Annotated in this window: 54 protein-coding genes (1 of these 54 cut by a window edge); 30 read left to right on the forward strand and 24 right to left on the reverse strand. The window is 63.7% G+C overall.

Annotated elements, in window-relative coordinates:
* Positions 1-166 precede the first annotated feature (166 nt).
* The 6 genes from coxB to V6M89_RS00310 are packed head-to-tail and all read left to right on the forward strand — an operon-like array spanning position 167 to position 4,774.
* On the forward strand, positions 167-1,405 hold the full coding sequence (coxB, locus tag V6M89_RS00285) for a cytochrome c oxidase subunit II (RefSeq protein WP_332851278.1): 1,239 nt from the start codon (positions 167-169) through the stop codon (positions 1,403-1,405).
* Between the two features lie 15 nt (positions 1,406-1,420).
* Positions 1,421-3,010 (forward strand): cytochrome c oxidase subunit I, encoded by a 1,590-nt coding sequence (gene ctaD / locus V6M89_RS00290; protein ID WP_152836748.1) that lies wholly within the window; start codon positions 1,421-1,423, stop codon positions 3,008-3,010.
* Positions 3,011-3,012: 2 nt separating this feature from the next.
* Positions 3,013-3,120 carry a cytochrome oxidase small assembly protein gene (locus V6M89_RS00295; RefSeq protein ID WP_332851279.1) on the forward strand — a complete coding sequence of 36 codons (108 nt, stop codon included), beginning with the start codon at positions 3,013-3,015 and terminating at the stop codon, positions 3,118-3,120.
* A gap of 1 nt (position 3,121) precedes the next feature.
* Entirely contained in the window at positions 3,122-3,679 is a 558-nt protein-coding gene (locus tag V6M89_RS00300) for a cytochrome c oxidase assembly protein (protein ID WP_332851280.1), read from the forward strand.
* Between the two features lie 11 nt (positions 3,680-3,690).
* On the forward strand, positions 3,691-3,897 hold the full coding sequence (locus tag V6M89_RS00305) for a DUF2970 domain-containing protein (protein WP_332851281.1): 207 nt from the start codon (positions 3,691-3,693) through the stop codon (positions 3,895-3,897).
* Positions 3,898-3,913: 16 nt separating this feature from the next.
* Complete coding sequence (locus V6M89_RS00310; protein WP_332851282.1) at positions 3,914-4,774, forward strand: cytochrome c oxidase subunit 3; 861 nt, start codon at positions 3,914-3,916, stop codon at positions 4,772-4,774.
* A gap of 162 nt (positions 4,775-4,936) precedes the next feature.
* Here V6M89_RS00310 and V6M89_RS00315 read toward each other — a convergent pair whose 3' ends face one another.
* The gene (locus V6M89_RS00315; RefSeq protein ID WP_116992402.1) at positions 4,937-5,140 is read right to left on the reverse strand and encodes a twin transmembrane helix small protein; all 204 of its coding nucleotides are present in this window, start codon (positions 5,138-5,140) and stop codon (positions 4,937-4,939) included.
* A 39-nt stretch (positions 5,141-5,179) separates the two neighbouring features.
* Here V6M89_RS00315 and V6M89_RS00320 point away from each other — a divergent pair, with 39 nt between their 5' ends.
* Genes V6M89_RS00320 through V6M89_RS00345 form a run of 6 tightly spaced genes read left to right on the forward strand, consistent with a single transcriptional unit; the run spans position 5,180 to position 10,231 of the window.
* The gene (locus V6M89_RS00320) at positions 5,180-5,911 is read left to right on the forward strand and encodes an SURF1 family protein (protein WP_332851283.1); all 732 of its coding nucleotides are present in this window, start codon (positions 5,180-5,182) and stop codon (positions 5,909-5,911) included.
* Positions 5,895-6,512 (forward strand): SCO family protein, encoded by a 618-nt coding sequence (locus tag V6M89_RS00325; protein WP_332851284.1) that lies wholly within the window; start codon positions 5,895-5,897, stop codon positions 6,510-6,512. The genes V6M89_RS00320 and V6M89_RS00325 overlap by 17 nt, the downstream gene beginning before the upstream one ends.
* Positions 6,513-6,514: 2 nt before the next feature.
* Complete coding sequence (locus tag V6M89_RS00330; protein ID WP_332851285.1) at positions 6,515-7,681, forward strand: COX15/CtaA family protein; 1,167 nt, start codon at positions 6,515-6,517, stop codon at positions 7,679-7,681.
* Positions 7,682-7,698: 17 nt separating this feature from the next.
* Positions 7,699-8,592, forward strand: a complete 894-nt coding sequence (cyoE, locus tag V6M89_RS00335; protein ID WP_332851286.1) for a heme o synthase — start codon at positions 7,699-7,701, stop codon at positions 8,590-8,592.
* Positions 8,592-9,191: an SCO family protein gene (locus tag V6M89_RS00340; protein WP_332851287.1), complete on the forward strand. Its 600-nt coding sequence runs from the start codon at positions 8,592-8,594 to the stop codon at positions 9,189-9,191. The genes cyoE and V6M89_RS00340 overlap by 1 nt, the downstream gene beginning before the upstream one ends.
* Entirely contained in the window at positions 9,191-10,231 is a 1,041-nt protein-coding gene (locus V6M89_RS00345) for an AI-2E family transporter (RefSeq protein WP_332851288.1), read from the forward strand. Before V6M89_RS00340 ends, V6M89_RS00345 begins: the two co-directional genes overlap by 1 nt.
* Here the strand turns inward: V6M89_RS00345 and V6M89_RS00350 are convergent.
* The 3 genes from V6M89_RS00350 to nhaR form a co-directional block, all read right to left on the reverse strand.
* Positions 10,228-10,974 (reverse strand): substrate-binding periplasmic protein, encoded by a 747-nt coding sequence (locus tag V6M89_RS00350; RefSeq protein ID WP_332851289.1) that lies wholly within the window; start codon positions 10,972-10,974, stop codon positions 10,228-10,230. The two genes, V6M89_RS00345 and V6M89_RS00350, sit on opposite strands and share 4 nt — an antisense overlap.
* Positions 10,975-11,056: 82 nt before the next feature.
* A complete protein-coding gene (locus V6M89_RS00355) occupies positions 11,057-12,394 on the reverse strand; it encodes a hemolysin family protein (protein WP_332851290.1) in 1,338 nt (445 codons plus the stop codon).
* 44 nt (positions 12,395-12,438) lie between these two features.
* A complete protein-coding gene (gene nhaR / locus V6M89_RS00360) occupies positions 12,439-13,350 on the reverse strand; it encodes a transcriptional activator NhaR (RefSeq protein ID WP_332851291.1) in 912 nt (303 codons plus the stop codon).
* A 104-nt stretch (positions 13,351-13,454) separates the two neighbouring features.
* Between nhaR and V6M89_RS00365 the strand changes: the two genes are divergently transcribed.
* The 12 genes from V6M89_RS00365 (at position 13,455) to V6M89_RS00420 (ending at position 24,110) form a co-directional block, all read left to right on the forward strand.
* Positions 13,455-14,504 (forward strand): DUF475 domain-containing protein, encoded by a 1,050-nt coding sequence (locus V6M89_RS00365; RefSeq protein WP_332851292.1) that lies wholly within the window; start codon positions 13,455-13,457, stop codon positions 14,502-14,504.
* 94 nt (positions 14,505-14,598) lie between these two features.
* Positions 14,599-15,174: a TerD family protein gene (locus V6M89_RS00370; protein WP_332851293.1), complete on the forward strand. Its 576-nt coding sequence runs from the start codon at positions 14,599-14,601 to the stop codon at positions 15,172-15,174.
* 30 nt (positions 15,175-15,204) lie between these two features.
* Entirely contained in the window at positions 15,205-15,903 is a 699-nt protein-coding gene (locus tag V6M89_RS00375; protein WP_020705015.1) for a TIGR00266 family protein, read from the forward strand.
* Positions 15,904-15,921: 18 nt separating this feature from the next.
* Positions 15,922-16,503 carry a TerD family protein gene (locus V6M89_RS00380; protein WP_332851294.1) on the forward strand — a complete coding sequence of 194 codons (582 nt, stop codon included), beginning with the start codon at positions 15,922-15,924 and terminating at the stop codon, positions 16,501-16,503.
* 113 nt (positions 16,504-16,616) lie between these two features.
* On the forward strand, positions 16,617-17,435 hold the full coding sequence (locus V6M89_RS00385) for an HDOD domain-containing protein (protein WP_332851295.1): 819 nt from the start codon (positions 16,617-16,619) through the stop codon (positions 17,433-17,435).
* A 167-nt stretch (positions 17,436-17,602) separates the two neighbouring features.
* Positions 17,603-18,370, forward strand: coding sequence for a FadR/GntR family transcriptional regulator (locus V6M89_RS00390; protein WP_332851296.1), 768 nt, complete (start codon positions 17,603-17,605; stop codon positions 18,368-18,370).
* A gap of 144 nt (positions 18,371-18,514) precedes the next feature.
* Positions 18,515-19,426, forward strand: coding sequence for a 5-dehydro-4-deoxyglucarate dehydratase (gene kdgD, locus V6M89_RS00395; RefSeq protein WP_117012989.1), 912 nt, complete (start codon positions 18,515-18,517; stop codon positions 19,424-19,426).
* Positions 19,427-19,495: 69 nt separating this feature from the next.
* A complete protein-coding gene (locus tag V6M89_RS00400) occupies positions 19,496-21,070 on the forward strand; it encodes an aldehyde dehydrogenase (NADP(+)) (protein WP_332851297.1) in 1,575 nt (524 codons plus the stop codon).
* A complete protein-coding gene (locus V6M89_RS00405; RefSeq protein WP_332851298.1) occupies positions 21,058-21,936 on the forward strand; it encodes an SMP-30/gluconolactonase/LRE family protein in 879 nt (292 codons plus the stop codon). The genes V6M89_RS00400 and V6M89_RS00405 overlap by 13 nt, the downstream gene beginning before the upstream one ends.
* Positions 21,937-21,947: 11 nt before the next feature.
* A complete protein-coding gene (locus V6M89_RS00410) occupies positions 21,948-23,534 on the forward strand; it encodes a glycoside hydrolase family 43 protein (RefSeq protein ID WP_332851299.1) in 1,587 nt (528 codons plus the stop codon).
* 85 nt (positions 23,535-23,619) lie between these two features.
* Positions 23,620-23,841, forward strand: coding sequence for a hypothetical protein (locus V6M89_RS00415; RefSeq protein ID WP_332851300.1), 222 nt, complete (start codon positions 23,620-23,622; stop codon positions 23,839-23,841).
* On the forward strand, positions 23,838-24,110 hold the full coding sequence (locus tag V6M89_RS00420; RefSeq protein ID WP_332851301.1) for a hypothetical protein: 273 nt from the start codon (positions 23,838-23,840) through the stop codon (positions 24,108-24,110). Before V6M89_RS00415 ends, V6M89_RS00420 begins: the two co-directional genes overlap by 4 nt.
* A gap of 10 nt (positions 24,111-24,120) precedes the next feature.
* On the opposite strand, the gene V6M89_RS00425 is transcribed toward V6M89_RS00420, so the two are convergent.
* The 8 genes from V6M89_RS00425 to V6M89_RS00460 form a co-directional block, all read right to left on the reverse strand.
* Positions 24,121-24,606 carry a hypothetical protein gene (locus V6M89_RS00425; protein WP_332851302.1) on the reverse strand — a complete coding sequence of 162 codons (486 nt, stop codon included), beginning with the start codon at positions 24,604-24,606 and terminating at the stop codon, positions 24,121-24,123.
* A 65-nt stretch (positions 24,607-24,671) separates the two neighbouring features.
* The gene (locus V6M89_RS00430; protein WP_332851303.1) at positions 24,672-25,145 is read right to left on the reverse strand and encodes a hypothetical protein; all 474 of its coding nucleotides are present in this window, start codon (positions 25,143-25,145) and stop codon (positions 24,672-24,674) included.
* 102 nt (positions 25,146-25,247) lie between these two features.
* A complete protein-coding gene (locus V6M89_RS00435) occupies positions 25,248-27,110 on the reverse strand; it encodes a glycoside hydrolase family 28 protein (protein ID WP_442881939.1) in 1,863 nt (620 codons plus the stop codon).
* Positions 27,103-29,748, reverse strand: a complete 2,646-nt coding sequence (locus tag V6M89_RS00440; RefSeq protein WP_332851305.1) for a pectinesterase family protein — start codon at positions 29,746-29,748, stop codon at positions 27,103-27,105. The genes V6M89_RS00435 and V6M89_RS00440 overlap by 8 nt, the downstream gene beginning before the upstream one ends.
* Complete coding sequence (locus tag V6M89_RS00445) at positions 29,745-30,539, reverse strand: rhamnogalacturonan acetylesterase (RefSeq protein WP_332851306.1); 795 nt, start codon at positions 30,537-30,539, stop codon at positions 29,745-29,747. The genes V6M89_RS00440 and V6M89_RS00445 overlap by 4 nt, the downstream gene beginning before the upstream one ends.
* A 52-nt stretch (positions 30,540-30,591) precedes the next feature.
* Entirely contained in the window at positions 30,592-32,466 is a 1,875-nt protein-coding gene (locus V6M89_RS00450) for a glycoside hydrolase family 28 protein (RefSeq protein WP_332851307.1), read from the reverse strand.
* Positions 32,467-32,477: 11 nt separating this feature from the next.
* Complete coding sequence (locus V6M89_RS00455) at positions 32,478-35,201, reverse strand: TonB-dependent receptor (protein ID WP_332851308.1); 2,724 nt, start codon at positions 35,199-35,201, stop codon at positions 32,478-32,480.
* Between the two features lie 216 nt (positions 35,202-35,417).
* Positions 35,418-36,161, reverse strand: a complete 744-nt coding sequence (locus tag V6M89_RS00460) for a FadR/GntR family transcriptional regulator (protein WP_332851309.1) — start codon at positions 36,159-36,161, stop codon at positions 35,418-35,420.
* Between the two features lie 71 nt (positions 36,162-36,232).
* Here V6M89_RS00460 and V6M89_RS30395 point away from each other — a divergent pair, with 71 nt between their 5' ends.
* The 3 genes from V6M89_RS30395 (at position 36,233) to V6M89_RS00470 (ending at position 38,854) form a co-directional block, all read left to right on the forward strand.
* Complete coding sequence (locus V6M89_RS30395; protein WP_442881942.1) at positions 36,233-36,283, forward strand: hypothetical protein; 51 nt, start codon at positions 36,233-36,235, stop codon at positions 36,281-36,283.
* A gap of 181 nt (positions 36,284-36,464) precedes the next feature.
* A complete protein-coding gene (garD, locus tag V6M89_RS00465) occupies positions 36,465-38,027 on the forward strand; it encodes a galactarate dehydratase (protein ID WP_332851310.1) in 1,563 nt (520 codons plus the stop codon).
* Positions 38,028-38,044: 17 nt separating this feature from the next.
* Positions 38,045-38,854, forward strand: a complete 810-nt coding sequence (locus V6M89_RS00470; protein WP_332851311.1) for an NAD-dependent epimerase/dehydratase family protein — start codon at positions 38,045-38,047, stop codon at positions 38,852-38,854.
* Here V6M89_RS00470 and V6M89_RS00475 read toward each other — a convergent pair.
* The 5 genes from V6M89_RS00475 to lepB all read right to left on the reverse strand — a co-directional run bounded on the left by V6M89_RS00475 (position 38,851) and on the right by lepB (position 44,928).
* Complete coding sequence (locus V6M89_RS00475; RefSeq protein WP_332851312.1) at positions 38,851-39,846, reverse strand: GlxA family transcriptional regulator; 996 nt, start codon at positions 39,844-39,846, stop codon at positions 38,851-38,853. The genes V6M89_RS00470 and V6M89_RS00475 overlap by 4 nt on opposite strands.
* A gap of 22 nt (positions 39,847-39,868) precedes the next feature.
* Positions 39,869-40,939 carry a DJ-1/PfpI family protein gene (locus V6M89_RS00480; RefSeq protein ID WP_332851313.1) on the reverse strand — a complete coding sequence of 357 codons (1,071 nt, stop codon included), beginning with the start codon at positions 40,937-40,939 and terminating at the stop codon, positions 39,869-39,871.
* 99 nt (positions 40,940-41,038) lie between these two features.
* Positions 41,039-43,432 (reverse strand): CPBP family intramembrane glutamic endopeptidase, encoded by a 2,394-nt coding sequence (locus V6M89_RS00485; RefSeq protein ID WP_332851314.1) that lies wholly within the window; start codon positions 43,430-43,432, stop codon positions 41,039-41,041.
* Positions 43,429-44,169, reverse strand: coding sequence for an ABC transporter ATP-binding protein (locus tag V6M89_RS00490; RefSeq protein ID WP_332851315.1), 741 nt, complete (start codon positions 44,167-44,169; stop codon positions 43,429-43,431). Before V6M89_RS00490 ends, V6M89_RS00485 begins: the two co-directional genes overlap by 4 nt.
* A gap of 78 nt (positions 44,170-44,247) precedes the next feature.
* The gene (lepB, locus tag V6M89_RS00495) at positions 44,248-44,928 is read right to left on the reverse strand and encodes a signal peptidase I (protein ID WP_332851316.1); all 681 of its coding nucleotides are present in this window, start codon (positions 44,926-44,928) and stop codon (positions 44,248-44,250) included.
* 122 nt (positions 44,929-45,050) lie between these two features.
* Between lepB and V6M89_RS00500 the strand changes: the two genes are divergently transcribed.
* On the forward strand, positions 45,051-46,181 hold the full coding sequence (locus V6M89_RS00500; RefSeq protein ID WP_332851317.1) for a cytochrome P450: 1,131 nt from the start codon (positions 45,051-45,053) through the stop codon (positions 46,179-46,181).
* Between the two features lie 4 nt (positions 46,182-46,185).
* Here the strand turns inward: V6M89_RS00500 and ggt are convergent, their stop codons facing one another.
* Together ggt and V6M89_RS00510 are read right to left on the reverse strand one after the other, a co-directional pair.
* The gene (gene ggt, locus V6M89_RS00505; protein WP_332851318.1) at positions 46,186-47,946 is read right to left on the reverse strand and encodes a gamma-glutamyltransferase; all 1,761 of its coding nucleotides are present in this window, start codon (positions 47,944-47,946) and stop codon (positions 46,186-46,188) included.
* A gap of 18 nt (positions 47,947-47,964) precedes the next feature.
* Positions 47,965-48,456 carry a hypothetical protein gene (locus tag V6M89_RS00510; RefSeq protein WP_332851319.1) on the reverse strand — a complete coding sequence of 164 codons (492 nt, stop codon included), beginning with the start codon at positions 48,454-48,456 and terminating at the stop codon, positions 47,965-47,967.
* Positions 48,457-48,592: 136 nt separating this feature from the next.
* On the opposite strand from V6M89_RS00510, the gene V6M89_RS00515 reads away from it, so the two are divergent.
* Positions 48,593-48,856 (forward strand): hypothetical protein, encoded by a 264-nt coding sequence (locus tag V6M89_RS00515; protein ID WP_332851320.1) that lies wholly within the window; start codon positions 48,593-48,595, stop codon positions 48,854-48,856.
* A gap of 132 nt (positions 48,857-48,988) precedes the next feature.
* Here the strand turns inward: V6M89_RS00515 and rpoH are convergent, their stop codons facing one another.
* From rpoH to V6M89_RS00540, 5 genes are all read right to left on the reverse strand, one after another.
* Positions 48,989-49,888: an RNA polymerase sigma factor RpoH gene (rpoH, locus tag V6M89_RS00520; protein WP_332851321.1), complete on the reverse strand. Its 900-nt coding sequence runs from the start codon at positions 49,886-49,888 to the stop codon at positions 48,989-48,991.
* A 270-nt stretch (positions 49,889-50,158) separates the two neighbouring features.
* On the reverse strand, positions 50,159-51,079 hold the full coding sequence (gene ftsX, locus V6M89_RS00525; protein WP_332851322.1) for a permease-like cell division protein FtsX: 921 nt from the start codon (positions 51,077-51,079) through the stop codon (positions 50,159-50,161).
* On the reverse strand, positions 51,076-51,732 hold the full coding sequence (locus V6M89_RS00530; RefSeq protein ID WP_332851323.1) for a cell division ATP-binding protein FtsE: 657 nt from the start codon (positions 51,730-51,732) through the stop codon (positions 51,076-51,078). Before V6M89_RS00530 ends, ftsX begins: the two co-directional genes overlap by 4 nt.
* Positions 51,733-51,750: 18 nt before the next feature.
* Positions 51,751-52,803 carry a signal recognition particle-docking protein FtsY gene (ftsY, locus tag V6M89_RS00535; protein ID WP_332851557.1) on the reverse strand — a complete coding sequence of 351 codons (1,053 nt, stop codon included), beginning with the start codon at positions 52,801-52,803 and terminating at the stop codon, positions 51,751-51,753.
* A gap of 119 nt (positions 52,804-52,922) precedes the next feature.
* On the reverse strand, positions 52,923-53,867 hold the full coding sequence (locus tag V6M89_RS00540; protein ID WP_332851324.1) for a MerR family transcriptional regulator: 945 nt from the start codon (positions 53,865-53,867) through the stop codon (positions 52,923-52,925).
* A gap of 1,122 nt (positions 53,868-54,989) precedes the next feature.
* Here V6M89_RS00540 and V6M89_RS00545 point away from each other — a divergent pair.
* A protein-coding gene (locus V6M89_RS00545) for a porin (protein WP_332851325.1) crosses the window boundary here: on the forward strand, positions 54,990-55,672 show its 5' portion. The gene runs 394 nt beyond the window's last position; only the first 683 of its 1,077 coding nucleotides appear in the window; its start codon is at positions 54,990-54,992; its stop codon lies beyond the right edge, outside the window.

A 55,672-nucleotide genomic window follows, 5' to 3' on the forward strand; every position in this document is an offset into this window, starting at 1 on the left:
GATGAAGTGAAAGGCCTCAAGGTCCCGCCGGGGTCGCGTCATGAAGAATTTTTCGGACGAGACTGGCAAGGGGCCTGAAGTTGTTTAAGGAGCGGCGCCGGTTCAGTTCACCGAAATCCGGAGTCGTTAAAAAAATATTTTAATTTCTTGGGTGGTTGGGGAAAACATGAAACATGCGAAGCGACTTCAATCGTTGATGCTCGGGCTGTCGGTAACGGCGGCAAGTATCCCAGCGTGGGCGGCTGACAAGGCGGCAAGCGCGGTAGGCACCTCAGTGGGTACCTATGCTGCAGCGACCGGCGGTACCGGGGGTCCCGTTGCCGGTGAGCTTAATCTGCAACCTCCAGCGACCCAGATCGCGACCGAAATCTACAATCTGCATACCTGGATGATGCTGGTCTGCCTGGTCATCTTCGTCGCCGTGTTCGGCGTGATGTTCTACTCCATCTTCAAGCACCGCAAATCGCTGGGCCACAAGCCGGCCACCTTCCACGAATCGACCGCGGTTGAAATCGCCTGGACCGTGGTGCCGTTCCTGATCGTCATCGGCATGGCCTTGCCTGCGACCCGCACCGTGGTCGGCATGAAAGACACCTCCAACGCCGACATCACCATCAAAGTGACCGGCATGCAGTGGAAATGGGGCTACGACTACCTGAAGGGCGAGGGCGAAGGCATTTCCTTCCTGTCCACCCTGTCGACCCCGCGCTCGCAAGTGGGCGCCCCTGGTTTCGAACCAACCGAGAAGCGCGGCGACAACTACCTGATGGAAGTCGACAACGATGTCGTCGTTCCAGTGAACAAAAAAATCCGCATGGTCACCACCGCCAACGACGTGATCCACTCGTGGTCGATCCCGGCCTTCGGCGTCAAGCAGGATGCGATTCCCGGCTTCGTGCGCGACGCCTGGTTCAAGGCTGAACACACCGGCACCTATCGCGGCTACTGCTCCGAACTGTGCGGCAAAGAACACGCCTTCATGCCTATCGTGGTCAAGGTCGTCACCGACGAAGAGTACAAAGTCTGGGTCGACGGCAAGAAAAAAGAAATGGCCGCACTGGCTGACGATCCAAGCAAGACCTGGACGATCGACGAGCTGAAAACCAAGGGCGAAAAAGTCTACGCCACCAACTGCGTGGTCTGCCACCAGGCCAACGGCAAGGGCGTGCCAGGCACGTTCGCACCGCTGGACGGTTCGGAAACGGTCAACGGTCCTAAGGCGGAACAGATCAACGTTCTGCTGCACGGTAAGAAGAGCGGCAAGTACAGCGCTGAAATGCCAGCCTGGAAGCAACTGTCGGATACGGATATTGCGGCTGTCATCACCTACACCCGTAACAGCTGGTCGAACAAGGCCGCCGAAAACATCGTTCAACCAGCCGAAGTTGTGGCTGCACGTAAGTAATCAGGAGCGTTACAAATGAGCACTAGCACCTTGGATCACGCACACGATCACGATCACGCTCACGACCATCCCCATGGTCTGTCGCGCTGGTTGTTCGCCACCAATCACAAAGACATCGGTACCTTGTACCTGTGGTTCTCGTTCATCATGCTGCTGTCCGGCGGCGTGTTGGCACTGATGATCCGCACCGAGCTGTTCAAGCCGGGCCTGCAGTTCTTCCAGCCGGAGTTCTTCAACCAGCTGACCACCATGCACGGCCTGGTGATGGTGTTCGGCGCCATCATGCCGGCCTTCGTCGGCTTCGCCAACTGGATGATCCCGCTGCAAGTGGGCGCATCGGACATGGCCTTCGCCCGCATGAACAACTTCTCGTTCTGGCTGCTGCCACCTGCGGCCATCCTGCTGGCGACCTCGTTCCTGGTCCCTGGCGGCGCCACCGCGGCCGGCTGGACGCTGTACGCGCCGCTGTCGACCCAGATGGGCCCGGGCATGGACATGGCGATTTTCGCGATGCACCTGATGGGCGCCTCGTCGATCATGGGTTCGATCAACATCATCGTCACCATCCTGAACATGCGCGCTCCTGGCATGACCCTGATGAAAATGCCGATGTTCTGCTGGACCTGGCTGATCACCGCCTACCTGCTGATCGCCGTGATGCCGGTTCTGGCTGGCGCGATCACCATGACCCTGACCGACCGTCACTTCGGCACCTCGTTCTTTAACGCCGCCGGCGGCGGCGACCCGGTGATGTATCAGCACATCTTCTGGTTCTTCGGCCACCCGGAGGTCTACATCATGATTCTGCCGGCCTTCGGCATCGTTTCGCAGATCCTGCCGGCCTTCGCCCGCAAGCAGCTGTTCGGCTACGCATCGATGGTGTACGCCACCGCGTCGATCGCGATCCTGTCGTTCATCGTCTGGGCCCACCACATGTTCACCACCGGCATGCCGGTGACCTCGCAGCTGTTCTTCATGTACGCCACCATGCTGATCGCGGTGCCGACCGGCGTTAAAGTGTTCAACTGGATCGCCACCATGTGGAAGGGTTCGATGACCTTCGAAACCCCGATGCTGTTCGCGGTCGGCTTCATCTTCGTGTTCACCATCGGCGGCTTCACCGGCCTGATCCTGGCTGTGACCCCGATCGACATCCAGCTGCAAGACACCTACTACGTGGTGGCGCACTTCCACTACGTGCTGGTGGCGGGTTCGCTGTTCGCGCTGTTCGCCGGTTTCTACTACTGGTCGCCGAAGTGGACCGGCCACATGTACAACGAAGCCATGGGCAAGACCCACTTCTGGCTGTCGCTGATCACCTTCAACATCACCTTCTTCCCGATGCACTTCCTGGGCCTGGCAGGTATGCCGCGCCGCTACGCCGACTACTCGGCGCAGTTCACGGACTTCAACATGATCGCCACCATCGGTGCTTTCGGTTTCGGTCTGTCGCAGGTGTTCTTCCTGTTCTTCGTGATCCTGCCGACCATCCGTGGTGGCAAGAAAGCCGCAGACAAGCCATGGGATGGCGCTGAAGGCCTGGAGTGGACCGTGCCATCGCCGGCGCCGTTCCACACCTTTGAAACGCCACCGCAGTTCAAATGATCATGAGCGAACAGAAGAAGCCGAATAACGCCAGGACCGCGCTGCTGTTGGCCGGCGTGGCCCTGTTCTTTTTCCTGTCCGTGTTTGTCAAGCGGATGTGGCTGAGCTGACGTGAGCGAAGAAAAGGAAACAGGCGGGCTGAACCGCACGCTGCTGGGCAAGCTGATCGTGGTGGCGGTGTTGATGTTCGGGTTTGCGTACGCGCTCAACCCGTTCTACCGCCAGATCTGCGAAGCGCTGGGCATCAACGTGCTGACGCAGAAGGATGGCACGGTCAGCGCCGACACCAACACGCAAATCGACAAGACGCGCGATGTGGTGATCGAGTTTGACGGCAATGCGCAAGGCCCGTGGCGTTTCCGCCCGGTGATGCGCAGCATGACGGTGCATCCGGGCGAGCTGGCGACGGTGATGTATGAGGTGGTCAACACCCAGAATCGCGAAGTCAGCGCGCAGGCGATACCGAGTTACGCACCGCAAAGCGCGATGCCGCATTTTAAGAAGGTCGAGTGTTTCTGCTTCAAGCAGCAGACCATGAAGCCGAACGAAGCACGGCAGATGCCGGTGGTGTTCTTCATCGATCCGGCGCTGCCGAAGGATGTGAAGACCATCACCTTGTCGTACACCTTCTTCGAGGTGGGCGGTCTGGACAAGACTGCATCCAAGTAAAGGTGGGCGGCATGGAAGAAGAGAAAAAGAAACAAGCGTCGTTCATGTATTCGATGAAAGCGGTGTTCTGGTCGTTCTTCGGCCTGCGCCGCAAAAGCGATTTCGAGACCGATTCGGCCAAGCTGAACCCGGTGCACATCATCATCGCGGCCTTGATCGGCGTGGCGTGTTTTATTGGACTGCTGATCACTATCGTTAAGGTTGTAGTTTCAAAATAAATTTAGGGAGATGAAGATGAGTTCACATAACGCCTCGGCACCGTACTACTTCGTGCCTGGTCCATCCAAATGGCCGCTGTTCGCAGGCATGTCCCTGCTGACCACCATGATCGGCGCTTCGGCCTGGGTCAATGATGTGTCGTGGGGCCCGGCCGTGAACTTCGTGGGTCTGGCTGCCATCATTGCGGTGCTTTACTTCTGGTTCGGCGACGCCATCAAGGAATCCGAAGCCGGCCAGTACGGCCAGCGCGTGGACCATTCCTATCGCTGGTCGATGGCCTGGTTCATCTTCTCGGAGGTGATGTTCTTCGGCGCCTTCTTCGGCGCGCTGTTCTATGCCCGTTCGATCACGATGCCGTGGCTGGGCGACCTGGACCACAAGTTCATCTGGCCTGATTTCGCCGCACATTGGGGCAATATTGGTCCGGCCGGCACGGTGCAGGAATTCAAGACCATGGGTCCGTTCCCGATTCCGACCATCAACACCGCGCTGCTGCTGACCTCGGGCCTGACCTTGACCATCTCGCACCATGCGCTGCGCGCCGGCCATCGCGCGCAGACCGCGTTCTGGCTGTTCGCCACCGTGGCGCTGGGCGCGATCTTCATGGGCTTCCAGGCTTACGAATATCACCACGCGTACACCGAGCTGAACCTGAAACTGACCTCGGGCATCTACGGTTCGACCTTCTTCATGCTGACCGGTTTCCACGGCTTCCACGTGACGATGGGCGCGATCATGCTGTCGGTGGTGTTGTTCCGTGTGCTCAAGGGTCACTTCACGGCCGACAACCACTTCGCCTTCGAAGGCGCGGCCTGGTACTGGCACTTTGTCGACGTGGTCTGGCTGGGTCTGTACGTGGTCGTGTACTGGCTGTAACGAGGCTATAATGCCGCAGCGACACTGCTGCGGCACATAAGAAAAGCCGCATGCGGGAGCGTCCCGGATGCGGCTGTTTTTTTGCCGGCGCTACCCCGCAAGGCGGCCACAGGGGTCTGACCCCGTACGGGGTCAGACCCCGCGTCGGTTCGGGGTTCGCGGCTAGCCGCGGATGCCGGTGGGCTGGATGTAGCCGAGCTTGTGCGCGACCAGCAGGGCGATGAACAGGGCGATCGACAAGCCGACCCGCACCGCCAGCGCGCGCACGGTGTTGTTGCTCTTGCCCTTGTCGCGCATCAGGAAGTAGAACGCGGAAGCCAGGCTGCCGATGATCAGGATGAACGCGATGGCGACAGCAATTTTCATGGCGGGGCAGGAGAGTGAATTGATGAAGGTTCCATTGTAATGGGTATTGCGTTCCGTTTTAAACTGATCCCCTTCGTGGCGACCGTGCTGGTGGTCGCACTGGGCATCCAGCTGGGCAACTGGCAGCAGCGCCGCGCCGCGCAAAAAATCGTCTTGCAGGCCAAGCTGACGCAAGGCAACGCCAGCGCGCCGGTGCAGCTGGACGGCGCGCCGCTGGCGGCCGAGGCGGTGGAGTTCCGCCGCGTGTCGGTGACCGGCGAGTTTGTCGCCAACTGGCCGCTCTACCTGGATAATCGTCCGTCGGCGGGCCGCTCCGGTTTTTACCTGCTGATGCCGTTTAAAATTGCGGGGACGGGCATGCATGTGCTGGTGGCGCGGGGCTGGCTGCCGCGCGATCCGGCCGACCGCGCCAGGCTGCCGGCCTACGCCACGCCTGCCGGCACCGTGACCTTGCAAGGGATGGCGCGGCTGGACGCCGGCCATGTGATGGAGCTGGCCAAGACGCCGACGCTGACGCCCAAGGCCATCGTGCAGAACGCCGATCCGCTGCAAGTGGCCAGGGACAGCGGCCTGACCATGCAACCGTTCGTGATCGAGCAAACCGCCGCGGCGCAGCCGGCCGGCGACGACGCGCGGATGGTGCGCGACTGGCCGGCGCCGGCGCTGGGCGTGGAAAAACATCAGGGCTATGCCTTCCAGTGGTACGCACTGTCGGCGATGGCTGTTATCTTCTTTGTGGTGAACGGATTCAGACGTGGAAAACAAAAGTAATCAAAGTCGTGGTCGCTGGAAGCTGTTGCTGGTGCTGGCCGTGTGCGCGGCGCCGCTGGTGGGTTCTTATCTCACTTACTACGTCATCAAGCCCAAGGGCGGCGTGACCAATTTCGGCGCGCTGATCGATCCGCGCGACCATCCTATCCCGGCCATGGCCAGCACCACGCTGGACGGCAAGCCGGCCACGCTGGAGAACTACAAGGGCAAGTGGATCATGCTCAAGGTCGGTCCGTCCGATTGCAAGCAGGACTGCCAGGACCAGCTGTTCGCCATGCGCCAGCTGCGCACCATGCAGGGCAAGGAAATGGAGCGCATCGAGCGCGTGTGGATGATCACCGACGACCAGCCGCTCGATACGGTGCTGATGCGCGTCAACGACGGCACCCGCATGTTGCGCGCGCCGGCCGCCGTGATCGATAAATGGCTGCCGCTGGAGCAGGGCGCCGGCGACCGCGTGTCCGACCACGTCTACCTGATCGACCCGCTGGGCAACCTGATGATGCGCTTCCCGAAAGGCGCCGTCTCCAGCGACACCGAGAAGGTGAAGAAAGTCCACAAGGACATCTACAAGCTGCTGAAGGCTTCCGCGATAGGCTGATCATGCATTCCACCACTCTCGCTCAAATGGCCGTGACGGCGCTGCTGGTGGCGCTGCTGCCGCTGTCGCTGGTGTGGACCTCGTCCGACGCCAACAAATACCGCAAGCTGGTCTGGGTCTGCGTATTCCTGACCTTCGACCTGATCGTGTTCGGCGCCTTCACGCGCCTGACCGACTCCGGCCTCGGCTGTCCGGACTGGCCGGGATGCTACGGCGCCGCCAATCCCTTCCTCGCGCACGAGCAGATCACGGCGGCAGAAGCGCTGCTGCCGACCGGCCCGGTGACGGTGGTCAAGGCCTGGATCGAGATGATCCACCGCTACCTGGCGATGGCGATCGGTGTGCTGATCGTGGCGATGATGGCGCAGGCCTGGTATCAATGGCGCAAGTCGCAGGGCACGCGCGCGGAATACGCGCCGTGGCTGCCGACCGTGCTGTTCCTGTTCGTCTGCCTGCAGGGCGCGTTCGGCGCCTGGACCGTGACGCTGAAGCTGCAGCCGGTGATCGTCACCACCCACCTGCTGCTGGGCATGGGCCTGCTGGCGATGCTGGCTTGGTACGGCGGCCGCCAGAACCAGTTGATCGCGCCGGTGCGCACGGTGACGGCCTCGCCGCCGGCGATGCGCAACATCCGCCTGCTGGCGGGCGCTTCTGCAATTTTGCTCTTGGTGCAACTGGCACTGGGCGGCTGGACCAGCACCAACTACGCCACCTTGGCCTGCACCGATTTCCCGCTGTGCGGCGGCAAGCTGGTGCCGGAGATGGACTTCGAACACGGCTTCACGCTGTGGCGCGAGTTGGGCAAGACCGCCGCCGGCCACTACCTGCCGTTCGCGGCGCTGACGGCGATCCACTGGGTGCACCGCAACTTCGGCGTGCTGGTGGCGCTGGTGGCCGGCTACACGGCCTGGCGCGCCTGGGAGCACCGGGCGCTGCATAAAACCGCCCGCTACCTCGCGCTGACCTTGGCGGCGCAGATCGCCACCGGCGTCGCCACCATCTACCTCAGCTTCCCGCTGGCGATCGCGGTGTTGCATAACGCCGGGGCGGCGCTGCTGGTCCTGCTACTGACCATGTTAAACTACAAGGCTAAGTACCAGTACGATATTGCAAAAAAGGCAGCCTCGGGCGCAGCATCCTCGCATACTTCCGCTGCCCGGCAAAAGTAAGCACCACTAAGTACCTAATGACCACACACACCGCCACATCCAAACCCGCCAGCCGCGCCTCCCAATACTGGGCGCTGACCAAGCCCCGCGTCACGCAACTGGCCGTCTTCTGCGCCGTGATCGGCATGTTCCTCGCCAGCGACGGCATGCCGGACTGGCACCTGCTGGTGGCCGCCACCGTCGGCATCTGGCTGCTGGCCGGCGCGGCCTTCGCCGTCAACTGCCTGGCCGAGCGCGAGATCGACGCCCGCATGGCGCGCACCGCCCGCCGCCCGATGGCGATGGGCGACATCAGCGTCATGCAAACCGCGATCTTCGCCACCGTCATCGGCGGCGCCGGCATGTGGATCCTGTACGCGCTGGTGAACCCGCTGACGATGTGGCTGACCTTTGTCACCTTCGTCGGCTATGCCATCATCTACACCATGATACTGAAGCCGGCCACGCCGCAGAACATCGTCATCGGCGGCCTGTCCGGCGCGATGCCGCCGGCGCTGGGCTGGGCCGCCGTCGCCAACGACGTGCCGATGCAAGCCTGGCTGCTGGTGCTGATCATCTTCGTCTGGACGCCGCCGCACTTCTGGGCGCTGGCCATGTACCGCCGCGACGACTACGCCAAGTCCGGCCTGCCGATGCTGCCGGTCACGCACGGCATGAAGTTCACGCAGTTCCACGTCTGGCTGTATTCGATCGCGCTGGCCGCCACCACCTTGCTGCCGTACGCGGTGCATATGAGCGGGCTGATCTACCTGGCCAGCGCCGTCGCGCTGAACGCGGTGTTCCTGCATCACGCGTGGAAAATCTACCGCCACTACACCGACCTGATCGCCCGCAAGGCCTTCACCTGGTCGATCATCTACCTGTCGCTGCTGTTCCTGGCGCTGCTGGTGGACCACTACTTTAAATACTGATGAAAAAACTGCTCGTTGTCGGCCTGATGGCCCTGTCCGCATTACTGGCCGCCTGCGAGCGCCGCGCCACCGCACCGCGCCCCGAGTTCACCAACACCGACCTGACCGGGCTGCCGTACGCCAAGGACTTCGCGCTGACCGACCACAACGGCAAGCCGCGCACCCTGGCCGACTTCAAGGGCAAGGTCGTGCTGATGTTCTTCGGCTATACCCAGTGCCCGGACGTATGCCCGACCACGATGGCCGAGATGTCGGCCGCGATGAAGGAACTGGGCCCGCTGGCCGAGCAGGTGCAGGTGCTGTTCGTCACCGTCGATCCCGAGCGCGACACCCAGCAATTGCTGGCCGAGTACGTACCGGCTTTCGACAAGCGCTTCCTCGGCCTGTACGGCACCGCCGAGCAGACCGCCGCCGTCGGCAAGGAATTCAAGGTGTTCTACGCCAAGGTGCCGGGCAAGACGCCGGGCAGCTATACGATGGACCACACCGCCGCCAGCTATGTGTTCGACAAGCAGGGCAAGATCCGCCTGCTGGTGCGCTCCGGCCAGGGGCCTGCGCCGATCGTGCATGACCTGAAGCTGCTGCTGGCCCAGCCTTGATGCAGCAGCGCTTCCAACCCTACACCCGCCTCGCGGCCATTGTCCTGCTGGTGATCGGCTGCTTGACCGTGCTGCGGCCTTTCCTGGCCGCGATCCTGTTCGCCGCCGCCATCACCATCTCCAGCTGGCCGTTGTACCTGCGCTTGCTGGCGCGCTGCAAGCAGCGCCGCTGGTTGGCGGCCGCCATCATGAGCGTCGGCCTGACCGTGCTGATCATCGTGCCGCTGGCGTTGGTGACCTGGAACGTGGCCGACAACGCCAGCGATTTCTACGACCAGCTCAAAACCAGCCTCGAAGGCGGCACGCTGGCGCCGCCGGCCTGGCTGAAGGACCTGCCGCTGGTGGGCGAGGCGGCCGACACCTATCTGCGCAAGCTGCTGGGCAGCCGCGAGGAATTGCTCAACGTCGCCAAGAACCTGCTGGAGCCCGCGCGCCGCTTTGTGCTGGGCGGCGGCATGGTGCTGGGCAGCGGCGTGGCCCAGGTCAGCCTGGCGGTGTTTGTCAGCTTCTTCCTGTACCGCGACGGCCAGACCCTTCTGACGGTGCTGGCCTCCCTGATGAACAAGCTGATCGGCGGACAGAGCGCGGCCGTGACCGACACCGTCAGCCGCACCGTGCGCGGCGTCATGTACGGCCTGCTGGGCACGGCGCTGGCGCAGGCCGGCGTGGCCGCCATCGGCTTCCTGATCGCCGGCGTGCCGGCCGTGGCGCTGCTGTCGGTGGCGACCTTCCTGCTCTCGCTGATCCCGGTCGGCCCACCCCTGATCTGGGGCGGCGCGGCGATCTGGCTGTTCAATCAAGGCAGCACCGGCTGGGGCGTCTTCATGCTGGTGTGGGGCATGTTCGTGATCAGCGGCGTCGACAATGTCGTCAAGCCCATGCTGATCAGCCGCGGCAGCAGCCTGCCATTCATCCTGGTGCTGCTGGGTGTGATGGGCGGCGTGCTGGCGTTCGGCTTTGTCGGCCTGTTCATCGGCCCGACGCTGCTGGCGGTGGCGCTGGGCCTGCTGCGCCACTGGACCGGCGACGAAACCGTCTAGAAATTGATCATCTGCCCGGCGCGCTCGGCGTCGGTGTGGCGCTCGAAGATGCGGCGCAGCGTGCCGTCTTCGCGCATGGCGCGGATCGCCTGGCTGAAGCGGGCCACGGTGGCGGCATCGACGTTTTGGCGCGACAGCACCAATCCCGACACCATATTCTCGCGCGGCGCCCAGTCCATCACGCTGTAGGTGCCGGCCAGCTGTTCCTGTTTGACCAGCGGATACCAGGTGGTCGGCGTGGCCATCACCGCGTCCACCCGGCCCAGCTTGAACAATCGCATCATCGCCAGGTGGTCGGCCGTTTCAAACACGCGGCCCTGCTCGCGCAGCTTGGCCAGCCAGACTTCGTAGGAGTGGCCGTGCTTGTAGCTTTTGACCACGGCAATCTTGTATTGAGGATCGGCCAGGAAGCTGTCCATGCTGTGCAGGCGGCCGCTGAGTTCCTTGTGCAGCAGGACGAAATTGCGACCCGTCATATACGGCACGAAGCGGCCGATTTTTTCGCGCTCGGGCAGGGGAATCGCGGACACCGACATATCGATGCTGCCGCCGCCGAGTCCGGCCCAGATGCGCACGCGGGAATCGACGCTGGGTTCGATGGTGCAGCCGAGCCGGCGCACCAGCTCGTCGACCACATCCTTGTCGATGCCGGTCCAGCCGCCGCCGGCGGCGTGGTAGAACAGCGCGCCGTCCTCGTAGAAGGCGACGCGCAGGTGCTGGCAGCCGCTGCGCGGCTCGGCCACGCCGGCGCCAGCGGCGCAGAGCAGGGTACAGCTTAGGGTACAGCTTAGGACCAGGCGACTGAGCACGTCTCCTCCCATCGGGTTAGTCCAGGTCGGCGTTATCCTCGGTGTCATCCTTGGGAATGACCTTGACCAGCAGGATGCGTGGACCGTTCATTTTCTTGGCGACGATGTCGAAACCGCGGAAACTGATGCGCTGGCCCTGTTTCGGGATATCGCCCAGTTTCAGCATGATCAGGCCGCCTACCGATTCTACCTCTTCCAGGCCCAGCTCTTCGTTTTCAATGTCTATGCCCAGTGTGCGCTCCAGCGAGAAGATAGGCAAGCTGGCCTTGCCCACCAGTGTGCCGTCCGGCTGCTTGAGCCAATCGTTCTCGTTGAGGCGGAATTCGTCGTGGATTTCGCCCACCATCGCGCCCAGCAGGTTGTCGAGCGTGATGAAGCCCAGCGGACGCTTGCCTTTCTCGCCGATCAGCGCGAAGTGGGGCGCGCCGTCGCGGAAGCGGCGGAACTGCTCCAGCGCCGGGGTGCGGGCGGAAATCGTCTCTACCGGACGCAGGAAGGGCACCAGGTCGGTCACCGGCTTGCCGGATTGCTGGGCGAAGAACAGGTCTTTCAGGTGCACCACGCCCAGCACGGTCTCGCCATCCTTGTCGTAGTAGGGGTAGCGGCTGAAGCGGTTGCGCAACATGGTTTGCAGGTTGTCGTTCAGCGGACGGTTGGCGTACAGGCCGATCACCTCGTTGATCGGACGCATCAGGTCGGACACCGCCAGGTCGCTGAAATCGAGCGTATGGGCCAGGATGTTGCGCTCGTCTTCGTTGAATTTCTCGCCCGGCTGGCTGGTGCGCAGGATCAGCTTGAGTTCGTCGATCGAATAGTGGCTGTCGTGGCTGCCTTTGCCCGCCAGGCCCACCAGGCTCAGCACCATGTTGGCGCTGGCGTTGAGCACCCAGATGAAGGGGTACATGGCCCAGTAGAAGCCGTACAGCGGCAGCGCGCTCCACAGGCCGATCACTTCCGGCATGCGGATCGCCAGCGACTTCGGCGCCAGTTCGCCGACCACGATGTGCAGGAAGGAGATCACGCAGAAGGCAAACACGAAGGCGATGCCGTGGACGATTTCCGGCGAGCTGACGCCGACGGCGTGCAGCAGCGGCTCCAGCAGGCTGGCGAAGGCCGGCTCGCCGACCCAGCCCAGGCCCAGCGAGGCCAGCGTGATGCCCAGCTGGCAGGCGGACAGGTAGGCGTCCAGCTCGCCGTGCACCTTGCCGAGGATGCGGCCCCTGAGTCCCTGCGTCTTGGCGATGGCGCGCACGCGCGTCTTGCGCAGTGTGACGATGCCGAATTCGGCCGCCACGAAGAATCCATTGAGCGCGACCAGGAACACGGCGAGCACGACAAGCATAAGGTTTTGCATAGGGTCCGAGCGTTGGCTCAGGTAGTCAAAACCAGCATCTTAGCCTATTCGGCGATGGCGAAGGGCCCGCTATGGACGGCCGACAGGATGGCTTCGATCGCCGGATGGGTGATTTTGCGGACGTTGGAGATGGCGAAGAACTGTTCGCGCAGCTCGGGGGCGTCGCCCACCAGCACGGCGCCGAACTGCTCTTCGATGTCCTGCGCCAGCGCCGACGGCGCGAAGAACAGGCCCAGGCCGTTGCGGCCGAAGGTGTTCAGCATGGCGTTGTCCTCGAACTCGCCGACGATGTCCGGCCGCACCTTGTGTTGCACCAGCCAGGCGTCGATGCGGCCGCGCAGCGCGTTGTTGCGGGTCGGTAGCAGCAGCGGCGCGCCGTGCAGGCTGTCCGGGAAGTTGCGCCGGTACTTGCGCGCCAGCTTGGGCACGCCGTACAGCTTCATGTCGCTTTCGCCCAGCAAGTGACTGAACACCTTCAGGCTGCCGCCGGCGCGCACGGCGCGGTCGGTCAGCACCACGTCCAGCTTGCCCAGCGCCAGGTCGGCCAGCAGCGATTCGAATTCATCCTCCATGCACACCAGCCGCACCTGCTGCTCCAGCTGCTGCGTCGCTTGCAGCAGGCGGTAGGCGATCAGCTTGGGCAGCGAGTCGGAGATGCCGACCGTCAGCCGCATCTTGCTGGCTTCCGTTTCGTCCAGCGCGTCCTGCAACTGGTCGCCCAGCAGGAAGATCTGGTCGCAGTAGGTGAGCGCCAGCTTGCCCGCCTCGGTCGGCACCAGGCGCCGGCCCTGCGGCTCCAGCAGCTGCTTGCCGATCGATTGTTCCAGCGATGCGAGTTGCATGCTGATGGTCTGCACGGCCAGCCCCAGGCGCTCGGCCGCGCGCGTGACGCCGCCTTCCTTGGCCACCATCCAGAAGAAATAAAGATGCCGGAAATTGAGTCCACTGGTTTTCATGATCTTCTATTTTTACGAAGTAATACTTCAATTATCTTCTATTTTTAAAAAGTCGTTTGTTCTCTACACTGCATCCCATCGATTTATAACCATGAGAGAAAAGAATGAAACACTTCAAAGTGTCATTCCTCGTCACGTTCCTCTGCCTTGCTGCAGCGGGCTGGTGGGGCTACGAACTGTCCGGATGGGGCGGCGCCTTGTCCGCCGTGGGTATCGCCGCGATCCTGGCGGCGATGGAAGTATCGCTGTCGTTCGATAACGCGGTGGTCAACGCTTCCGTGCTGAAGACCTGGGACGACTACTGGCAGAAGCTGTTCCTCGGCATCGGCATCATCATCGCGGTGTTCGGCATGCGCTTGCTGTTCCCGCTGGTGATCGTGGCGGTGGCTGCGGACATCGGCATCATGGACGTGTGGCACCTGGCGCTGAACGACCCTAAAACGTATTCGATGCACCTGACGAATCACCACGCGGAAGTGGCGGCATTCGGCGGCATGTTCTTGCTGCTGGTGTTCCTGAACTTCCTGTTCGATGACGAGAAAGAAGTCCACTGGCTGGGCAACGTCGAGAAGAAACTCGGCTCGCTGGGCAAGGTCTCCTCGATCTCGGTAATGATTGCGCTGGGTGTCCTACTGGGCTCTATGGGCCTGGTAGGCGAAGCGCAGAAGCTGGTGGTGCTGGTGTCCGGCCTGTGGGGCATCCTGATCTACGTCGGCGTCGACGCGGTCAGCAACCTGCTGGAGAAGGAAGAAGAAGGCAGCAATGTCGGCGACCTGGTCAAGCGTGGCGGTATCGGCGGTTTCCTGTACCTGGAAGTGCTGGATGCTTCGTTCAGCTTCGACGGCGTGATCGGCGCGTTCGCCATCACCACCGACGTCGTGATCATCATGCTGGGCCTGGCGATTGGCGCGATGTTCGTCCGCTCGCTGACGGTGTACCTGGTGAAGAAGGGCACGCTCGACGAGTTCGTCTTCCTGGAGCACGGCGCGCACTATGCGATCGGTATCCTGGCCGCGATCATGTTGGCGAGTATGAAGTTCCACATCCCGGAACTGTTCACCGGTCTGATTGGCGTGGCCTTCATCGGTGCCTCGCTGTGGTCCTCGGTGCGTCATCGCCGCCATAAGGAAGCCGCTGTCGCCATCGCTGCATAAAGTATTCAAGAATTCGGCGAGCCGTCAATTACGGACACGGCTCGCCGCCTGTAGCACCCAAAGTCCGGTTCTCTTTTTTTAGGAGCATCAAATCATGGCAATTAGTCTGCAAAAAGGCGGTAACGTTAATCTGAGCAAGGAAGCTCCAGGCCTGTCGAAAATCGTGGTTGGCCTGGGCTGGGATGTACGCAGCACCGACGGCAAGGACTTCGACCTGGACGGCTCGGCCTTCCTGTTGAAAGTGGACGGCAAGGTCCGCGCCGACAACGACTTCATCTTCTACAACAACCTGAAATCGTCGGACCAGTCGGTCGCGCACTCCGGCGACAACCGCACCGGCGCCGGCGATGGCGACGACGAAACCGTCACCATCGACCTGACCAAGGTGCCGGCCGATGTCGAGCGCATCGCCATCTGCGCCACCATCCATGAAGGCGAAGAGCGCCGCCAGAACTTCGGCATGGTGCAGAAGGCCTTCATCCGCTGCCTGAACGGCGCCGGCAACGGCGAGATCGCCCGCTATGACCTGTCCGAAGACGGTTCGACCGAATCGGCGATGGTGTTTGGCGAGGTGTATCGCAACGGCGGCGATTGGAAGTTCAAGGCCGTCGGCCAGGGCTTCAAGGGCGGCCTCGGTCCGCTGGCATCGTCGTTCGGCGTGCGCGTTTAATTTTTAACCTGAAGAAGAAAGGACTCCACCATGCCTAAGTTTTCGATCACCGGCGACATCGATCCCTTCCTGCACGTCTCGCTGGCTCACGGTGAAAAAATCTACTGCGAGTCGGATGCGATGGTGATGATGGAAGCGGCGCTCGATTTGAAGGGCAAGGTCACCGGCGGCATCGGCGCGGCCATCATGCGCCGCTTCGCCAACGGCGAGTCCTTCTTCCAGCAGCACATCGAGGCAGTGCGCGGCGAGGGCGATTGTTTGCTGGCGCCGCGCCTGCCCGGAGCGATGCAGGTGCTCGACGTCGGCCAGCAGCAGTACATGCTGAGCGACGGCGCCTTCGTCGCCGCCACCTCCGGCGTCGAGTTGAAGGTGCGTACCCAAAGCCTGGGCAATGCGCTGTTCGCGCAGAGCGGCGGCTTTTTCATCACCGAGACCGCGGGCGTCGGCCAGGTTGCGGTATCGGGCTTCGGTTCGATGTCGCAGCTGGACGTCACGCCGGGCCGCGATGTGATTATCGATAACTCGCATGTGGTGGCATGGGATAGCGCGCTGCGCTACGAAATCTCGGTCACCACCGGCGGCAACAGCGGCTTTCTGAGCAATCTGGTCAACAGCCAGACCAGCGGCGAAGGCATGGTGCTGCGCTTTTCCGGCCACGGAAAAATCCTGATTTGCTCGCGCAACGGCGCGGCATTCCAGGCCTGGGCGCAGCGCGGCGTTGCGCAGTAAATTCAAAGGAGTACCAAGATGACAGTCAGTTTAAGCAAGGGCCAGAAGATCTCTCTGGAAAAGGAAGCCGGCGGCGCATTGGGCCGCGTGACCATGGGCCTGGGTTGGGACGCGATCAAGACCAAGGGCTTCCTGGGCTTCGGCTCGAAGACCGAGGCGGTCGACCTGGACGCCTCGTGCGTGATGTTCAACGAGTCCGGCGCGCCGGTCGACGTGATCTGGTTCCGCCAGTTGAAGAGCAGGGATGGCAGCATCCAGCACACCGGCGACAACCGCACCGGCGCCGGCGATGGCGACGATGAGCAGATCAACGTCGACCTGAACGCCGTGCCGTCCACGGTCAAGAGCCTGGTGTTCACGGTGAACAGCTTCACCGGCCAGACTTTCGAGCAAGTGGAAAACGGCTACTGCCGCCTGCTGGACGCCAGCAGCGGCAAGGAAGTGGCGCGTTTCAACCTGTCCGTGCAGGGGCCGCACTCGGCGCAGATCATGGCCAAGTTGTATCGCCACAACGGTGAATGGAAGATGCACGCCATCGGTGAAAACGGCAAGGGCCGCACCTTCGACGAGCTGCTGCCGCAGATCGCCGCCCACCTGTAACCCCCGGGGTCAAGTCTGACATTCGGACGCAAGCTCTGCCGTAGTGACCACTACGGCAGAGCTTGTGTCCGAATGTCAGACTTGACCCCAATTTTCCACGGTATAATATTGCCATGGAAAAACTAAAAGACTACGCCGAGATTGTTGCCCAAGCTTCAAAGGGGGAGCTGGTTTTTCCTACCAGCGTCAATGCCGCTCTGCGGCTGCAACTGGCCTTGGCCGATCCCGATTGCGATACCGAAGACGTGATCCGCAAGGTGCTGGGTGAGCCGCTGCTGGCCGCGCGCACCGTGGCGCTGGCTAATGCGGTGGTGTTCAACCGTGGCGGCGCGCCGGTCACCAGCGTGCGCGCGGCGGTGCAACGGGTCGGTTTCCGCAACCTGTACACCATGGCCGCCGCGATGGTGGTGCGCCAGTTCGGCAGCCGCATCCGCGACGCCGCCTTGCGCGCCCAGGCAGAACAGCTGTGGCGCCACACGGCCCATGTGGCCGCGCTGTCCCACGTGATCGCCCGCAAGCTGACCCGCACCGACGCCGATACCGCGCTGTTCGCCGGCATCGTGCACGAGGCAGGGGGCTTCTACCTGTTGTCGCGCGCCGACGATATTCCCGGCCTGCTCGACGACCCGGAAGACTGGATGGCCGCGGCGCAGGAAATCATTACCCGCGAAATCATGAAGAAGATGGCTATCCCGGAACCGGTCAGCCAGGCCGTCGTCTCGCTGCGCGGCGCCACGCTGACGCCGCCGCCGCTGGGCCTGCGCGATACCCTGCTGATCGCCAAGCACCTGGCCCCTGTGCGCTCGCCGCTGGCGCCGGAGCGCGAACACGCCAGCCTGGTTGGCTTCTTCGACGACAACGCCGCGCTGGAACAAATCCTGTTCGAATCTGCCGACGAGGCAGCCTCCATGAGCGCCGCGCTGCTGGCCTGAGTGTTCTGAGTGTTGTTTAACGTTGGTTTCGCGCTAGTCCATATACACTAATCGTGCCGAAAATAGTGTCTAAGGCACAATTGTTGCCAAAAGTCTGGCAATATGCGGATCGTGCGACACGCCAGAAGCGTGTATGCTAACAGTCGTCATACAACAGTAAAAAGACCATGAACCAGACCGCCGCCGCTCCCATGTCCGCTCCTACCGTCCTCGTGCCGAAGAAGAAGCATCGCAACCTCGCCCAGGGCGTGGTCGAGGCTTTCACCAACAGCATCCAGGCCGGCACCCTGAAGCCGGGCGAAAAGCTGCCGACCGAGTCGGTCATCATGGAGATGCACGGCGTCAGCCGCACCGTGGTGCGCGAGGCGATCTCGCACCTGCAGGCGGCGGGGCTGGTGCAGACCCGCCACGGCATCGGCACCTTCGTGCTGGAGCCGCAGCCGGCCAACCTGCGCATCTCGGCCGACACCATCCGCACCATCGGCGATGTGCTGGCCATCCTGGAGTTGCGCATCAGCCTGGAGACCGAGGCTGCCTGGCTGGCCGCCACCCGCCGCACCGAAGAACAGGTGCAGGAGATGGGCGCGGTGCTCAAGCGCATCCAGCATTCGCAGGGCCGTCCCGGCTCGGTCGAATCGGACGTGGCCTTCCACCTGCTGATCGCGCAAGCCACCGGCAACCGCTATTTCGTCGACATCCTCAGCGACCTGGGCAACGCAATCATCCCGCGCGCACGCGTCAATTCGGCGCAGCTGGCGCATGACGATCCGGCCGTGTACCTGGAGCGCCTCAACCGCGAGCACGACGACATCTACAACGCCATCCTGCGCAAGGACGCCGAGGCGGCCCGCGCCGCCATGCGCACCCACCTGAGCAACAGCCGCGAGCGCCTGCGCCGCGCGCAAGAAGGCATCGCCGCCGGTCAAACTGCATAAAAAGCAACGATAGCAGGGCGATTTGGCGGATTTTGCTAAATCGCTTGCTCACGAACGAAGATGGTTGTACGATGTCATACAACAGATGGCGCAAAGCTGTCGAGTTCCCCTTCCTGAGATGAGCTGTCGATTATTGGAGACCTTATGCAACCGAATGACCTTAAAAAAATTCTTTCCTCCGGCCTGCTGTCGTTCCCGGTCACCGACTTCGACGCTGAAGGCAACTTCCGCAAGTCGACCTATATCGAGCGCCTGGAATGGCTGGCTCCGTACGGCGCCAGCGCGCTGTTCGCCGCCGGCGGCACGGGCGAGTTCTTCTCGCTGACCGCCAACGAATACACCGACATCATCAAGACCGCCGTCGACACCTGCGCCGGCCAAGTGCCTATCCTGGCCGGCGTCGGCGGCCCGACCCGCGTGGCCGCGGCCTACGCCAAGGAAGCCGAACGCGTTGGCGCGCAAGGCCTGCTGCTGCTGCCGCACTACCTGACCGAAGCGAGCCAGGATGGCCTGATCGAACACGTGGCCGAAGTCTGCAAGGCGACCAACCTGGGCGTGGTGGTCTACAACCGCGCCAACTGCCGCCTGACGCCGGACTCGCTGGCCAAGCTGGCCGACCGTTGCCCTAACCTGATCGGCTTCAAGGACGGCGTCGGCGATATCGAGCTGATGGTCTCGATCTGGCGCAAGATGGGCGACCGCTTCAGCTACCTGGGCGGCCTGCCGACCGCCGAAGTTTACGCTGCCGCGTACAAGGCTTTGGGTACTCCGGTATACTCATCGGCGGTATTCAACTTCATGCCGAAATTGGCGATGGACTTCTACCATGCCGTCGCGTCGGACAATCACGCCGAACAAAACCGCATGCTGGACGAGTTCTTCCTGCCATACCTGGAGATACGTAACCGCAAGGCCGGCTACGCAGTGAGTATCGTTAAGGCGGGTGCACGCCTGGTGGGCCACGATGCAGGCCCGGTGCGCGCGCCACTGACCGATCTGACTGCGGAAGAATGCGACATGCTGGACAAACTGATACGCAAGCAAGGCGCTCAGTAATCCCTGCGGCGGCGACAAATATAAAACAAGCGCGGCTGGTCCGCGCTTTTCATACATTGAGGAGTCATTATGCAAGTTGCTGGTGAAATGGTTATCGGCCGCAGTGCGGTCCTGGGTAAAGAAGGCACGATGAAGGCGATCGATCCGTCGCGCAACGTGGAAATCGAACCGGCCTTCGGCCTGGCCGGCGCCGCCGACCTGCAGCGCGCCTGCGAACTGGCCGACCAGGCTTTTGACATCTACCGCGCCACCGGCCTGGAAGCGCGCGCCAAGTTCCTGGAAACCATCGCCGACCGCATCATGGACATCGGCCCTGCGCTGATCGAACGCGCGATGAAGGAAAGCGGCCTGCCGCAAGCGCGCCTGGAAGGTGAGCGTGGCCGTACCTGCAACCAGCTGCGTTTGTTCGCGAAAGTCGTGCGCGACGGCCGCTTCCAGTCGGCCACGCTGGACAGCGCGCTGCCGGAACGCACGCCGCCGCGCAGCGATCTGCGCCTGCGCAAGATCGGCCTGGGCCCCGTCGCCGTATTCGGCGCATCGAACTTCCCGCTGGCGTTCTCGGTGGCCGGCGGCGATACCGCGTCGGCACTGGCGGCCGGCTGCCCGGTCGTGGTCAAGGCCCACTCGGCCCACCTGGGTACTTCTGAACTGGTCGGCAAGGCTGTCGCCAAGGCCGCTGAAGAATGCGGCATGCCGGAAGGCGTGTTCTCGATGCTGATCGGCTCCGGCCAGACCATCGGCCAGGAACTGGTCAGCCATCCTGCGATCAAGGCCGTGGGCTTCACCGGTTCGCGCTCCGGCGGCCTGGCGCTGATGCGCACCGCCGCCGCGCGTAAAGAGCCGATTCCGGTCTACGCCGAAATGAGCTCGATCAATCCGGTGTTCCTGCTGCCGGGCGCGCTGGATAACGCCAAGCTGCCGCAAGCCTTCGCCGATTCGCTGACGCTGGGTTCGGGCCAGTTCTGCACCAACCCGGGCATGCTGGTCGGCCTGAAGAGCGACAAGCTGCAAGCCTTCGTCGCCGCCGTGTCGGGCACGCTGGGCGCGAAAAACGCGACCACCATGCTGACCCCTGGCATCCACAAGGCCTATGTCACCGGCGTCAGCGGCCTGGCCGCCATCGACGGCGTGCAGCAGGTCGCCGCCGGCCAGGGCACGGATGCACCATGCGCCGCGCAAGCCTTCCTGTACCAGGTGGACGCCAAGTCCTTCCTGACCAACACCGCGCTGGAAGGCGAGATCTTCGGACCGACTTCGCTGCTGGTGGTTTGCGACGATGAAGCGCAGATGCTGGCCGTGGCCGAACACGTGGAAGGCCAGCTGACCGCTGCCGTCCACGCCACCGCCGACGACCGCGAACTGGCCGCGCGCCTGATGCCTACGCTGGAACGCAAAGTGGGCCGCATCCTGTTCAACGGCTTCGGCACCGGCGTGGAAGTGTCGCACGCGATGGTGCACGGCGGCCCGTTCCCGTCGACCTCGGACAGCCGCACGACTTCGGTCGGCGCTTCGGCCATCGACCGCTTCCTGCGTCCGGTGTGCTACCAGGACGTGCCTTCGTATCTGCTGCCTGAGTCGCTGGCTGACGCCAATCCGCAAAACATCCCGCGCGTGGTCAACGGCGACCTGGCATGGAACGCGTAAGCGATATACGCTGCACGGTGGGCGAAAGCCCAACGTGGAGCGCGGCGGAATCGGCCTGGTACTGGGTCGATATTCCCGCCAAGCGTGTCTGGCGCCTGGACGGCGCCAGCGGCGCGGCACGCTTCTGGACCACCACCGAATTGGTCGCCTGTGTGGCGGCCAAGGCGGGCGGTGGGCTGATCGCCGGCATGGAGACGGGCATCTTCAGCCTGGAGCTGGGCGAGGCGGAAGCCGCCGTCCAGGTCAAGCTGGCGGCGCCCGCCGCCGGGCTGGGCGAAGGCATGCGCTTCAACGACGGCCGCTGCGACCGTCAGGGGCGCTTCTGGAGCGGCACCATGTTCATGGACATGTCGGCCGCGCGCGCGGTCGGCGAGCTGTATCGCTATGATGCGGCACGCGGTATTTCGGCGCCGGTGGTGTCGGAGCTGATCACGCAGAACGGCCTGGCGTTTTCGCCGGACGGCCGCACCATGTACCTGTCGGATTCGCATCCGGCGCGGCGCATGGTGTGGGCGTTCGATTACGACATCGACGACGGCGTGCCGTCCGGCCGCCGCGTGTTTGCGGACATGTCGACGTATGTGGGCCGTCCCGACGGCGCCGCCATCGACAGCGACGGTTGCTACTGGATCTGCGGTAACGACGGTGGCTGCGTGCTGCGCTTCACGCCGGACGGCAAGATGGATCGCCGCATCGACGTACCGATGCTCAAGCCGGCCATGTGCGCATTCGGCGGCAAGGATCTGGATACGCTGATGGTGACCTCCATCGTCTCCGGCAAGCCGGAGGACGCGGCGTGGGGCGGTTCGGTGGTGCTGCTGCGGCCTGGCGTGCAAGGCGTGGCGGAAACGCCGTTCGGACTGTAATGACGGGGCAGATGCTGAACAGGCTTCTGCCCTTTTTGTTTGCGGCCTTGCTGGCCGCATGTGGCGTCGCACCCGTGGCGTCGCCGTGGATGCCCGACCTGGGCAACGGCCAGTATCAAAACCCGGTGCTGCACGCCGACTATTCGGATCCCGACGCGATCCGTGTCGGCGACATGTACTACCTGACTTCCTCCAGTTTCAACAACGCGCCCGGCCTGCCGCTGCTGCAATCGCCGGACATGGTGAACTGGACGCTGGTCGGCCACGCCTTGCCGCAGCAGGTGCCGTTGGATGTCTTCGCATCGCCGCGGCATGGCAAGGGCGCGTGGGCGCCGTGCCTGCGCTACCACGACGGCAAGTTCTGGATCTTCTATCCCGATCCTGATTTCGGTGTCTATGTGATGACGGCGACCGCGTTCGCCGGGCCCTGGAGTGCGCCGCGCCTTCTGCTGGCCGGCAAGGGCATCATCGATCCGGCGCCGCTGTGGGATGACGATGGCCAGGCTTATCTGCTGCATGCTTGGGCCAAGAGCCGCGCAGGCATCGCCAACCAGCTGACCTTGCGCCGCATGGCGCCGGATGTCAGCCGCATGCTGGACGACGCGGGCAAGACCGTCATCGACGGCAACCGGCTGCCCAACTACACCACGCTGGAAGGGCCCAAGCTGTACAAGCATGACGGCTATTACTACGTCTTCGCGCCGGCGGGCGGCGTGGAATTCGGTTGGCAGTCGGTGTTCCGTTCGCGCAGCATCGGTGGCCCGTACGAGGACAAGATCGTGATGACGCAGGGACGCACGCCGGTCAATGGTCCGCATCAAGGCGCATGGGTGCGCTCGCAGGCGGGGGCGGATTGGTTCATCCACTTCCAGGACAAGCGCGCGTACGGCCGCGTGGTGCATCTGCAGCCGATGGGGTGGCGCGATGGCTGGCCTGTGATCGGTGAGGATGTGGATGGCAAAGGCACCGGGCAGCCGGTCCTGCAATATCGCAAACCGGTGGCGGGACAGGCCGCCATGGCGCCTGCCACCAGTGACGAATTCGATGGCGCGTCTCTCGGCCTTCAATGGCAGTGGAATGCGAATTGGAAGCCCGAGTGGTATTCGCTGTCTGCGCGCGCGGGTTATCTGCGGCTGTACGGCCAACCGGCAGGACGCAATCTGTGGGACGCGTCGTCGCTGCTGCTGCAAAAGCTGCCGGCCGAATCCTTCACCGTCACGACGCGGATGGATGTGAGTGCGTTGGGCGAGGGCGGCAACGCAGGGTTGATCATGTACGGTTCCGACTACGCCTGGCTGGGCGCGCGCCGAGAAGGCGGCAAGACCAGGCTGGCGCTGGTCAGCTGCTACAAAACCGAGGCCGCGTGCAGCGAGCGGGAGGAGGCCGGAGCCGAGCTGGCGGATCCGCAAGTCTGGCTGCGCATGCAGGTGCGGCCGGGCGGCGTAACGACCTTCTCATACAGCCGCGACGAAAGAAACTACACTATCATCGGCAAGCCCTTCACCGCCCGCATGGGCCGCTGGGTAGGTGCACAAATGGGCCTGTTCGCCACCAACGGCGGCCATGCCGATATCGACTATTTCCACGTCACACCCTAGTCCGCTCGTTTGGTTTTTCTCAAACAAACCAACCGAAAGAGGCGCAGTATAATTTTTATCAAATGTGCTGCGATGGAGGTGCATCATGAGAAGCATGACTGTGGAAATGTCCCCTGAAGTTGACGATGCGCTTAACATGATTGCCTGCGCCAGAGGAATCAGTAAGGGAGAGGCAATGTTGCGTGCTTTTGCTTTGCTGAAGGTCGCTTATGATGAGAAGCAGAAAGGCGATGGCTCATCGCTTGGTCTGGTTCGCCGCTTGCCCGACAATACGCTGCAAGCGGTGGGTATCGTGACGGGGGTATGATGTCCACGCCAGAGCAGCATGATATTGATATTCCCGGAAGTGTATTTCGCGATCATCCCAGCGTCGAAGTCTCTGCCAGCGACCGGCTGACATTCGCCAAGCAAATATTACTGGGATTGGCGATCATCTCATCGGGCATCATTGCCGGGTATGCCTGCTACCCGGCTAACAGTGCCCTGGCTCAGCTCTCGGAGTTGGTGAAGATAGGCGCACTGCCAATCGTCCCGCTGGTCATCTCGTTCTATTTTCCTAACGGCTCCAAGAAGTGACCGCTGCAGTTTACTGCTTCTTCAGCACCAGCTTGAACTGCGTGATCCATTTATCCTTGATGTACATTTCGCTGAAGGCCTCGTAGGCATCGGCGCCGGCGGGTGTCCAGCGGACGCGGTAGGTGAGGGACTGGTTGCCGGCGACGTATTGCGTGGCGGGGAATTCCAGGCCGGTGGCGGTCGGCGTCATCGTGCCGCGGCTGTAGCCGCCGCCGTTTTCCACGTACAGGAACGCCACCTGTTTGGCCGCTGAATCGTAGTAGTAGATCGTCTCGCCGACATAGTCCGGCTTGCCCGGTGTGCGCACCGTGTGCACGTCGCGCAGCACATTGCCGTCGTACTGCCATTGGAAGCAATGCTCGTCGCTCTGCTTGCCTTCCGGGAAATCACCCTTCCAGCAATGCCCGGCCAGGAAGGCCATTGGCTTGAGCGCTTCGACAGGTGCCGCCTGCGCGGCGGCGGAAGACAACAACAGCAGCATGAACAGTGGACGCATGGCGGACTCCGAACGTGTAAGTCACGCCAGTATATGCGAATCCATGCCGCTGTTGATCGGCCTGCTTAGTCCGTCAGGTAAATCTCGTGATAGGCGCCATCGGCAAAATAGATGATCTCGCAGCTGGCTTCGCCGAAGCACAATCCGATCGACTCGTTGGCTATGCTGAGCGGCGCGCAGCTATTTCCGGTGTGGCATGCCGGCTGGTAGCTGCCCGGCTGGACCAGCGACAGGCGCGGCGGATTGGCCTTGATGTCCTTGAAGGTCTTGACGATGCTGGCCGTGCCGTCGGCCACTGCGCCCGGCACCACGGCCAGGCCGTACGCGCCGTCCTGGCCGTTTTGCACTACCAGCGCCGTGTCGACGTTCCCTTGCTGCTGGAATTTTCCCGACAATGAAAGGCCCGCGAGCGGCGTCCAGCCCGGCGGCAGTTGTTTGACGACGGCCTCGCTGCCATAAGCGTAGCCAGTCGATGACAGGGCCAGCAGCAAGCCTGCTGCCAGGCCTGCGCGTTTAAGTTGTTGCGTCAATGTGCACATGGGTTTCCTCGATGCGGTTATCGCGGTGAACCCATTCTATTTTTTGCCCTATACGTGGTCAATAAATTAATAATTACGAATTTGTAATGACACGATTGAATCTCAGGCGGACAGCGTCGTGTTATGGACCTTGCCGCCGATGGTGACGTTCTTCAGCGTCAGGCCCTGCACGTTGTAGAGGTACCAGGGCTGCGCCATGTTGGCGGGCAGGCCGAAGTCGCAGTCGGTGATGGTGACGTCGGTGACGGGAACGACGGCCGGCATCGGCTGCGGGCCGTTATAGTCCGACGCCACCGGGCCGAGGATCACGATGGCCTGGTAGCACGACACCACCTTGCCATCCTTGGTCTTGACGTTGCCGACTTTGACGTTGGAGATGTGGACGTTGCTGACCACCGGCGGCCGCGTGCGGACGTTGTCGCTGAGTGGCGTGTAGTCGCAATCGAAGGTGACAATGGCGCCGGCCGCGGTGGCGACGGTCTTCGATTGAATCGGCGATCCGGGCAGCGATGCGTAGAACGAAGGGCTGGTCTGCACGCCGTTCGGTATCGAGACATCGCGCACATGGAAGTTGCGCAGGTAGCCGCCGCGATTGAGGTTGGTCTTCAGGCGGATCGCCGTGTTCAAAGGATTGGTGGCCCAGTTGATGTTCTGGAAAACCAGCTTCTGCGCGAAGACGTTCTGGATGCCGCCCGCCATCTCGCTACCCAGCGTGACGGCGCCGTGGCCGCTCTGCATGGTGCAGTTCTGAATCACGATATTCTGCGACGGACCATACTGCGTATCGAGATCCTTGCCGGCCTTGATGGCGATGCAGTCGTCGCCGGTGTCGAAGGTGCAGCCGTCGATCAGCACGTGGTCGCACGCTTCCGGATCGAAGCCGTCGCTGTTGGGACCCAGGCTTTCGCAGTGCACCTTGCGGATGACGATGTTGCGGCAGTGGACAGGGTGGTGCTGCCAGAACGGCGTGTGCGTGACGTGGTAACCCTCCAGCAGCACGTTGGTGCAGCCGATCAGCTGTATCATCGGCGGCCGCAGGAAATGGCCCAGGCCGAACACGCGCCGCGACAGCGGCACGCCCGCTTCCGACAGCGCCGGCAGGTATTGCGCATCCGCGCGCCAGCGGGCGCCTTCGCCTTGTATCAGCTGGCGTTCCGCTTCGGTCAGTTGTGGCGCGATGGTGGACAGCGATTCCGCGTTCAAGGGATTCTCGGTATTCTCCGACATCTTCCCCTTGGTGAAATTGGGCGTTGAGCCTTGCGCCACCGCGTTCAGCGTTTTGAGTTTGCCTTTCCAGGTCCACCAGCAGTCGCCCTGTTCGTTGAACGGCACGCCGCCCTGGCCGTTCAGGGTGCTGGTCCAGTCGTCGCCGGTCAGGGCGATGTTGTCCTGGCCGTAGGCGTAGATCATCGACGAGAAGTTCAGGCAGTCGTTGCTCTGCCAGCGCGAGATCGACAGCTTGCCGTGTTTGCCGCAATCGATGTCGCCGTACTTGGCGTAGTCGGCCGGGTTGTTGCTGAAGTAGATCTGCGCGCCGGCGTTCAGGTGCAGGTTCACGTTCGACAGCAACACAATCGGGCCGGCGCAGTACCAGTTCCCTGCCGGGACCAGCACGCGGCCGCCGCCAGCTTCGTGGCAGGCCTTGATCGCGGCCTTGATGGCGGCGTAGCAGTCGCTCGATCCGGCGGCCGGGGTATCGACGGTGTCCTGTTCCTCGAACGAGATCCAGGCTTTGACCTTGACCATCCTGCAGGTCTGCGCGCCGTAGGCGGTGATGACGAAGTCCTGCTTGCGGAAGGTGAGCGGCCGCGAGACGCGGTCGATGATGGCTTGCGCTTGCAGCCACGGATCGGGCGCGGTGGCGGCGCGGGCAGGCATGCCGAGCGACAGGCCGGCGGCGGCCGGCAGGGCTTTCATCAGGCTGCGGCGCTGGGTGTTGATAGTCATGCGGTATTCCTTATTCATCCGAATTGTTGAACTCACCGAGGAAGACTTCCGCCGGCGATGGCTTTGCGGTGTAGCCGAGATCCTTGACGGGATCGATGCCGGCTTTAATCAGGTTGTTCCAATGGTCGTCGGAGTTGTATTGGGCCGGGCGGTAGGCCAGCGTGCCTTTCTTGTTCCAGTCCGACCATGGCGATGCGCGGTTGATGTGCGGGCCGATGCGCGAATTCATGACGACCATTTTTCCGACCGCTTCCAGCGAGTTCCGGGCGATGGTGCCTTTCGGCGCCTGATAGCCGTTGGCGGGGCCGAAGGTGCAGGCATAGCCATCGACGGCGACTTTGTCGTAGGGCGTGCAGCGCGAGTTGTGGAACCATTGGCGCAACAGGTAGAACGCGTTGGCGTTGGACGATGCATCGCGCGTGAAGCGGCAGTTGTCGAAGACGAAGCCGTACCTGGTTCTGACGTGGGTATCCGGCGCGGCTGCGTAGGACAGGCCACGGTCGCCCAGCGATTTGATCTCGGTCTGGTGGAAGTAGGCGGTGCTGTCGCCGAAGATGAAATCGACATCGCCTTCGATGTAGGACTTGTTGAAGAAGCTGCGCGAGGTGTGGGCTACCTGCGGGGCCTTCAGGTACAGCGTGTCCTGGAAACCGATCAGGCGGATGTTTTCGAATTGCGCCTTGTCGGCGCCATCCACTTGTAGCGCCAGCGCTTGATGATGGATGTTGTTGACGTTGGGGAGCGCCTCGGCGCGGGCATTGCCGGTGTCTTTGTTGTAGGCGTTTTCGAACGTCAGGTTGCGAGCCTGGAAGCCATTGTTCTGCACCCAGACGGTGGCGGTGCCGAAGGTGCCGATCTGGGCTCGGTCCTTGATGGTCGCGTACATAGCCTGGACCGCCAGAGCGGCCTTGGCGAATTGCGCATCGTATTGTGTGGCGTAGTCGGCGCCGGTGTTGGATGCGTCCAGCCGGGCCGTGATTTTGGTGGCGCCGGCATCCTTGCCTTCGCCGTACATGGTGATCGGCGCGGCGGACGCGGGGATGTAGACCAGCTCCTGATAGGTGCCCGGTTTGAGCAGCAGGTAAAGGCGTTTGGCAGGATGGGCCTTGCTGTCGGCCACCGCGCGGCTGACGGCTTCCTGCACGGTGTTGAATAACCTGATGCCGTCAGCTTGTGCGGATTTGTCGACGATGTAGTCGGGCGTGAAGGTTGTGCCTTTTGCCAACGGATCGGATAGCGGGTCCCACGGATCGATGGTTTCGCTGCCGGCGGCGCCGACGTATTTCAGTACCTCGCTGTACGCGTATTGCCTGGCTTGCTCGATGCTGAGTTGCGGGCGGGGTACCGCCGCTGTGGCGGCGGGGAAGGCGCCAGAGAAGGCAGCAGGGAAGGCCGCGAAACGGTCGGCGCAGGCGGTTGCTGGCATGGCGGTGAACTCGCCGGTGAGTCTGGCGAATTCGATCTTCCTGTCCTCCTTGCCGGCGATGCCGACGTCGCGGAGCGTCACCTGCAGCGGGTGCTGCGCGTCGTAGCCTTGCATGATGACGCGGCCCGGCGTCACGCTGTGCACGCCGTCGAAGGCGATGTTGGTGTAGACCGGCACCTGCGTGCCTTCCGCGCGCGGGTTGTAGCGGGTGCTGATGTCTATCGGCGCGTTGACGTCCCGCAGGCAGACGTTCCGGTAGCTGATCTGGTCCACCACGCCGCCACGCGAGATGTCGCTTTTGATGCGCAGGCCGGAGGTGGTGCCGTCCATGCTCAGGTCATCGACCAGCACGCGCCGCACGCCGCCATTGGTCTCGCTGCCGATAGACATGCCGTGGCCGCTGTAGAAGTGGTTGTGCAGGATGGAGATGTTCTCCGTCGGTCCGTTGTTGCCGGCCTTGATGGCGACGTTGTCGTCGCCGGTGCGGATATGGCTGTAGGCGATGGTGATGTTGCGCGACGAGATGGGATCGATGCCGTCGGTGTTGCGCGCGGTCGCAGGCGTGTCGATGCGCATGCCCCATGCGGTGAAGCCGTCCACGTTATTCAGCGTGACGTGGAAGTTGGGCGAATTGCGCAGCGTGATCTTGTGCAGCGTGAAGTCCTGCGATCCGGTGATTTCGATCAGGCGTGGCACGTTCTGGCGTGCGTCTTCCTTCTGCGCGCGGCGGGCCATTTGCCACCAGGATTCGCTGGCGCCGTCGACCACGTGGCCGCCCTGGCCGTCGATGGCGCCTTCGCCGAAGATGCCGCTGCCCTTGGTCTTGTCGGCCGTGATGAAGGGTTTGCAGCCTTTACCCAGCTTGTCGACGGTGCCGCAGGTGCCGGCGCCGCGGTCGAACAGTTTTGGATTGGTGCTGGCGTACAGCGTGGTCGCCGCATCGACCAGCAGGCTGACGCCGCTGCGCAGTATGAGCGGGCCGGAGACGAAGCCGCGTTTCTCGTTTTGCGCGGACAGCCGTACCGCCTGGCCGGGAGCGCATTGGTCGATGGCGTGCTGGATGCGGGCGGTATCGTCTTTGCCTAGCGCGTCGCCGGTGGCCGTCAACACCGCGCAGGACGCGGGCGCTACAGGTTCGACGACCTTGCGCATGTCCTGGGCGTGGGCGGCGCCGACGCCGGAAGCAGCCAGCAGAAAGGCGATACCGGCGGGCGACAGCGTTTTCGTCATTGCTCGCTCTCAGGCTTGAACTGGCCGGCCGTCTCCGGCAAGGCGCGCTTCATCTCTTCCATCACCATGCGGGAGAAGTAGGCCGCGCCTTTGGCGCCGACGTGGGTACGGTCGAAGGCGGATTTGGCGGCGCCCGCCACTTCCACCTTGCCGGCCGCCAGTGCGGCCTCGGTGATCTTCTCGGGGCGTGGCGCCACGGCCAGGGTATCGGCTTCGTCTTCGCCCATCGCCTGCACGGCGGCGTAGCTGTCGGCGTTCAGGTCCAGCAGCGCGACGTGCTGCGCGGTGGCGGTGGCGCGGATCACGTCGGCCCACGGCAGCAGGTTGTTTTCCAGGACTTTGTCGGTGAAGCTGCGGCGCGTCAGCGGCGTGACCAGCACCGGGGTGCCGCCCAGCGCCTTCACCTCCTGCACGTAGCGCATCATGTTGACGGGGAATTCGGTTTTCAGGTCGGTCGAGCGGCCAGGCTTGCCCGGCTGGTCGTTGTGGCCGAACTGGATCAGCACATAGGTGGCGCGGTAGGCTGCGGCTCCGCGCAGCAGGCCCTCCACTTCGTCCCAGCGGCCTTCGGCGCGGAAGCTGCCGGAGCTGCGACCGCCCTTGGCCAGATTGAGGCAGGTGTTGGCGCGGTTGATGCGCGCGCAGAAAGCGTCGCCGTAGCCGCTGCTGTTGGCCATCGTCGAATCGCCGACCAGGATGACGCGGATTGGTTTTGTGGCTGTTTCGGCGGCGTGCGGCACGGCGCTCGCCAGCATCAGGGCGGCGGCAAAGGAGAGACTCTGGAAATTCATGGGGGTATCCGAAAAAAAAGGCGCCGGCCGCGTTGCGGTCCGGCGCCTGGACTCAGGCGGAGAAGCTTTGATTGACGGCCTTGCCGCCGATCTTGACGTTCTTCAGTTTCAGTCCCTTGACGTTGTACAGATACATAGGCTTGTCGGCGTTGACCGGCGTGCCCAGATCGCAGTCGCTGACTTCGATATCGGACACCGGCAGCACCACCGGCTTGCCTGGACCGTTGTAGTCCGACGCCACCGGCCCCAGGATCACAATCGCCTGGTAGCAGGAGTAGCTGCCGGCCTTGGTCTCGACGTTGGCGCAGGTGACGTTAGAGATCCGCACATGGCTGACGCTCGGCGGACGGATACGCACGTTGTCGTTGATCGGATCGTAGCCGCAGTCGATGGTGATGATGCCGCCCGCCGACGTCGCCACCGATTTGGTCGGGATCAGCGAACCCGGCAGCGTCGAATAGAATGCCGGCGTGGTGCGGATGCCGTTCGGGATATGCACGTTACGGACGTGCATATTGCGCAGGTAGCCGCCGCGGCTCATATTGGTCTTGAGGCGGATCGCGATGTTCAGCGGATCGGTTTTCCAGTTGCTGTTCTCGAACACCAGGTTCTGCGCATAGATGTTCTCGATCCCGCCGGACATGATGCTGCCCAGCGTCAGCGCGCCATGGCCGCTCTGCATCTTGCAGTTCTGGATCACGATGTTCTTGGCGGGGCCGAACTGGATGTCCGGTCCCTTGCCCGAATCGATGGCGATGCAATCGTCGCCGGTGTTGAAGTGGCAGTCCTCGATCAGCACATTGGTGCACGACTCCGGATCGAAGCCGTCGCTGTTCGGCCCCATGCTGTTGGCATAGATACGCTTCACGTGCATGTTGTGGCAGTTGACTGGATTGTGCTGCCAGAACGGCGTGTTGGTGGTCTGGTAGCCCTCGAACAGCACGTTGGTGCAGCTGATGAACTGCACCATGTGCGGCCGCAGGTAGTGGCCGACTCCGAAGATGCGCTTCTCTACCGGCACGCGGGCTTCCGCCAGCGAACGCAGATAGTAGGAGTCGGTGCGCCACTTGTCGTTCGGACCCTGGATGAACAGGGCTTCCGCTTCGCTCAGGTGCGGCGCGATCTCGCGCAGCGAGGTTGGGTTGGCCGGGTTCACGTGCACTTCGGTCTTGCCCTTGGTGTGCTTGACGTAGTTGCCAGCACCGGCGGCGATGTCGCCGGCCCAATTCGGTTTCTCGCGGCCCTTCCACGACCACCAGCAATCCGGATCTCCGTCGAAGGCCACACCGGCCTGGCCGTCCAGGATGGCGGTGTTGTCCTCGCCGGTGAGGGCGATGTTGTCCTGGCCGTGCGCGTACACCATCGACGAGTAGTTCAGCAGGTCGTTGCCTTCCCAGCGCGTGATCGACAGCTTGCCGTTCTTGCCGCAATCGTAGGCGCCGTACTTGGCGTAGTCGGCCGGGTTGTTGCTGAAGTAGACGTGGGCGCCGGCCTTCAGGTGCACGTTCACGTTCGACAGCAGCACGATAGGCCCGGCGCACAGCCAGTTCCCGGCCGGGATGACCACGCGGCCGCCGCCGGCCTTGTGGCAGGCCTCGATGGCCGCTGCAATCGCCGGGTAGCAGTCGTGCGAACCGGCCACCGGAGTTTGCAGCGTGTCCGATTCGGTGAACGAAGTCCATGCCGTCACCGGCTTGGTTACGCAGGTGGCGGCGCCGAAGGCCGTCACCACGAAATCTTCGGCGCGGAATTTCAACGGCTTCTTGAAGCGGTCGATGATGGCTTGCGCTTCCTTCCACGGATCGGCCGCCTTGGTGCTGGCGGCCAGCGCCGCCGGACCGGCGCCACCGGCCAGGCCGGCCGCCGACAAGGCTTGCAGGAAGCGGCGGCGGCCGAGGCCACCGCCTTTCTGTTCGTCTTTATGCATCTGTGTTCTCATCAGAAGGTGTAGGTGGCGCGGACGTTGTAGGCGCGGCCGATCGGGCTGGCGGCGCTGCTCAGGTAACCGAAGCTATACAGGCTGCTGTTGGTCACCGGCGGATTCACGTTGAACAGGTTGTTGACGCCGGCGGTAACCTGGATGTTCTTGAAGCCGTTGTAGGTCGTGGTCCAGTTCCAAACCTTGTACGAGTTGATGTTGCGCCAGTACTGCTGCGCCACCAGGTTCTGGTCGGTGTACTTGGAGTTGTAGTTCTGGGTCAGCTGGGTGTTCCAGTTGCCGGCGGCCCAGTTCAGCTTCAGCGTGTGCTTCCAGCGGAAGGTGATGATAGGCAGGCTGCTGGTGGTGCCGTTGCTGGCCAGGCCGAACTGGCCGATGTTCGACACGTAAGGGCTGCCGCTATCGAGCTGGTTGTCGAACTGGGTCAGGTAGGTGCCGTCGATCGAAACCTTGAAGTCGCCGTACGAAGTGCGCGGGAAGGCATACGAACCCGAGATGTCGATACCGGCCGCCTTCTGGCCGCCCAGGTTCATCGTGGTGTTCTTGATGTAGTTGATGGTGCCGTCGGCGTTACGCACGAAGAACGATGCGTACTTGACCGGATCGAGGAAGTAGACTTGCTCCGGCAAGTTGGCCAGCATGTCGGTCATCTTGATGTTCCAGTAGTCGATCGAGACCATCGCCGATTTGGTCGGCTCGAACACGGTACCCAGCGTGAAGCCCTTCGATTTTTCCGGCACCAGCGAGGCATTGGAGCCGGTCTGCTTAGGCAGCGTGGTGTTGCAGACGGTCGATGCGACCAGGCCTGGCAGCGCGGTGCCGGTGCCGGCCACGCCAGGCTTGCCGCCTGGGCAGAGGACCGGATCGTCCCACTTGGCGGCGGTCAGGCCGGTGGCGCCGGGCAGGCGGTAGCCGTAGCGGTCGAACAGCGTCGGCGCGCGGAAGCCGGTGTTGGCCGAGCCGCGGAACATCAGCTGCTTGGTTGGCTCGTAGCGGAAGCTGATCTTCGGATTGATGGTGTTACCGAAATCGCTGAAATGGTCGTCACGTACGGCGACGTTCAGTTCCAGCTTTTGGGTGATCGGCACATTCAGCTCGGCGAACAGCGCGGCGACGTTGCGCGAACCTTCGCCGTGCGATGGCGAGGCGCTGGCGTAGGTGACATCGGCGCTGATCGGCAGCTTGGTGTCTTCGGTGGTGTCGCGATGGAAGTCCGCGCCCAGCGCCAGCGCCAGCGAGCCGCCTGGAAGTTCCATCAGCGCGCGGCTGGCGGTCAGGTCGACACCGGTGAAGGTCGATTTGGAGGTGCGGTTCTTGGCGCCGTCGACCTTGATGGTGTCGAGGTAGGCCTGGCCGGCGGTGTCCTGCACGCCGAACGGATTGAGCGCGCCGCTCTTCAAGCCGTCCAGCAGGCCCTGGCCTTTGACGTAGCCGGATTGGTAGTAATTGTCGCGCTGCGAAATGCCGACCACCAGGCCGGCCTTGTAGTCCCAGCCCGCCAGGGTGCCTTCATCCATGACGGACAGGCGCTGGTTCAGCTGCACATCCTTGGTGGTGGCCAGGCCCAGGTCGGCCACGGCCCAGGTCAGGGTCAGCGGTGCGTTGTTCAGGCCCGCAACCGCAGGCACACCGCCGCTTTTACCTGGGTACCATTTGCTGGTCGAAGGCAGCGTGGCGCTGACGCCGTTGACGGCCAGCGCGTTGGTTGGATTCTTGGTGCCGAGGATGAACTCCTCGCCGCGCGAGTAGTCGACGCTGATGGTGTGGTCTTCGCTCAGCTTCTTGGCGGCGCGGGCGTAGAACGTGACCTGCTGGTTGGCATACAGCGCGGTGCCGTATTCGTTGGCGTCGAGGACGCAGGTGCCTTTCTGGCCGACGATCGAGTAGGGCGCCAGGCAGCCGCTTGCGGCGTACGGGTTCTGCGCGGTCTTGTTGGTGGCGGTGGTGAAGTTGGCCGGGGTGGCGTTGCCGCCGGTGCCCAGCGTCGGCGGACGGCCGATGCTGGTCAGCAGGGCGGCGGAGCTCAGGTCGGCGCGGTCGCGTGCGGCCAGGCGGGTGCGCTGGTGGGCGTCGATGGTGCCGTAGATGCTCCAGCCGTCGCGTTCCAGGTTGCCCTTGCCCCAGGTGATGCTGGCGCGCTGCTCGTCGCCGCCGCCGTTCTTCTCCGGCTGGACTTCCTGGCCGGTCAGCGACAGGCCTTCGAAGGAGGTCTTGGTGATGAAGTTGACCACGCCGCCGATGGCGTCGGAGCCGTAGATCGAGGAGGCGCCGTCGCGCAGGATCTCGACGCGCGACAAGGCGCTCATCGGAATCACGTCCAGGTTGGCGTAGCCGTCGGCGATCGCCTCGTTGGCCATGCGGCGGCCGTTGAGCAGCACCAGGGTGCGGTTCACGCCCAGGCCGCGCAGGTTGATGTTGGTGCCGGAACCGGCGTTGGACGGCGCCAGCGATGCGGACTGCGGCAGCGACATCATGACGTCGGCCAGCGTGGTGATGCCTTGCTTGATGAAGTCTTCGGCCTTGACGGTGCTGACCGGCAGCGATGCCTCGGTGGCCAGGCGCTTGATGCTGGAGCCGGTCACTTCGACGCGGGTCATTGCCGCTTCTCCGCTCTGTTGTGCGGACGCCTGGTTGGCCAGCGTCAGTACGGCCACGGTGATGGCCGACAGCAGCAGGCGAGGCTGGGCGGAACGGTTCTGGACCGAGTGATCGGACTTGTTCATGCGTGTCTCCTTAGTCTTTTTGAATAAAGTTATGCGCCGTGCTGGGAAAAGCACTGGACGTGATTGGAGCACCTCGCGTACTCCGTGCCGTTGAGACGAGGGCCGTCGTGGTGGACACGGGCCGAGGTCGCAAGACGGTCGATAACTTATTGCTTTGTTCGCGGACCGGCATCGAGGCCGGTCCTGCGCTACTGCTTACTGCTTGCTACAACTTCTTTATCCGCGCGAGAAAGTACGGGTCACGCGTTCCAGGTGGGCGCGCATGGCTTTGCGCGCTGCCGCCGGATCGTGGGCGGCGATCGCCTCCAGGATACGGCGGTGATCCTTCAGCGTTTCCTGGCGCAGTTCCTCGGTCTGGAAGTGTTCTTTCAGTTTGTGCCACAGGCGGCCGCGCTGGTCCCACAGGTAGTTCAGTGATCCGACCAGCGCGCTGTTGCCGGTGGCGCGCGCGATGGCCAGGTGGAAGTCGCGGTCGGCCTGCTCGTTGCTTGAATAATTGGCGTGGTTCTGTTCCATCGCGACGACCGCCTTGAGGATGGCGTCGATGGCGCCGTCGGTGGCGACGCGCGCGGCGATGGCGGCGATCTCGGATTCGATCAGGCGGCGCGCGGACAGCACTTCGAATGGACCGGGGCCGGCTTCGGGCAAGTCGGCGGTCGACGGTTCCGGCGCTTCGCTGACGTAGACGCCGGAGCCGCCGCGCACTTCGATCACGCCGCCCAGTTCCAATGCGATCAGCGCTTCGCGCAGCGAGGCGCGGCTGACACTCAACTTGGTGGCCAGGTCGCGTTCCGACGGCAGGCGTTCGCCGCCGGCGATCTTCTCTTCGCGTATCAGGTCCTGGATGCGGTCCGCCACAACGCGGTACAGGCGCGGTTCGTGGGCGGTGCTATCGGCAGGGGCGGAAGTCTTTTTCAGCATCTGTGTCTCGTATTCGTAGGGTGGCGTCAATATCGCCATCTGGTCAGGCCATTCTAAGGTGGTCAGACCAAATATGCAATGTGGACTAGCCAAATTAATTTTTAGCTGTCATACTAAAATCGTCATGCAGCTGCGGGAAGTGGGAGTTTACAGGGCTGTAGCCCAGCAAACAAGCCGTTTCCGCCTGTGGTGCCAAGGCCACAAACCGTGCTGGACCGGCCAGCCTGGAAGTGGCCTGACCACTTCTGCAGTGCACAAAACAGCGCGAAAAACAACGCAAAATACAACGTTCGCGGGGACGCAGGGCCCGCAACAGGTAGACAAGGAAGACAAGGAATACACATGCCGACACCGACGATCACAGGTACGCCGCGCTACATCCTCATGCACGACAACGATAACGTCGCCATCGTCGTCAACGACGGCGGCCTGCCTGCCGGCGCGGTCTTCGCCAACGGCCTGGCGTTGTTGGAAGCTGTCCCGCAGGGCCACAAGGTCGCGCTGAGCGCCATCGCCAAGGGTGATCCGGTGCGGCGCTACAACGTCACCATCGGCTACGCCGCGCACGACATCGCCGCCGGCAGCTGGGTCGCCGAGCCGCAGGTGGTGATGCCTCCCGCGCGCGAGCTGGTCAACCTGCCGATCTCCACCAACCTGCCGCCGCCGGCCGAGCCGCTGGAAGGCTATACGTTCGAAGGCTTCCGCAATCCCGACGGCAGCGTCGGCACCCGCAACATCCTGGCGATTACCACCACGGTGCAGTGCGTGGCCGGCGTGGTGGAGTTCGCGGTCAAGCGCATCAAGGAAGAACTGCTACCCAAGTATCCCAACGTCGACGACGTGGTGGGACTGGAGCACACCTACGGCTGCGGCGTGGCGATCGACGCGCCGGGCGCGATGGTGCCGATTCGTACGCTGCGCAATATCAGCTTGAATCCGAATTTCGGCGGGCAGGCGATGGTGGTCAGCCTCGGTTGCGAGAAGCTGCAGCCGGCGCGCCTGTTCCCCAAAGGTTCGATCCCGATCCAGAACGGCGGCGGCGCCGATCCGGCGCTTGTGTGCCTGCAGGACGCGGCCCATGTGGGCTTCATGTCGATGATAGATTCGATCATGAAGCAGGCCGAGATCAACCTGGCCGCGCTGGACCAGCGCCGCCGTGAGACCGTGCCAGCGTCCGAGCTGGTGGTCGGCGTGCAGTGTGGCGGCAGCGACGCTTTCTCCGGCGTGACCGCCAATCCGGCCGTGGGCTATGCCACCGACCTGCTGGTGCGCGCCGGCGCCACGGTGATGTTCTCCGAAGTGACCGAGGTGCGCGACGGGATCGACCAGCTGACGTCACGCGCGGCCACGCCGGAAGTGGCGCAGGCGATGATCCGCGAGATGGAGTGGTACGACAATTATCTGAAACGCGGCGGCGTGGACCGCAGCGCCAACACCACGCCCGGCAACAAGAAGGGCGGCTTGTCGAACATCGTCGAGAAGGCGATGGGCTCCATCGTCAAATCCGGCAGCAGCCCGATTTCCGGCGTGCTGTCGCCGGGCGAGAAGCTGACGCAGAAAGGCCTGATCTACGCGGCCACGCCGGCCAGCGATTTCATTTGCGGCACGCTGCAAGTGGCGGCCGGCATGAACGTGCATATCTTCACCACCGGCCGTGGCACGCCGTATGGACTGGCCGAAGTGCCGGTCATTAAAGTCGCCACCCGCAACGAGCTGGCGGCGCGCTGGCATGACCTGATGGACATCAACGCCGGCAGTATCGCCAGCGGCGAGGCCTCGATCGCCGATGTCGGCTGGGAGATGTTCCAGCTGTTGCTGGATGTCGCCAGCGGACGCCGCACGTGGGCGGAGAAATGGAAGCTGCATAACGCACTGGTGCTGTTCAACCCGGCCCCGGTGACCTGATAACAAGAGACTGAATCATGACCAAACCATTCAAACGATTGCTGCTGACCGGCGCCGCCGGCGGCCTGGGTAAAATCCTGCGCGACCGCATCAAGCCCTGGGCCGACGTGGTGCGCCTGTCCGATATCGGCGACATGGGCGAGGCGCGCGAGGGCGAGGAAATCGTCCAGTGCGACCTGGCCGACAAGGCCGCCGTATTCAAACTGCTGGAGGACGTGGACGCGGTGCTGCACTTCGGCGGCATCTCGACCGAGAACACTTTCGAGAACATCATGGCGGCCAATATCGCCGGTACCTACAACCTGTATGAAGCGGTGCACAAGCACGGCGTCAAGCGGGTGGTGTTCGCCAGTTCCAATCACACCATCGGCTATTACAAGACCACCGACTACATCGACGCCGACAGCCCGATGCGGCCGGACAGCCTGTATGGCGTGAGCAAATGCTTCGGCGAGTCGCTATCGCGCTACTACTATGACCGCGCCGGTATCGAGACTGTGTGCCTGCGCATCGGCTCATCGTTCCCGGAGCCGGTCAATCCGCGCATGTTGGTGACGTGGTTCAGCTACGATGATCTGGTGGAGTCGCTGCGGGTATCGCTGTTCACGCCGCGCGTGGGCCATACGATATTGTTCGGCGCGTCGGCCAATCCGGGGAGCTGGTGGGATAACAGCAAGGCGGCGCATCTGGGCTTCAATCCCAAGGACAGTTCGACGCGTTTTGCGGCGAACTTCCCGGACACCGGCGTTTATCCGCCCAAGGATGATGTGGCCACCATTTACCAGGGCGGTGGATTCCTGACGTCCGGACCGCAGTACAAAGACTAGTTCACCGCAGCGCCGTGGCCGGAGAACCGGCTGCGGTACTGGCTTGGGCTCACGCCCAACTGGCGCTGGAACACGCGCCGCAGGTTCTGCTCTTCCATATAACCGGTGTTGGCCGCGATGGTTTTCAGCGGCAGCATGGTCTTCTCCAATGCGCGGCACGCGGCCTCCAGCCGCATCGCTTCCACCATCCTGGCCGGCGTGCGTCCCATTTGGCTGGCGTAGGTCCGGTCGAAGGTGCGCGGCGTCATGCCGGCTTTTTCCGCCAGCCTGTCCACGGTCAGGTTGTCGTGCAGGTTGGCGGCGACCCAGGCGTGCAGGTCGTCGAAGCGTCCGCCTTCGTGCGCCTGTGCCGCCAGCGGCACGCTGAATTGCGACTGGCCGCCGGTGCGCTTGATGAACATCACCAGTTGGCGCGCCGTTTCGATGGCGACGTGATGGCCGTAATCCTCTTCGATCAGCGCCAGCGTCAGGTCGATGCCGGCGCTGACGCCGGCCGAGGTCCACACCGAACCGTCCTGTATGAAGATTTTGTCGGCGTCGATGTCGATGCCGGGGTGCTGGCTTTGAAGCCGGCCTGCCCATTCCCAATGCGTGGTGGCGCGCCTGCCGTCCAGCTGCCCGGCGGCCGCCAGCAGGAAGGCGCCGGTGCAGACGGAACACAGACGGCGCACCAGCGGCGCCTGGCGCACGATCCAGTTCACCAGCGCCGGCGGCGCGTAGTATTCCTGTCCCTTGCAACCGCCCGGTGCGATCAGCGTGTCGATGGCCAGGCCATCCAACGTGGCGATGGCGACCGTCATCACCGGCAGGCCGGCGCTGGTGGTAATCATGCCGCCGTCGGCCGAGGCGACGATGGTTTCGTACAGCGCCGGACCCTTGCCGGTGTGGCGCTTGCTGGCCGTGGCGAGCGCTTGCAAAGGGCCGCACAGGTCCAGCAAGTTCATGTCGTCGTAGGCGAGCAGTACGACGCGCAGGGTTTTCTTTGACGGCATGACGGAGCTGGCTTGGTTGACCTTAATGGTAGGAAGGATACTCGAATTCCAGCGCGACCAGCAGGGCGGTGCGGCGGCCGTAGCGCTGTTCCAGTCCTTCCAGTGCGCGGTCCAGGGCCTTGCCGGGCAGGGCGATGCCGGCGCCGGCCGGCAGCAGGTCCGGCGCGTCGGCCGCGCCCTGCACGTGGTCCGGCAAGATGGTCAGGCCGGAGAGCGATTGCAGCGGCGCGGCGTTGGCGGCGACGGTGTAGACCTTGCTGCGTTTGGAGCGCGACCAGGCGTCGGCCGTGAAGGCCAGCGTGATCTCATCCACGCCGGCAGCCACGGATACGCCAATGCTGTCGCGGGAGTGGAACCATTGATTGGTGTAGCCGGTGATGTAGGCGGTGAGGTTGGTGCCCAGGCGCGGGCGGAAGATGTCGCTGTCGTGGGTGGTGCTCCAGTCGGCGACGCCGATCTGCTGCGCCACTTCGGTGGCACGCGCGTTGCCGGCGATGGCTTCCACCAGTGCCAGCGCGGTCGGCATGGCGGCGCTGACGCCGGCGCTGGAGATGACTTTGCCATCGGCGACGTAGCGGATATTGCCGACCCATTGCACGTCCGGGTAGTGCTCCTTGCGATAGGACTCGGTGGCCCAGTGCGCGGTGGCGCGCTTGCCCTTGAACAGACCCGCGTTGGCGACGATCAGCGCGCCGTCGCAGATGCTGACGACGGTGGCGCCTTTCGCGCCTTGCGCGGCGACCCATGCCACCAGCGTCGCGTCGTCCGGCTTGACGACGGCCGGCACGATCACATAGTCGGCGCCTTGCGGGTAGCGCTGGTCGAATTCTGCGGTGGTGGCGTCGGGCTGGAGCTTCAGCGCCGGGCGCATGGACAGCGGGCCGGTTTGGGGGGCGACGCTCAATAGCTGCACCGCGCCGGAGCGGGCCAGCACGCCGTAGGGGATGACGAAATCGGTCAATTCGGTGCCGCTGTTTTCACCGACCACGGCGACCACCGGTTTGGCGCGGCCGAAGCGGTCCTGGTAGGCGGGAATTTCGCCGGCGGTGGCCAGTTGGCCGACCAGCAGGAAGAGGTAGATCAGTTTGCGCATTGGGACGGTCCTGTGTATGGTTTGACAAGGATTATCCGGGGCGCGGGCCGTGGCAGGATGACATAAAACAGTCAATTCCTGCCACGGCGGTTTTGATTGCTACATCCAGAACTGCCAGGACAGGATGACGGCGTTGTACACGGCGTGCACCAGCATCGGGCCGAGCAAAGTCTTGCTGCGCTCATAGGTCCAGGCGGTGCACAGGCCGAGCACGAAGACCGGCAGCATCGAGACCGGCGGATGGACGACGGCGAAGACGGCGGCGCTCATCACCATGGCCGGCATTGCGGACATCGAGCGGCGCAAGCCGCTGTAAATCAGGCCACGGAAGATGAACTCTTCGAACAGGGGCGCCGCCAGCACGGCCAATGCCAGCAGCCAGCCGCGCGAACCGGTGGACGCGGACATCTGCCTGGCGATTTCGGGCCACAGCGACGAGTGCTGCAGGCCGGCCATGTACGCCAGGCCGACGGCGCAGGCCACGGCGGCTGCCATCCCGCCGTAGCCCAGCGTCAGCACCGTGTCGCCGCCGCGCAGGATGGCCGGCACGCCGGTGGTCTTGCTGCGCCAGTAGACGAAGCGCATCAGCACATAGACCAGCAATCCAGACGCGGCGAAGGCGATGGTGGTGTTCTGCAGCGTGAGCGTGGGCGTATCCTGGGCCAGCGTGAAGAACAGCCTGATCAATCCCTGCATGATGAAGAACGCGGTGGCGGCGATCAGGCCGTCCGAGGTGGAGACGCGCGGCGGCGGCGCGGCGGCCGGATCCAGCAGGTAGGGCAGGGCGTCGCGCGCCTTCTGCCACAGCGCCAGCGCCATCGACGCGATCAGCACCATCACCACCAGCTTTTGCGACCACACGCTGCTGTAGATCGACCAGGTGTAGAAGCTGGCCAGCAGCATGTAGAGGTAGATGTAGGTCGGCCGCACGCGGGCGCGCGCGTCGACCGCCTGCGGATCGCAGGCGAAGACGCCCAGCGAGACGGCGATCAGCGAGTAGATCGGAATGCCGGCGAAGACCGTCAGCAGCAGCACCAGCATCGACCATTCGAAGTGCGTGGTGTACCAGGCGCTGATGCCGATGACGACCAGCGGGTAGAGCATCGTCAGCGTACCCCACAGCTGGGCCTTTTCCTTCAACACGCTCTCGATCGAGCGAGGCACGGTGTACAGCAGCCATAGGACCTGGCCTTCGTTGTTCAGCGTCTGGAAGGCCGACAGCATCAGCACGTAGACGCCGATGCCGAAGGCGATGGCGGCAGCGGTGGTGTGGTGCTGGCCCAGTTCCTCGAAGCTGTTCAATTTGCCGTTGAAGACCATCTGGCTGACCACGATCACCACCGGCAGCAGCAGCGTTTGCACCAGGAAGTTGCGGTCGCGGCTCAGCAGCCGCAGCTCGCGGCGCTTGATCGGCGACATGGCGGCCGATAGCCAGGCGCGTAGGCCGCCGCGCGCGGGTGCGCCTGCGGTGGCTGGCTGTTTGCGCCGCACGCTTTCGCGCGAGCCGGCGTTGACGACGCCGTTGCGCAGCTGGTAGCGCATCAGCGCCACGCCGGCACATATCAGCACCACCGTTTGCACCAGCAGCAGGGCGATGGCCAGCGCGGTTTGCGCCAGGCCGCTCGCCTGCATCGCTTGCAGCACCAGTCCTGGCGGCGTCCAGCCGGCCCACGCGGGGAAGGCGCGCGCCCAGTCCATCACGAAGCCGCTGGCGCCGGGCATGCCGAGCGCCATGACGAAATAGATCAGGGGCATGCTGAACAAGCCGGTGACGGCTTGCAGGTTGCGCAGCTGGGATGCCGGGAGCCACATGCGCAAGCCGGTGTCGGCCAGCGTATGCAGCAGCGCGGCCAGCGGGAGCAGCACGAGCAGGGCAGCCAACGCCGCCAGCGGCGCAAACCAGCCCATGCCCGAGTACCACGCGATGATGCCGAGCGGCGGCAGCAGCGCGAACATGCCGCTGAAGTTGGCCGCGCTGCGTTCCAGCAGGCGTCCCCACAGCAGCGTGGAGCGTTCGACCGGCATGGTGACCAGCCATTCCATGTCCCAGTCGGGCTGCGCCAGCTCCTTGCTGCCGAGGGGGAGCAGGACGGCGATTCCGAACATCAGCGTGACCACCATCGTCAGGCCGTGCGCCAGCTCGGGTTGGAATGGGGCTTGATGCAGCTCGTCGGCGGTCAGTTCCATGTTGTCGCGGCGCTCGCCGCCTTTGTCGACCACGTGGCAGGCGCTGTCGGCGACCAGGTGGCAGCCCATGTTGAGCACCACGTTGCGCGACAGGCTGACGAAGGAGAAGGCCATGAACAGCACCATGACCAGGGTCAGCACCCACAGGCTGCTCTTCTTGCCGGCGATGCCGTCGCGCGCTTTCTTCTTACGGAATTTGCGGAACAGGTTATTGGCCACCATGTTGCGCTGGCGGGTCAGGCGCATTTTGGTCATCAGCCAGATGGCGCGCGCCTGCGACAGCGGCTGTGCCGCCTGCTGCGTCATTCCGCCTGCTCCTCTGCGGCTTCGTCGGTGATCTTCAGGAACACATCCTCCAGCGAGCCGCTGGCCGAGGCTTCGGCGCGGATCTCGTCGAGCGTGCCGGTGGCCACCAGCTGGCCGTGGTGGATGATGCCGACGCGGTCGCACAGCTTTTCCGCCATGTCCAGCAAATGGGTGGAGACGAAGATGGTGACGCCGCGCGCGGCCGCCGCCAGCAGGCGCTCCTGCACGTCGCGCGAGGCGCGCGGATCGAGGCCGTTGATCGGTTCATCGAGGATCAGCACCGCCGGATCGTGGATCAGCGCGCAGGCCAGGCCGAGGCGCTTCTTCATGCCCAGCGAGTAGTTGACGGCGTAGTCTTCGGCCGCTTCTTCCAGGCCGAATTCGGCCAGCAGGCGCGCGCCGCGTTCGGTCGCCTCGGCGCGCGAATAGCCGTGCATCTCGCCGACGAATTGCAGGATCTCGCGGCCGCGCAGGTAGTCGTAGAAGATCGGGGTGTCGGGCAGGTAGCCGACGCGTCGTTTGACTTCGGCCGGCTCGGCGTGGCAATCGAGGCCGTCGATCAGCACGTGGCCGGCGCTGGGCACCAGGATGCCCATCATCATGCGGATGGTGGTGGTCTTGCCGGCGCCGTTGGGGCCGAGGAAGCCGAACACCTCGCCGCGCCTGACGGCCAGGTTCAGGGGTTTGACGGCATTGAAGCCGCCGTAGACTTTGGACAGTCCCTGGAATTCGATCATATGGTTCCCGACAATGTTATGAGATTTTCTACTGATCATAGCACTGCCGGGAGCCGGCGGCGAGGGGGCTGCTTACGGTTACGGCGCCGGGTAGAGGCTCATGCCGAAGCGTTCGGTGCGGGGATGCCAGTTGCCGGTGATGTCGGCCGAGGCCAGCACGCGCTCGGCGCGGCCGATCAGCAGGGCGCGCGGCACCAGGCCGATGTAGCGCGAGTCTTCGCTGTTGTCGCGGTTATCGCCCAACATCATGTACTGGCCGGCGGGCACGCTGACGGGCGCGAAATCGCGCCGGGCCTGCACCTGCGGCATCAGCTGGATGGAGTGGGCGCGGGCGTCGGCGATGGCTTCGCCGACGTGCAGCGCGGCCATGTCGCCCAGGCCTTTGATGGATTCGGTGGCGTGGCCGAGTTCCGAGTAGCCGGCCTGCTGGCCGTTGATGATGAGCTGCTCGTTGCGCATCTCGACGCGGTCGCCCGGCAGCGCGATCACGCGCTTGATCAGGCGCGTGCCGTCCTTGGGGGAGGAGAAGGTGACGATGTCGCCGCGCTGCGGCTCGCCGGTGGTGCCGATGACGACGTCGGTCAGCGGCAGCTTGACGTTGTAGGCCAGGCGGTTGACGAACACCACGTCGCCTTCCAGCAGGTTGGGATGCATCGAGGCGGACGGGATCGGGTTCCAGTCGGCGACGGCGGTGCGGAAGATCCCGAACAGCATCAGGAAGAGTAAGAAGCCTTTGTTGGCGCGTGCCCAGTTTTTCATTGCGGTCCCCAGAGTGGTATCGGTGGCTTAGTGTGTTGGCAGATTCTTAAACATGGCTTAGCGGCGGGCTTACTTCGGCGCCGGCCTAACCATCGCGGTGAAAATGGTGGCATGCTGGCCACATGAACACTACCTATCCCCAACACGCGCTGGCTGCGGTGACGCATGCCGACCCTTATCCATACTACGACGAATTGGCGGCGTTGCAAGGGCTGCGTTTCGACGCCGGCCTTGGGCTGTGGATCGCCGCCAGCGCCGCCGATGTGATGGCGGTGATGCGGCATCCTGATTGCCGCGTGCGGCCGCTGGCCGAGCCGGTGCCGGCGGCCATCGCCGGTGGCGCGGCGGGGCAGGTGTTCGGTGCGCTGGTGCGCATGAACGACGGCGAGCGGCATGCGGCGCCCAAGCTGGCCTTGCAGCGGGCGCTGGCCGGCGTGAGCGCGCAGGCGGCGCAGCAGCGTGCGGCGCTGATCGGCCGGCGCTTGTGGCGCGACGATGGGCTGGCGTCGTGGATGTTCGAGGCGCCGGTGTCGGCGATGGCCAGCCTGCTGGGTTTTGCGGACCACCAGTTGCCGGCGGTGGCGGCATGGATGGGTGAGTTCGTGGCCTGCCTGTCGCCGTACAGCGACGCGTCGCAGATCGAGCGCGCGCATGCGGCGGCGCTGGCGCTGCTGGACAGCTTCAAGGAACTGCTGCGCGATGCGTCATCGTCGGCTGCTGCGGACAGTTTGCTGTCGCAGGTGATCGCCGAGGCGCAGGCGGTGGGCTGGAGCGAGTCGCATGGCTTGCTGGTCAATCTGGTCGGCCTGCTGTCGCAGACTTACGAAGCCACGGCTGGGCTGATCGGCAACAGTGTGCTGGCGCTGGCGCGTCAGCCAGGTGAAGAGCGCAGCGGCGTGGAGGATGCCGCCGCTTTGGTGCGGGTGGTCAGCCGTCTCGACCCGGCTATCCAGAACACGCGCCGTTTCGTGGCCCGCGATTGCGAGATCGGTGGCGTGCCTTTGCTGGAGGGGCAAACGATATTGTTGGTGTTGGCTGCAGCGGGGCGCGATCCGCGCGGTGAAGGCCGCGAATTCGGCTTCGGCTTTGGCGTGCATGCGTGCCCGGGGCAGGTGCTGGCCTGCGCCCTGGCCGCTGGAGCGATGCAGGCGCTGATGTCGGCGCTGGCGACGCTAGCTGAATCGACTTTGCTGCGGACGCTGAGCTGGACTTATCGCCGTTCACCCAACGCGCGCATACCGCTCTTCAGCTGAAGGCCTAGTGCCCCGCCTTCTGCACCAGCGCGCTGCCGGCGCCGTGGCGGTGGCCTTCGCTGACGGCGGTGATGGTGCCGTCCGGGTTGAACACCAGCGCGTTGGCGGCGCCGATTTCTTCCGGCGTGTTCCAGTGCTGGCCGGTCTTCTCCAGCGCCTTGGCCTGCGCGCTGCCGGCGAAGCCCGGCTCGACGTCGGTGGCGCTGCCGTTGCGCTCGGACAGGCGCGGCGCGTTCAGCGCGTCCGGCATGCTCATGCCCAGGTCGACGTAGTTGAAGATGGTTTGCAGCACGGTGGTGATGATGGTGGCGCCGCCCGGGCTGCCGATCGAGAACGCCGGCTTGCCGTTCTTGAAGGCCAGCGTCGGCGACATGCTGCTGCGCGGACGCTTGCCCGCTTCCGGCACGTTAGGCGCGGGACCGGAGAAGTCGAAGTCGGTCATCTCGTTGTTCAGCAGGAAGCCGTAGCCGGGCACCACGATGCCGCTGCCGCCCCAGGCTTCGATGGTGTAGGTGTAGGAGACGATGTTGCCATCCTTGTCCGACACGGTCAGGTGGGTGGTGTGCGCACCTTCGGCCAGCAGCTTGTTGGCGTTGGGGCGCAGCGGCACGCTGACGTCGTTCTGGAACGGATAGGGATCGCCGGCCGGAGCCTGCACGCTGGCCTGGTTCGGGTTGATCAGCTCGCGGCGGCGGGCGGCGTAGTCCTTGCTCAGCAGGCCGGCCACCGGCGCTTCGACGAATTCGGGATCGGCCAGGTAGGCGTTGCGGTCGGCGAAGGCCAGGCGGCTCGCCTCCAGGTACAGGTGTTCAGCCTTCTCCTTCGGCATGGCCTTGAGGTCGTAGCCTTCGAGGATGTTCAGCGCTTCGGCGATGGCGATGCCGCCGCTGCTCGGCAAGGGCATGCCGTACAAGTCGTAGCCGCGATAGGTGCTGTGCACCGGCTGGCGCAGGCGCGCTTCGTAGTTGGCCAGGTCGGCCATGGTCATCTGGCCGGCGCGCACTTGCACGCCGCTGGCGACCTTGGGCTGGTTCACCGCGTCGACCACGGCGCGGCCGATCTTGCCTTCATAAAACGCCTTGACGCCGCCGGCCGCCAGTTCGCGGTAGGCCTTGGCCAGGCCGGGGTTGCGCAGGAGGGTGCCGGGCTGGACGGCCTTGCCGTTCTTCAGGTAGAGCGCGGCGGTGTCGGGGAACATGCGGAACTTGGCGTCGTTGTCTTCGACCAGGTGGGTGAAGTTGGCGTTGACGGTGAAGCCGTCGCTGGCCACGGCGATGGCCGGCGCCAGCACCTGCTTGAACGACATCGAGCCGTAGCGGTCCAGCGCTTCGTGCCAGCCGCGCACGGTGCCGGGCACGCCGACCGCCATGCCGCTGGCGAGCACGGTGTCGAAGTCCATGATCTTGCCGTCCTGCTGGAACACGGTGGGCGTGAAGTTGGCGGGCGCGGTTTCGCGGTGGTCGATGGTGATCACGCGCTTGTCCCTGGCCAGGTAGATCACCATGAAGCCGCCGCCGCCGATGCCGCAGCTGAACGGATCGGTCACGCCCAGCGTGGCGGCCGCGGCGACGGCGGCGTCGATGGCGTTGCCGCCCTTGTTGAGGATGGCCAGCGCCGCCTTGGACGCCGGTTCGCTGATGGTGGCGACGGCGCCGCCGCTGCCGGTGGCGACCGGGGTCTTGGCCCAGGCCGCCGGCGGCAGGATCAACGTCAGGATGATGGAGGAAACGAGAACGGTGCGGGCGGGGCGGCGGGGCTGGGTCATGGGTGCGCTGGGTCCGGGTTAGGATGAAGGTGCGTTGCTCACCCTCAAGCTTACCCGATAATCCGGCGCGGCTTCATTCTTGGCGGGGACCGCCTGCGGCTCGACGCCGGTCAGCGTGAAGGTCAGGCCGTTTTGCGTGACGCTGGCGCTGGCGTTCGGCATGCTGTCGGACAGCACGAAGTTGCTGGTGGTGCCGTCGGGCGCGGTCAGCGCGAAGCTGTAGCTGATGTAGCCGGCCCAGACGCAGACGGCGCCGGTGCGGCAGCGGCTGTCGTTGACGCGCTCCAGCTTGAGGCTGGGCGCGCTGGCGGTGGCGCCGCTGACGCCGGGCGCGGCGGCCGGCGCGATCGCCACGCTGGCGCCTTGGGTCAGTACGTAGGTCTGCGAGAACGCCTGCGGCGCGGCGGCGACGCGGTTGATGGCGGACGCGGAACCGCAGGCGTGCAGCAGGGCCAGCATGGCCACCAGCAGCGGCAGGATGATCAACTGCCTTGATAATGTGGATTTCATAAATACCTCTTCCTTCGAAGTTGACGGCAAGCTTAGCAAAAAGATCACGCCCGCGGCGCACGAACCGCAGCTTTACAGCGCTGGGTCAAACTATGTGCCGTAGAATGGGGGCCCTGAATCACATTGACTGAACAAAATGAAAAAGACCGGCATGGCGAAAAGCGACGCTAAAAAATTAATGGGCCAGATGTCCGCCCCTGGCGCCGCCAGTTTCGGCAAGGTGGCCGAGGTGGTCGACAAGCGGGAGCAGCGCAAGCGCGATCAGGCTTTGGGACTGGTGCCGTTCGCGGTCAAGCTGAACGGCGACCTGGTGCAGCAGCTGCACGCCAGGGCGAAAGAACGTGATGTCGACCTGAACCAGCTGGTCGGCGAGCTGCTGGCGCAGGGCCTGGCAGCGTAAGACAGGAAAAGCCGCGCGGCGCGAACCGGGCGGCTTTTTTTACCCCGCACTGCCAAGTGGGGTCGGACCCCGTTCGGGGTCCGACCCCTAGGCGGCGCAGCAAGCGTATCGCTCACTGCAGACGGGGTGGGTTCAGACGAAGGCTGCCAGCGAGCCCTTCATTTTTTTCAGCGCGGCCACTTCGATCTGGCGGATGCGCTCGGCCGAGACGCCGAATTCTTCGGCCAGCGTGTGCAAGGTGGCGCCGGAGCCGTCGTCGTTGGCCAGCCAGCGGCTTTCAACGATGCGGCGCGAACGGGCGTCCAGCTTGCCCAGCGCTTCTTCCAGGCCTTCCGATTGCAGGCGGGTCACCTGTTCGGCTTCCAGCACGCGGGTCGGCTCGCTCGCTTCCGACGACAGGTAGGCGATCGGCGCGAACTTGTCGTCCTCATCGTCGTTCGGCGATTCCAGCGCGATGTCGCGGCCGCTCAGGCGGGTTTCCATCTCGATCACTTCTTCGCGCTTGACGTCCAGCAATTTGGCCAGGCTGTCGATCTGCGTCGGCGTCATCGCGTCCAGGCCGGTCTTGTGGCTGCGCAGGTTGAAGAACAGCTTGCGCTGGGCTTTGGTGGTCGCCACTTTGACCAGGCGCCAGTTTTTCAGGATGTACTCGTGCATCTCGGCCTTGATCCAGTGCATCGCGTACGACACCAGGCGCACGCCCTGGTCCGGGTCGAAGCGCTTGACCGCCTTCATCAGGCCGATATTGCCTTCCTGGATCAGGTCGGCGTGCGGCAGGCCGTAGCCCAGGTAGCCGCGGGCGATCGACACCACCAGGCGCAGGTGCGACAGCACCAGTTCCTGGGCGGCGCCGAGGTCGTTCTTTTCCTTGAGGCGCTTGGCCAGCGAGATTTCATCGTCGTGCGTCAGCATCGGCAGGCGATTGACGGCCGAAATGTAGGCGTCCAGGTTGCCCAGGTTGCCAGTGAACCCGAGTCCCAGGGCGCTATTGGTCGCAGGTACCAAGGCAGTCGGTGCGGACATCATAGTCATATTCATTCCTTCGCTCGATGATATTGCTTATTCTTAATGTTGCTTGATGCTGTAGAGAACTATTTTGCTCTTCAGTTCACATATATTAGCACTCTCCTTCGTTGAGTGCCAATCACCAGATATTAATTACTTCGATAGCAAAAGACTATGAGGTTTTTCAGCATCATGGTGCGCTTTGATCAAGCATGCGCGCCGGAGCTTAGGCAGGACTTAATGCTAAGCGAGTAGGCAGGAGCCCTTCCGTGCGGGCGCGCACGGAAGAGTGGGGGATCAGTTCAGGCGGGACAGGTGGCGCTGCACTGACAGCAGCGCGCCGACCAGGCCAAGGCCGGCCGACAGCGCCAGCAGGCCGGCCATGGCCAGCGGCGGCAGCGGCGCCAGCTGGAATTCGGAGGCGTATAATCTTGCGAATTCGGCAATCGCGAGGTTCAGCGGCTGCAGCGCCAGCGACACCGCGCCCAGCGCCACGCCGCCGGCGCACAGGCCCAGCAGCGCGCCGGTGTAATAGAAGGGGCGGTGGATGAAGCTGTCGGTGGCGCCGATCAGCTTGGACACCAGTATTTCCTCGCGCTGGGTCAACACCTGCAGGCGGATGGTGTTGAAGATGACCGCGATCACCACCGTGCCCAGGGTGGCCGCCAGCAGCAGCAGCGCCAGCCGCAGCACGTTGAGCAGCGCCGCCAGCCGCTTGACCCAGGCCGAATCGACCTGCACGGTGTCGACGCCGGGCAGGGCGCGGATCTGCTCGGCCAGCTGGTCGACGTCGCCGCCGGCCTGGGCGTTGCGGAAGGCGTCCAGCTTCAGCACATAGCTGTCCGGCAGCGGGTTGTCGCCCAGGGTGGTCAGCACGTCGGCCAGGCCGCTCTTGTCCTTCAGCTGGTCGAGCGCTTTTTCGCGCGGGGTGAAGATGATCTTGGCCTGCTTGTCCTTGACGGTCTGGCGCAGCGACACGGCCAGCGCCTCGGCCTGCTCGCGCGGGGTGTCGAGCTTGAGGAAGACGCTGATCTCGGGATCGACCGACAGCTGCTCGGACATGGGACGGACGTTGTCGAGCAGGGTGACGCCGGTGAACGGCAGCGCCAGCGCGATCGCCACCACTAATATGTTGAACAAGAAGCCGCCCGGCGAGCGGCGCAGGTGGACCAGCGCCGCGGCCAGCGCGTAGCGGTGTTGCCGGAACCAGAGCGTCATGCCGGCACCTCCAGTTGACCTTGCTTGAGATGGATGACGCGCGCGGCCGCATCCAGCATCTGCTCGTCGTGGCTGGAAATCAGGCAGGTGACGCCGACCGAATGGAAGGCCTTGAGCGCGTCCAGCACCTGGTTGGCGCTGGCGCGGTCCAGGTTGGCGGTCGGCTCGTCGGCCAGGATCACTTGCGGGCGGTTGACGATGGCGCGCGCGATCGACACCCGTTGCTGCTCGCCGCCGGACAGGGCCAGCGGCTGGGCGTCGGCGCGTTCCAGCAGGCCGACCTTGTCGAGCGCGGCGCGGGCGCGCTGCTCGGCCTGGGCGCGCGAGGCGCCGGTCACCAGCAGCGGCAGCATGACGTTGGCCAGGATGGAGCGGTCGGTCAGCAGCCGTTGCTGCTGGAAGATCAGGCCCAGGTTGCGCCGCAGGAAGGGCACGGCGGCCGGCTTGATGCGGGCGATGTCCTGGCCGTTGACGATCACCTGGCCGGCGCTGGGGCGCTCGACGGCGGCGATCATTTTCAGCAGGGTGGACTTGCCGGCGCCCGAGGGGCCGGCCAGGAACACCAGCTCACCCTTGGCCACCGTGAACGAGACGTCGCGCAGCGCCGTGGCGTCGGGGGAATATTGTTTCGAGACGTTGCGGAATTCGATCATGGAGGCTTATCGGTGGGGTTAGCCCAGCAGGGCTTCGACAAATTCGGCGGCGACAAACGGCTGCAGGTCTTCGATCTTTTCGCCGATGCCGATGAAGTACACCGGCACCGGGCGCACGCGGGCGATGGCGGCCAGCACGCCGCCCTTGGCGGTGCCGTCCAGCTTGGTGATCACCAGGCCGGTCAGCTTGAGGGCGTCGTCGAAGGCCTTGACCTGGGCCAGCGCGTTCTGGCCGGTGTTGCCGTCAATCACCAGCAGGGTTTCGTGCGGCGCGCCTTCCATGCCCTTGCCGATCACGCGCTGGACCTTTTTCAGCTCTTCCATCAGGTGCAGCTGGGTCGGCAGGCGGCCGGCGGTGTCGATCATCACCACGTCCAGGCCCTTGGCCTTGCCGGACTGCACGGCGTCGAAGGAGACGGCGGCCGGGTCGCCCGAGGCTTGCGAGATCACGGTGATGTTGTTGCGCTGGCCCCAGACCATCAGCTGCTCGCGGGCGGCGGCGCGGAAGGTGTCGCCGGCGGCCAGCAGCACCGACTGGCCGTGGGTCTGCATGTGCTTGGCCAGCTTGCCGATGGTGGTGGTCTTGCCGGCGCCGTTGACGCCGGAAATCATCATCACGGTCGGCTGGTGGCGGCCCAGCTCGAACGGGCGTTGCAGCGGCGTCAAGAGCTCGATCAGCAGCTGCTTGAGCGCGGCCTTGACGGCGGCGGCGTCGAGCAGCTTGTCGTCCTTGACCTTTTGCTTGAGCGCGTCGAGCAGGTACTGGGTGGCGTCGACGCCGGCGTCGGACATCAGCAGGGCCGCCTCCAGTTCCTCGTACAGCTCGTCGTCGATCTTGGCGCCGACGAACAGGATGGACAGGTTGTTCGAGGTCTTGGACAGGCCGGCCTTCAGGCGCGACATCCACGACAGTTTCGGCGCCGGCTCCTCGATCGGCAGCAGGTCGGGCAGGGCTACAGGCAGCGCTTCGGGTAAGGCGGGCGCTTCAGCGCTAGAGGTGGGGGCCGGTGCCGGGGTTTTGACCTCAGGCACTTCCGGGGCGACGGGTTTTTTCTTGAAGAAACTAAACATGGACATGTGGTTGGGGGGCGCTTCAAGCTGATGGCCGGCAGCGCCGGACACGGGGAAATGCGGCTATTTTACCAGAGCGCGGCGCGCCCGCCCGCCGGTGCTACCGGAATGACAACGTTTCAGCCGGCGGCGGAGACGTTGCGCTGGCGCCATTCGGCGATGGCGGCGCTGATGTCGGACAGGGCGTAGACCCGCACGTAAGGCGGGCGGCGCCGCTTGAAGGCGGCATTGCCGCCGCCGGCCCACAGCTCGATGCCGCCGCCCAGGCGGGTGTGCAGTTCGGCCAACGCGTCCAGCGCCTGGCGCGCGTTCATGGCGACCGAGAACGACAGCGCGATGATGTCGACCCGCTGCACGCGCGCCGCCTCGACGATGTCGGGCAGCGGCGTCTGCACGCCCAGCGAGATGCAATGCGCGCCTTCGGCCACGCACATCGCTTCGGCCATCAGCAGGCCCAGGCCGTGGCGCTCCTGCGGCAGGGTGGTCAGCATGATGCGCGGCGCGCCCAGGTTGCTGGCGTTGGCCTGCGGCATGGCGAAGATCGCGCTGCGCATGACCACCGTCAAGGACTCGGTATATAAGTGTTCTTCGAAGGTGGCCAGGGCGCCGCTGGCCCAGGCTTCGCCGATCAGCGCGGTCAGCGGCGCCACCAGCTCGATCACGAAGCTTTTCAGGCCCATCATCAGCAGCGCCTGCGACAGTTTGCGGCGCAGTGCTTCCATCTGGTGGCTCAGGCACAGGTCCAGATAGCCTTGCAGCGCCGGCGGCGTGGCGCTGGCGCCGTGCAGGTTGCCGGTGGCCTGGCCGGTCAGCGCCTGCAGCTCGGGGGTGGTGTACTGGATAACCTTGCCCGGGCGGTAGCCCAGGTCGATCAGGCGCTTGACCAGGCGCAGCTTGTGGACTTGCTCGACCGGATAGACCCGTTCGCCGTTCGGGTCGCGCAGCGGTTGCGGGAAGTCGTAGCGCCGTTCCCACACGCGCAAGGTTTCCTTGGCGACGCCGGTGTCGCGCTCGACGTCGCTGATCGTGCTGGGAACTGTTTGTGAGGAAACTTTAATAGTCATCAGGCATAAGCGGCCGCCATTTATTTGACAGTCGCGAGGGTTGGCACGGGGTCCGGGTGCACAGTGCGCGAACAGGCCAGGCCGGGATCGCGCGACCTGCATTTTACATTCGATTTGCGCCTGAAAGTATGGCGCGCCCTATCGGGTTTTGCCGTGTTTTCGCTATGGAAAAGTGCTTGTCCACGACACACAGTTGACATACAGAACTAATGAACTGAATAACGGCTTTCCCCATGCTTTGTCATGGACAAGATATTTTGCAACGATGTAAAAAATATCCTGCCATCTGTTGCGGCGGGCGACATTTCGATGCCGGACGGCCGTTGCGGGCGCTATTTTGTGCGTCAGATCAACTTTGATGGGCCGTTGCGCTGCATGCATGGGATTCATGCAGATGTTGCGCGATTCACACACCATTCCATCGTATTTTGCAAGACTTGTCGCTCAATCTGTCTCCAATACGCAACACGTAGCAATTTCTTACAAATTGCTGATGCAGCGCAACACCTTGCGCGGACGACAAAATTTCCTACACTAATAAAGGGCTAACACTATGAGCAAAGTTGGTTCCGGGGCTATTTTGCCGATGTAAACTGCCAAACAAAGTCCTGAGTTGTAAGCTTATTACCATTGAGTCGAGGCGAACGACGGGGTGCTTCAGTATAAAATGGCGTCAGAAATAGCAAAGTGGCTATTTTTACTTGGTCCGACAACGATGTAGTCACGCATGCCTAGCGCTTGCATTTGTCACTCGGGCAGCCTGCACAACGGGATGCTGCAATGGATGCATCGGGCGGAATTACCGGGCTAGTTAGGCTTACTCGGCAGGAAATATTGCGATGCGGTAAAATGCTGCTGTTTTGAAAACGGGCGGGGGTAAAGGCAGGCAATATGAACGCTTTTACACTTGATCGACAAGCAAAGCATCAGTATAGTGCCGCCTCTGGCGCATTTTGCGCTGCGATAAAGCCGGCGTCGATTAAATCGGCCGCAACTTAAGTGAACGCGTCCCGCACGGGACCGTATAGTGGCAGCTGGGGAGTTTGCCCTCACGCATAGAACCGAACACGCCGCAATACTAGCTTTACCTTTTTACAGCAACACAACTGAAGGAAACACGTAATGAAAAAATCCCTTATCGCTATCTCCGTCCTGGGCGCAATGAGCTCGGCAGCATTTGCACAATCGAACGTAACGATCTACGGTATCGTCGATGCCGGTATCGTCAGCGAGCGCGGCGGCGTTGCCAACACCACCAAAGTAACCAGCGGCGTAGGCTCGGCCTCCCGTCTGGGTTTCAAAGGTACGGAAGATCTGGGCGGTGGTCTGAGCGCTGTCTTCGTGCTGGAATCGGGCGTTAAAGCTGACACCGGCGAGTCCGATGTTGCTGGTTCGATCGCTAACCGTCAGTCGTTCGTTGGTCTGAAATCGACCACCGCCGGCCAGCTGACCCTGGGCCGTCAGTACACCCCTTACTACGAAACCCTGCGTGACGTAGCTGACCCGTTCGCACTGGGCTACGCTGGTACCGCCAAGAACCTGTTCGGCGTGGCTGGCAACAACACCCGCAACAGCAACGCTATCGTGTACCAGTCGCCATCGATCGAAGGCTTCCAGGGCGAAGTGTCCTACTCGGTAGGCGAGCAAGCTGGCGACGCATCGGCACAACGCCAAATCGGCGCATGGGCTGGCTACTCGAACGGTCCTCTGAACGTTCGCGTTGCTTACAATGCACGCAACAACGACACCGTTGCTCCTAAACTGAGCACCGACATCGGCCGCAACACCCTGATCGCTGCCAACTA

The organism is Duganella sp. S19_KUP01_CR8, from assembly GCF_036688705.1.
In the GTDB taxonomy this organism is placed as follows: domain Bacteria; phylum Pseudomonadota; class Gammaproteobacteria; order Burkholderiales; family Burkholderiaceae_D; genus Rugamonas.

What these genes read in the sequence shown, in the direction of transcription:
- V6M89_RS00345 (WP_332851288.1), top strand. Translation starts at nt 9,191, where the DNA reads ATGCAGCAGCGCTTCCAACCCTACACCCGCCTCGCGGCCATTGTCCTG.
- ftsY (WP_332851557.1), bottom strand. Translation starts at nt 52,803, where the DNA reads ATGTTTAGTTTCTTCAAGAAAAAACCCGTCGCCCCGGAAGTGCCTGAG.
- V6M89_RS00420 (WP_332851301.1), top strand. Translation starts at nt 23,838, where the DNA reads ATGATGTCCACGCCAGAGCAGCATGATATTGATATTCCCGGAAGTGTA.
- V6M89_RS00415 (WP_332851300.1), top strand. Translation starts at nt 23,620, where the DNA reads ATGAGAAGCATGACTGTGGAAATGTCCCCTGAAGTTGACGATGCGCTT.
- V6M89_RS00425 (WP_332851302.1), bottom strand. Translation starts at nt 24,606, where the DNA reads ATGCGTCCACTGTTCATGCTGCTGTTGTTGTCTTCCGCCGCCGCGCAG.
- V6M89_RS00315 (WP_116992402.1), bottom strand. Translation starts at nt 5,140, where the DNA reads ATGAAAATTGCTGTCGCCATCGCGTTCATCCTGATCATCGGCAGCCTG.
- V6M89_RS00405 (WP_332851298.1), top strand. Translation starts at nt 21,058, where the DNA reads ATGGAACGCGTAAGCGATATACGCTGCACGGTGGGCGAAAGCCCAACG.
- V6M89_RS00400 (WP_332851297.1), top strand. Translation starts at nt 19,496, where the DNA reads ATGCAAGTTGCTGGTGAAATGGTTATCGGCCGCAGTGCGGTCCTGGGT.
- V6M89_RS00500 (WP_332851317.1), top strand. Translation starts at nt 45,051, where the DNA reads ATGAACACTACCTATCCCCAACACGCGCTGGCTGCGGTGACGCATGCC.
- V6M89_RS00480 (WP_332851313.1), bottom strand. Translation starts at nt 40,939, where the DNA reads ATGCGCAAACTGATCTACCTCTTCCTGCTGGTCGGCCAACTGGCCACC.
- V6M89_RS00385 (WP_332851295.1), top strand. Translation starts at nt 16,617, where the DNA reads ATGGAAAAACTAAAAGACTACGCCGAGATTGTTGCCCAAGCTTCAAAG.
- V6M89_RS00355 (WP_332851290.1), bottom strand. Translation starts at nt 12,394, where the DNA reads ATGCAAAACCTTATGCTTGTCGTGCTCGCCGTGTTCCTGGTCGCGCTC.
- nhaR (WP_332851291.1), bottom strand. Translation starts at nt 13,350, where the DNA reads ATGAAAACCAGTGGACTCAATTTCCGGCATCTTTATTTCTTCTGGATG.
- V6M89_RS00295 (WP_332851279.1), top strand. Translation starts at nt 3,013, where the DNA reads ATGAGCGAACAGAAGAAGCCGAATAACGCCAGGACCGCGCTGCTGTTG.
- V6M89_RS00435 (WP_442881939.1), bottom strand. Translation starts at nt 27,110, where the DNA reads ATGAATAAGGAATACCGCATGACTATCAACACCCAGCGCCGCAGCCTG.
- V6M89_RS00440 (WP_332851305.1), bottom strand. Translation starts at nt 29,748, where the DNA reads ATGACGAAAACGCTGTCGCCCGCCGGTATCGCCTTTCTGCTGGCTGCT.
- V6M89_RS00330 (WP_332851285.1), top strand. Translation starts at nt 6,515, where the DNA reads ATGCATTCCACCACTCTCGCTCAAATGGCCGTGACGGCGCTGCTGGTG.
- kdgD (WP_117012989.1), top strand. Translation starts at nt 18,515, where the DNA reads ATGCAACCGAATGACCTTAAAAAAATTCTTTCCTCCGGCCTGCTGTCG.
- rpoH (WP_332851321.1), bottom strand. Translation starts at nt 49,888, where the DNA reads ATGACTATGATGTCCGCACCGACTGCCTTGGTACCTGCGACCAATAGC.
- V6M89_RS00305 (WP_332851281.1), top strand. Translation starts at nt 3,691, where the DNA reads ATGGAAGAAGAGAAAAAGAAACAAGCGTCGTTCATGTATTCGATGAAA.
- V6M89_RS00455 (WP_332851308.1), bottom strand. Translation starts at nt 35,201, where the DNA reads ATGAACAAGTCCGATCACTCGGTCCAGAACCGTTCCGCCCAGCCTCGC.
- ctaD (WP_152836748.1), top strand. Translation starts at nt 1,421, where the DNA reads ATGAGCACTAGCACCTTGGATCACGCACACGATCACGATCACGCTCAC.
- V6M89_RS00470 (WP_332851311.1), top strand. Translation starts at nt 38,045, where the DNA reads ATGACCAAACCATTCAAACGATTGCTGCTGACCGGCGCCGCCGGCGGC.
- ggt (WP_332851318.1), bottom strand. Translation starts at nt 47,946, where the DNA reads ATGACCCAGCCCCGCCGCCCCGCCCGCACCGTTCTCGTTTCCTCCATC.
- V6M89_RS00490 (WP_332851315.1), bottom strand. Translation starts at nt 44,169, where the DNA reads ATGATCGAATTCCAGGGACTGTCCAAAGTCTACGGCGGCTTCAATGCC.
- V6M89_RS00530 (WP_332851323.1), bottom strand. Translation starts at nt 51,732, where the DNA reads ATGATCGAATTCCGCAACGTCTCGAAACAATATTCCCCCGACGCCACG.
- V6M89_RS00375 (WP_020705015.1), top strand. Translation starts at nt 15,205, where the DNA reads ATGCCTAAGTTTTCGATCACCGGCGACATCGATCCCTTCCTGCACGTC.
- V6M89_RS00515 (WP_332851320.1), top strand. Translation starts at nt 48,593, where the DNA reads ATGAAAAAGACCGGCATGGCGAAAAGCGACGCTAAAAAATTAATGGGC.
- V6M89_RS00370 (WP_332851293.1), top strand. Translation starts at nt 14,599, where the DNA reads ATGGCAATTAGTCTGCAAAAAGGCGGTAACGTTAATCTGAGCAAGGAA.
- V6M89_RS00445 (WP_332851306.1), bottom strand. Translation starts at nt 30,539, where the DNA reads ATGAATTTCCAGAGTCTCTCCTTTGCCGCCGCCCTGATGCTGGCGAGC.
- cyoE (WP_332851286.1), top strand. Translation starts at nt 7,699, where the DNA reads ATGACCACACACACCGCCACATCCAAACCCGCCAGCCGCGCCTCCCAA.
- ftsX (WP_332851322.1), bottom strand. Translation starts at nt 51,079, where the DNA reads ATGACGCTCTGGTTCCGGCAACACCGCTACGCGCTGGCCGCGGCGCTG.
- V6M89_RS00510 (WP_332851319.1), bottom strand. Translation starts at nt 48,456, where the DNA reads ATGAAATCCACATTATCAAGGCAGTTGATCATCCTGCCGCTGCTGGTG.
- V6M89_RS00390 (WP_332851296.1), top strand. Translation starts at nt 17,603, where the DNA reads ATGAACCAGACCGCCGCCGCTCCCATGTCCGCTCCTACCGTCCTCGTG.
- V6M89_RS00365 (WP_332851292.1), top strand. Translation starts at nt 13,455, where the DNA reads ATGAAACACTTCAAAGTGTCATTCCTCGTCACGTTCCTCTGCCTTGCT.
- V6M89_RS00310 (WP_332851282.1), top strand. Translation starts at nt 3,914, where the DNA reads ATGAGTTCACATAACGCCTCGGCACCGTACTACTTCGTGCCTGGTCCA.
- V6M89_RS00485 (WP_332851314.1), bottom strand. Translation starts at nt 43,432, where the DNA reads ATGACGCAGCAGGCGGCACAGCCGCTGTCGCAGGCGCGCGCCATCTGG.
- V6M89_RS00340 (WP_332851287.1), top strand. Translation starts at nt 8,592, where the DNA reads ATGAAAAAACTGCTCGTTGTCGGCCTGATGGCCCTGTCCGCATTACTG.
- V6M89_RS00320 (WP_332851283.1), top strand. Translation starts at nt 5,180, where the DNA reads ATGGGTATTGCGTTCCGTTTTAAACTGATCCCCTTCGTGGCGACCGTG.
- garD (WP_332851310.1), top strand. Translation starts at nt 36,465, where the DNA reads ATGCCGACACCGACGATCACAGGTACGCCGCGCTACATCCTCATGCAC.
- V6M89_RS00450 (WP_332851307.1), bottom strand. Translation starts at nt 32,466, where the DNA reads ATGCATAAAGACGAACAGAAAGGCGGTGGCCTCGGCCGCCGCCGCTTC.
- V6M89_RS00410 (WP_332851299.1), top strand. Translation starts at nt 21,948, where the DNA reads ATGCTGAACAGGCTTCTGCCCTTTTTGTTTGCGGCCTTGCTGGCCGCA.
- V6M89_RS00540 (WP_332851324.1), bottom strand. Translation starts at nt 53,867, where the DNA reads ATGACTATTAAAGTTTCCTCACAAACAGTTCCCAGCACGATCAGCGAC.
- V6M89_RS00460 (WP_332851309.1), bottom strand. Translation starts at nt 36,161, where the DNA reads ATGGCGATATTGACGCCACCCTACGAATACGAGACACAGATGCTGAAA.
- coxB (WP_332851278.1), top strand. Translation starts at nt 167, where the DNA reads ATGAAACATGCGAAGCGACTTCAATCGTTGATGCTCGGGCTGTCGGTA.
- V6M89_RS00430 (WP_332851303.1), bottom strand. Translation starts at nt 25,145, where the DNA reads ATGTGCACATTGACGCAACAACTTAAACGCGCAGGCCTGGCAGCAGGC.
- V6M89_RS00380 (WP_332851294.1), top strand. Translation starts at nt 15,922, where the DNA reads ATGACAGTCAGTTTAAGCAAGGGCCAGAAGATCTCTCTGGAAAAGGAA.
- V6M89_RS00475 (WP_332851312.1), bottom strand. Translation starts at nt 39,846, where the DNA reads ATGCCGTCAAAGAAAACCCTGCGCGTCGTACTGCTCGCCTACGACGAC.
- lepB (WP_332851316.1), bottom strand. Translation starts at nt 44,928, where the DNA reads ATGAAAAACTGGGCACGCGCCAACAAAGGCTTCTTACTCTTCCTGATG.